The sequence below is a fragment of the Nocardia brasiliensis ATCC 700358 genome (genome assembly GCF_000250675.2).
In the GTDB taxonomy this organism is placed as follows: Bacteria; Actinomycetota; Actinomycetes; order Mycobacteriales; family Mycobacteriaceae; genus Nocardia; species Nocardia brasiliensis_B.
This window is the reverse complement of the sequence record NC_018681.1, coordinates 1,439,716-1,497,029: the sequence shown is the minus strand read 5'-3', so window position 1 is coordinate 1,497,029 and position 57,314 is coordinate 1,439,716. Positions and strand designations below refer to the sequence as shown.

General features: G+C 66.5%; 54 protein-coding genes and 3 rRNA genes (2 of these 57 only partly in view). 17 read left to right on the top strand and 40 right to left on the bottom strand.

The annotated features are described in order from the left end of the window. From O3I_RS06615 to O3I_RS06600, 4 genes are all read left to right on the top strand, one after another. A protein-coding gene (locus O3I_RS06615) for a lipase family protein (protein ID WP_014982122.1) crosses the window boundary here: on the top strand, positions 1–1,316 show its 3' portion. Its footprint begins 67 nt before the window's first position; the window shows 1,316 of its 1,383 coding nt (coding positions 68–1,383); its start codon lies beyond the left edge, outside the window; it ends in the stop codon at positions 1,314–1,316. 146 nt (positions 1,317–1,462) lie between these two features. Continuing rightward, positions 1,463–2,338 (top strand): oxidoreductase, encoded by an 876-nt coding sequence (locus tag O3I_RS06610; RefSeq protein WP_014982121.1) that lies wholly within the window; start codon positions 1,463–1,465, stop codon positions 2,336–2,338. A gap of 88 nt (positions 2,339–2,426) precedes the next feature. Next, a complete protein-coding gene (locus O3I_RS06605; protein WP_041562450.1) occupies positions 2,427–2,876 on the top strand; it encodes a glucitol operon activator in 450 nt (149 codons plus the stop codon). A 182-nt stretch (positions 2,877–3,058) separates the two neighbouring features. Continuing rightward, positions 3,059–3,427, top strand: a complete 369-nt coding sequence (locus O3I_RS06600; protein WP_041563453.1) for a DUF3817 domain-containing protein — start codon at positions 3,059–3,061, stop codon at positions 3,425–3,427. Positions 3,428–3,430: 3 nt separating this feature from the next. On the opposite strand, the gene O3I_RS06595 is transcribed toward O3I_RS06600, so the two are convergent. The 10 genes from O3I_RS06595 to clpS form a co-directional block, all read right to left on the bottom strand. Continuing rightward, positions 3,431–4,039 carry a non-canonical purine NTP pyrophosphatase gene (locus tag O3I_RS06595; RefSeq protein ID WP_014982118.1) on the bottom strand — a complete coding sequence of 203 codons (609 nt, stop codon included), beginning with the start codon at positions 4,037–4,039 and terminating at the stop codon, positions 3,431–3,433. Next, positions 4,039–4,809, bottom strand: coding sequence for a ribonuclease PH (gene rph, locus O3I_RS06590; protein WP_014982117.1), 771 nt, complete (start codon positions 4,807–4,809; stop codon positions 4,039–4,041). Before rph ends, O3I_RS06595 begins: the two co-directional genes overlap by 1 nt. Before the next feature lie 129 nt (positions 4,810–4,938). Continuing rightward, positions 4,939–5,703 (bottom strand): cyclic nucleotide-degrading phosphodiesterase, encoded by a 765-nt coding sequence (locus tag O3I_RS06585; protein ID WP_081593905.1) that lies wholly within the window; start codon positions 5,701–5,703, stop codon positions 4,939–4,941. 69 nt (positions 5,704–5,772) lie between these two features. Then, positions 5,773–6,498 (bottom strand): rhomboid family intramembrane serine protease, encoded by a 726-nt coding sequence (locus O3I_RS06580; RefSeq protein ID WP_014982115.1) that lies wholly within the window; start codon positions 6,496–6,498, stop codon positions 5,773–5,775. Positions 6,499–6,577: 79 nt separating this feature from the next. Continuing rightward, entirely contained in the window at positions 6,578–7,540 is a 963-nt protein-coding gene (locus O3I_RS06575) for a PLP-dependent cysteine synthase family protein (RefSeq protein WP_014982114.1), read from the bottom strand. 8 nt (positions 7,541–7,548) lie between these two features. Next, the gene (locus tag O3I_RS06570) at positions 7,549–7,821 is read right to left on the bottom strand and encodes a MoaD/ThiS family protein (RefSeq protein ID WP_014982113.1); all 273 of its coding nucleotides are present in this window, start codon (positions 7,819–7,821) and stop codon (positions 7,549–7,551) included. A 33-nt stretch (positions 7,822–7,854) separates the two neighbouring features. Next, entirely contained in the window at positions 7,855–8,277 is a 423-nt protein-coding gene (locus O3I_RS06565) for a Mov34/MPN/PAD-1 family protein (RefSeq protein WP_014982112.1), read from the bottom strand. Between the two features lie 128 nt (positions 8,278–8,405). Then, on the bottom strand, positions 8,406–9,473 hold the full coding sequence (locus O3I_RS06560; RefSeq protein WP_014982111.1) for a P1 family peptidase: 1,068 nt from the start codon (positions 9,471–9,473) through the stop codon (positions 8,406–8,408). A 31-nt stretch (positions 9,474–9,504) separates the two neighbouring features. Beyond that, entirely contained in the window at positions 9,505–10,074 is a 570-nt protein-coding gene (locus O3I_RS06555; RefSeq protein WP_014982110.1) for a DUF2017 domain-containing protein, read from the bottom strand. 22 nt (positions 10,075–10,096) lie between these two features. After that, positions 10,097–10,447, bottom strand: a complete 351-nt coding sequence (gene clpS, locus O3I_RS06550) for an ATP-dependent Clp protease adapter ClpS (RefSeq protein WP_014982109.1) — start codon at positions 10,445–10,447, stop codon at positions 10,097–10,099. Positions 10,448–10,541: 94 nt separating this feature from the next. Here clpS and O3I_RS06545 point away from each other — a divergent pair, with 94 nt between their 5' ends. The 4 genes from O3I_RS06545 (at position 10,542) to O3I_RS06530 (ending at position 15,555) form a co-directional block, all read left to right on the top strand. Then, on the top strand, positions 10,542–11,894 hold the full coding sequence (locus O3I_RS06545) for a nicotinate phosphoribosyltransferase (RefSeq protein ID WP_014982108.1): 1,353 nt from the start codon (positions 10,542–10,544) through the stop codon (positions 11,892–11,894). Between the two features lie 123 nt (positions 11,895–12,017). Then, positions 12,018–12,584 carry a pyrazinamidase PncA gene (pncA, locus tag O3I_RS06540; protein WP_041563449.1) on the top strand — a complete coding sequence of 189 codons (567 nt, stop codon included), beginning with the start codon at positions 12,018–12,020 and terminating at the stop codon, positions 12,582–12,584. Between the two features lie 55 nt (positions 12,585–12,639). After that, entirely contained in the window at positions 12,640–14,685 is a 2,046-nt protein-coding gene (locus O3I_RS06535) for an ATP-dependent DNA helicase (RefSeq protein ID WP_014982106.1), read from the top strand. A 174-nt stretch (positions 14,686–14,859) separates the two neighbouring features. After that, entirely contained in the window at positions 14,860–15,555 is a 696-nt protein-coding gene (locus tag O3I_RS06530) for a methyltransferase domain-containing protein (RefSeq protein WP_041562449.1), read from the top strand. Here the strand turns inward: O3I_RS06530 and O3I_RS06525 are convergent, their stop codons facing one another. From O3I_RS06525 to O3I_RS06505, 5 genes are all read right to left on the bottom strand, one after another. Next, a complete protein-coding gene (locus O3I_RS06525) occupies positions 15,556–16,323 on the bottom strand; it encodes an ESX secretion-associated protein EspG (protein WP_041562448.1) in 768 nt (255 codons plus the stop codon). It lies immediately after the preceding gene. After that, positions 16,320–17,669 (bottom strand): hypothetical protein, encoded by a 1,350-nt coding sequence (locus O3I_RS06520; protein ID WP_014982103.1) that lies wholly within the window; start codon positions 17,667–17,669, stop codon positions 16,320–16,322. The genes O3I_RS06525 and O3I_RS06520 overlap by 4 nt, the downstream gene beginning before the upstream one ends. Beyond that, on the bottom strand, positions 17,669–18,070 hold the full coding sequence (locus O3I_RS06515; RefSeq protein WP_014982102.1) for a hypothetical protein: 402 nt from the start codon (positions 18,068–18,070) through the stop codon (positions 17,669–17,671). The genes O3I_RS06520 and O3I_RS06515 overlap by 1 nt, the downstream gene beginning before the upstream one ends. A gap of 84 nt (positions 18,071–18,154) precedes the next feature. Next, positions 18,155–18,721, bottom strand: coding sequence for a DUF3558 domain-containing protein (locus O3I_RS06510; RefSeq protein WP_014982101.1), 567 nt, complete (start codon positions 18,719–18,721; stop codon positions 18,155–18,157). A gap of 224 nt (positions 18,722–18,945) precedes the next feature. After that, positions 18,946–19,341, bottom strand: coding sequence for a RidA family protein (locus tag O3I_RS06505; RefSeq protein WP_014982100.1), 396 nt, complete (start codon positions 19,339–19,341; stop codon positions 18,946–18,948). On the opposite strand from O3I_RS06505, the gene O3I_RS44720 reads away from it, so the two are divergent. Further along, positions 19,334–19,747 carry a hypothetical protein gene (locus O3I_RS44720; RefSeq protein ID WP_141691682.1) on the top strand — a complete coding sequence of 138 codons (414 nt, stop codon included), beginning with the start codon at positions 19,334–19,336 and terminating at the stop codon, positions 19,745–19,747. The two genes, O3I_RS06505 and O3I_RS44720, sit on opposite strands and share 8 nt — an antisense overlap. Positions 19,748–19,828: 81 nt before the next feature. Here O3I_RS44720 and O3I_RS06495 read toward each other — a convergent pair whose 3' ends face one another. The 4 genes from O3I_RS06495 to O3I_RS06480 all read right to left on the bottom strand — a co-directional run bounded on the left by O3I_RS06495 (position 19,829) and on the right by O3I_RS06480 (position 25,272). After that, positions 19,829–20,368, bottom strand: a complete 540-nt coding sequence (locus O3I_RS06495; protein WP_014982098.1) for a DoxX family protein — start codon at positions 20,366–20,368, stop codon at positions 19,829–19,831. 149 nt (positions 20,369–20,517) lie between these two features. Further along, the gene (locus O3I_RS06490) at positions 20,518–21,879 is read right to left on the bottom strand and encodes an NCS2 family permease (RefSeq protein ID WP_014982097.1); all 1,362 of its coding nucleotides are present in this window, start codon (positions 21,877–21,879) and stop codon (positions 20,518–20,520) included. Positions 21,880–22,159: 280 nt separating this feature from the next. After that, positions 22,160–24,748: an alpha-glucan family phosphorylase gene (glgP, locus tag O3I_RS06485; protein WP_014982096.1), complete on the bottom strand. Its 2,589-nt coding sequence runs from the start codon at positions 24,746–24,748 to the stop codon at positions 22,160–22,162. A gap of 80 nt (positions 24,749–24,828) precedes the next feature. Further along, positions 24,829–25,272, bottom strand: a complete 444-nt coding sequence (locus O3I_RS06480) for a VOC family protein (RefSeq protein WP_014982095.1) — start codon at positions 25,270–25,272, stop codon at positions 24,829–24,831. 81 nt (positions 25,273–25,353) lie between these two features. Here O3I_RS06480 and O3I_RS06475 point away from each other — a divergent pair, with 81 nt between their 5' ends. Further along, positions 25,354–25,941 (top strand): TetR/AcrR family transcriptional regulator, encoded by a 588-nt coding sequence (locus O3I_RS06475; protein ID WP_014982094.1) that lies wholly within the window; start codon positions 25,354–25,356, stop codon positions 25,939–25,941. A gap of 274 nt (positions 25,942–26,215) precedes the next feature. Further along, positions 26,216–26,857 carry a LysE family translocator gene (locus O3I_RS06470; RefSeq protein WP_014982093.1) on the top strand — a complete coding sequence of 214 codons (642 nt, stop codon included), beginning with the start codon at positions 26,216–26,218 and terminating at the stop codon, positions 26,855–26,857. Between the two features lie 50 nt (positions 26,858–26,907). Here the strand turns inward: O3I_RS06470 and O3I_RS45370 are convergent, their stop codons facing one another. After that, entirely contained in the window at positions 26,908–27,075 is a 168-nt protein-coding gene (locus tag O3I_RS45370) for a hypothetical protein (protein ID WP_014982092.1), read from the bottom strand. A 284-nt stretch (positions 27,076–27,359) separates the two neighbouring features. On the opposite strand from O3I_RS45370, the gene O3I_RS06465 reads away from it, so the two are divergent. Both O3I_RS06465 and glgB read left to right on the top strand, forming a co-directional pair. Continuing rightward, positions 27,360–29,360, top strand: a complete 2,001-nt coding sequence (locus O3I_RS06465) for an alpha-1,4-glucan--maltose-1-phosphate maltosyltransferase (RefSeq protein ID WP_014982091.1) — start codon at positions 27,360–27,362, stop codon at positions 29,358–29,360. Beyond that, positions 29,360–31,516 carry a 1,4-alpha-glucan branching protein GlgB gene (glgB, locus tag O3I_RS06460; RefSeq protein ID WP_041562447.1) on the top strand — a complete coding sequence of 719 codons (2,157 nt, stop codon included), beginning with the start codon at positions 29,360–29,362 and terminating at the stop codon, positions 31,514–31,516. The genes O3I_RS06465 and glgB overlap by 1 nt, the downstream gene beginning before the upstream one ends. A gap of 70 nt (positions 31,517–31,586) precedes the next feature. Here the strand turns inward: glgB and O3I_RS06455 are convergent, their stop codons facing one another. The 3 genes from O3I_RS06455 to O3I_RS06445 all read right to left on the bottom strand — a co-directional run bounded on the left by O3I_RS06455 (position 31,587) and on the right by O3I_RS06445 (position 34,173). Next, positions 31,587–32,435, bottom strand: a complete 849-nt coding sequence (locus tag O3I_RS06455) for a tetratricopeptide repeat protein (protein ID WP_014982089.1) — start codon at positions 32,433–32,435, stop codon at positions 31,587–31,589. Between the two features lie 61 nt (positions 32,436–32,496). Beyond that, positions 32,497–32,865, bottom strand: coding sequence for a DUF3817 domain-containing protein (locus tag O3I_RS06450; RefSeq protein WP_014982088.1), 369 nt, complete (start codon positions 32,863–32,865; stop codon positions 32,497–32,499). Positions 32,866–32,994: 129 nt separating this feature from the next. Then, positions 32,995–34,173 (bottom strand): acetyl-CoA C-acetyltransferase, encoded by a 1,179-nt coding sequence (locus O3I_RS06445; protein ID WP_014982087.1) that lies wholly within the window; start codon positions 34,171–34,173, stop codon positions 32,995–32,997. Between the two features lie 108 nt (positions 34,174–34,281). Here O3I_RS06445 and mce point away from each other — a divergent pair, with 108 nt between their 5' ends. Together mce and O3I_RS06435 are read left to right on the top strand one after the other, a co-directional pair. Continuing rightward, positions 34,282–34,743, top strand: coding sequence for a methylmalonyl-CoA epimerase (gene mce / locus O3I_RS06440; RefSeq protein WP_041562446.1), 462 nt, complete (start codon positions 34,282–34,284; stop codon positions 34,741–34,743). 86 nt (positions 34,744–34,829) lie between these two features. Further along, entirely contained in the window at positions 34,830–35,831 is a 1,002-nt protein-coding gene (locus O3I_RS06435; protein WP_014982085.1) for a hypothetical protein, read from the top strand. A 111-nt stretch (positions 35,832–35,942) separates the two neighbouring features. Here O3I_RS06435 and O3I_RS06430 read toward each other — a convergent pair whose 3' ends face one another. After that, the gene (locus O3I_RS06430; protein ID WP_014982084.1) at positions 35,943–36,248 is read right to left on the bottom strand and encodes a hypothetical protein; all 306 of its coding nucleotides are present in this window, start codon (positions 36,246–36,248) and stop codon (positions 35,943–35,945) included. Positions 36,249–36,424: 176 nt separating this feature from the next. Here O3I_RS06430 and O3I_RS06425 point away from each other — a divergent pair, with 176 nt between their 5' ends. Together O3I_RS06425 and nucS are read left to right on the top strand one after the other, a co-directional pair. Further along, entirely contained in the window at positions 36,425–37,141 is a 717-nt protein-coding gene (locus tag O3I_RS06425; RefSeq protein WP_014982083.1) for a rhomboid-like protein, read from the top strand. A gap of 68 nt (positions 37,142–37,209) precedes the next feature. Then, the gene (nucS, locus tag O3I_RS06420; protein ID WP_014982082.1) at positions 37,210–37,896 is read left to right on the top strand and encodes an endonuclease NucS; all 687 of its coding nucleotides are present in this window, start codon (positions 37,210–37,212) and stop codon (positions 37,894–37,896) included. A gap of 10 nt (positions 37,897–37,906) precedes the next feature. Here the strand turns inward: nucS and O3I_RS06415 are convergent, their stop codons facing one another. The 16 genes from O3I_RS06415 to O3I_RS06340 form a co-directional block, all read right to left on the bottom strand. After that, complete coding sequence (locus O3I_RS06415) at positions 37,907–38,113, bottom strand: rubredoxin (RefSeq protein ID WP_014982081.1); 207 nt, start codon at positions 38,111–38,113, stop codon at positions 37,907–37,909. After that, a complete protein-coding gene (locus tag O3I_RS06410) occupies positions 38,110–39,195 on the bottom strand; it encodes a fatty acid desaturase (protein WP_014982080.1) in 1,086 nt (361 codons plus the stop codon). The genes O3I_RS06415 and O3I_RS06410 overlap by 4 nt, the downstream gene beginning before the upstream one ends. A 41-nt stretch (positions 39,196–39,236) precedes the next feature. Continuing rightward, complete coding sequence (locus O3I_RS06405; RefSeq protein ID WP_014982079.1) at positions 39,237–40,346, bottom strand: SDR family oxidoreductase; 1,110 nt, start codon at positions 40,344–40,346, stop codon at positions 39,237–39,239. Between the two features lie 7 nt (positions 40,347–40,353). Next, positions 40,354–42,456: an MMPL family transporter gene (locus tag O3I_RS06400; RefSeq protein ID WP_167829106.1), complete on the bottom strand. Its 2,103-nt coding sequence runs from the start codon at positions 42,454–42,456 to the stop codon at positions 40,354–40,356. A gap of 212 nt (positions 42,457–42,668) precedes the next feature. Next, positions 42,669–43,283, bottom strand: a complete 615-nt coding sequence (locus tag O3I_RS06395; RefSeq protein WP_141691681.1) for a hypothetical protein — start codon at positions 43,281–43,283, stop codon at positions 42,669–42,671. A 265-nt stretch (positions 43,284–43,548) separates the two neighbouring features. After that, positions 43,549–43,665, bottom strand: a 5S ribosomal RNA gene (gene rrf / locus O3I_RS06390). A gap of 136 nt (positions 43,666–43,801) precedes the next feature. Continuing rightward, positions 43,802–46,936: ribosomal RNA gene (locus O3I_RS06385) — 23S ribosomal RNA — on the bottom strand. Between the two features lie 318 nt (positions 46,937–47,254). Beyond that, positions 47,255–48,773: ribosomal RNA gene (locus O3I_RS06380) — 16S ribosomal RNA — on the bottom strand. The 16S, 23S and 5S rRNA genes sit together here, the layout of an rRNA operon. Before the next feature lie 481 nt (positions 48,774–49,254). Beyond that, positions 49,255–50,514: a UDP-N-acetylglucosamine 1-carboxyvinyltransferase gene (murA, locus tag O3I_RS06375; protein WP_014982076.1), complete on the bottom strand. Its 1,260-nt coding sequence runs from the start codon at positions 50,512–50,514 to the stop codon at positions 49,255–49,257. Positions 50,515–50,737: 223 nt separating this feature from the next. Continuing rightward, positions 50,738–51,319: a cob(I)yrinic acid a,c-diamide adenosyltransferase gene (locus O3I_RS06370; protein WP_014982075.1), complete on the bottom strand. Its 582-nt coding sequence runs from the start codon at positions 51,317–51,319 to the stop codon at positions 50,738–50,740. A 48-nt stretch (positions 51,320–51,367) separates the two neighbouring features. Continuing rightward, a complete protein-coding gene (locus O3I_RS06365; RefSeq protein WP_014982074.1) occupies positions 51,368–51,784 on the bottom strand; it encodes a DUF2550 domain-containing protein in 417 nt (138 codons plus the stop codon). A 238-nt stretch (positions 51,785–52,022) separates the two neighbouring features. Then, positions 52,023–52,400 (bottom strand): F0F1 ATP synthase subunit epsilon, encoded by a 378-nt coding sequence (locus O3I_RS06360; protein ID WP_014982073.1) that lies wholly within the window; start codon positions 52,398–52,400, stop codon positions 52,023–52,025. A 6-nt stretch (positions 52,401–52,406) separates the two neighbouring features. Then, complete coding sequence (atpD, locus tag O3I_RS06355; protein WP_014982072.1) at positions 52,407–53,855, bottom strand: F0F1 ATP synthase subunit beta; 1,449 nt, start codon at positions 53,853–53,855, stop codon at positions 52,407–52,409. A 98-nt stretch (positions 53,856–53,953) separates the two neighbouring features. Then, positions 53,954–54,925 (bottom strand): F0F1 ATP synthase subunit gamma, encoded by a 972-nt coding sequence (locus O3I_RS06350; RefSeq protein WP_014982071.1) that lies wholly within the window; start codon positions 54,923–54,925, stop codon positions 53,954–53,956. Between the two features lie 69 nt (positions 54,926–54,994). Then, positions 54,995–56,632 (bottom strand): F0F1 ATP synthase subunit alpha, encoded by a 1,638-nt coding sequence (gene atpA, locus O3I_RS06345; RefSeq protein WP_014982070.1) that lies wholly within the window; start codon positions 56,630–56,632, stop codon positions 54,995–54,997. Between the two features lie 84 nt (positions 56,633–56,716). Next, positions 56,717–57,314, bottom strand: the 3' portion of a protein-coding gene (locus O3I_RS06340) for a F0F1 ATP synthase subunit delta (RefSeq protein ID WP_014982069.1). 215 nt of this gene lie beyond the right edge of the window; 598 of the gene's 813 nt are visible here — the last part of the coding sequence; its start codon lies beyond the right edge, outside the window; the stop codon is at positions 56,717–56,719.

Sequence of the window (57,314 nt, the reverse complement as noted above, 5' to 3'; positions counted from 1 at the left end):
CCGCCGAACCGGGCACTCCCCCGGTCGCGCCCGCCCTGCCGTTCCCGATCCCGCCGATGCCGCCCGGTTTCGATCCCGCCTTCTATCGCCCGGCCCCGGACAAGTTCGCCGATCTCGCGCCCGGTCAGCTCATCGCGGCCCGGCAAGTGCACGTGGCGAATCTGTCGCTCATCCCGGTCAACGTGGATGCCTGGCAGCTGTCGTACCGCTCGACCAACACCCGCGGCGAACCCATCGCCGCGGTGGCCACCGTGCTGAAGCCGCGCGGCTACGTGGCCGACCGGCCGCTGTTCTCGTACCAGATCGCGGAGGACTCCACCGGCAACTACTGCATGCCGTCCTACCAGTTGCAGATGGGTTCCATCCCGGCGACGATCACCGGATCGGTGCTGGTCGCCGCCCAGTTCCTGGAGGTGCAGGCGGCCCTGGCACAGGGCTGGGCAGTGGTCGTCCCGGACCACCAGGGGCCAGATTCCGCCTATGCCGCAGGGCCTTTGGCGGGTCGCATCACCCTCGACGGCATCCGCGCGGCGGAGCACTTCGACCCGATGCAGTTGTCCGGCACCGCGACCCGGGTCGGCTTGATGGGCTACTCCGGCGGCGCCATCGCCACCGGTCACGCCGCCGAACTGAAGCAGAGCTACGCACCCGAACTCAACGTCGTCGGCGTGGCCGAGGGCGGCATCCCCGCCGACCTGTCGGCCGCGCTGCAGATGGCCAACGGCAACCTGTCCGCCGGGCTGATCTTCGCCGGCGCGCTCGGCGTCTCCCGCGAATACCCGGAGCTGCGCGATTTCCTGGACGAGAACATGAACGGCCTCGGCAAGCTGATGATGGCGGCCAAGGAACAGCTCTGCGCGAGCTACCAGTCGATCTTCTTCCCGTTCGCGAACAACATCGGCATGCTCGCCAAGAATCCGTTCACCGATCCGAAGGTGACCGCGGTGCTGGACAAGACCAAAATGGGTAAGGCCGTCCCGGACATGCCGATGCTCATGTACCAGGCCAACCCGGACTGGTTGATCCCGGTGGGACCGGTCAACGACCTCGTCGACTACTACGCTCAGGACCCGAATGCGCGCGTCGAATACGTCCGCGACCACTTCAGCGAGCACCTGACGCTCGATCCGATCGCCGCGCCCCGCGCCCTGCTGTGGCTGGCCGACCGGTTCGCGGGCAAGCCGGTGGCGACCGGTGTGCACACCACCGATGTCGGTTCGATGATGCTCGACCAAGCCACCTGGCAGGTGTGGGGCGAGACGGTCGGCACGGTGCTGGCGGCCGCGTTCCAGCAACCGATCGGCAGCGGTCGCTGAACCCCGTTAGCTGCCACTGAAGTGCCTGTTAGCAGGTACTGAACCTGGACCGGAAAGTGACCGGGATCACTTCCTGTCTGAGACACTCGATGTACGATCCGGGCGATTCTCTTCCCTCGGAACTTACTCGAGAGTAAGGTTAGCTCATGGCGTGGAAACCTACTGAAATCCCGGATCAGACCGGGCGCACCTTCGTGATCACCGGGGCGAACGGCGGGTTGGGCGCCGTGACCACCGAAGTCCTCGCGAGCAAAGGCGCGACCGTCGTCATGGCCTGCCGCAACGCGGCCAAGGCCAAGGAGGTCGCCGACGGCATCGCCGGTGACGTGCGCGTCGCCGAACTCGACCTGTCCGACCTGTCCTCGGTGCGCGAGTTCGCCGGCCGGCAGGGCGAGTTCGACGTGCTGATCAACAACGCCGGCCTGATGAACGTCCCGTTCTCGCGCACCAAGGACGGTTTCGAAACCCAGTGGGGTGTCAATCATCTCGGACACTTCGCGCTGACCGGCCTGCTACTGGACCGGATCGGCGACCGGGTGGTCACGCTGGCGAGCATCGCGCACAAGCAGACGCCGAAGCTGTGGGTCGACGACCTCAATTACGAGCACCGTCGCTACCAGCGCAACCTCGCCTACGCGCAGGCCAAGCTGTCGAACCTGATGTTCGCGCGGGAACTGCAACGCCGCCTCGCCGAATCCGGTTCGGGCAAACGCTCCTACGGGGTGCACCCCGGGGTTTCCGCCACCGAACTGTTCGCCAGGACCGAAACGCCGATCGACCGGATCATCAAACCGTTCGTCGCGCTGATCGGCCACCCGCCGAAGAAGGCCGCGCACTCGACGCTGTTCGCCGCCACCATGCCCGACGCCGACCCCGAGGTCTACTGGGGCCCGCGCCGGTTCTTCCAGACCCAGGGCCCGGTGGAATCCTCGCCGTCCACCCGGCTGTCCAAGAACAAGGATCTCTGGCAGCAGCTCTGGACCGAATCCGAGCGACTGACCGGCGTCACCTACAAGTTCTGAGCTCGACCGGCTCGCCCACCGGCCGGTGGGCGAGTCCTGGCCGAACCTGTCCTACGTACCGTGTAGTAGACCGGGTACCGTAGTAGCCGTGTCCGCTTCACCCCGCCGCTCGGCACACAATCGCCCGGCCCTCATCGTGCTGGTGATCGTCGCCGCACTGGGCTGCCTCGCGCTGGCCTGGTGGCAGTGGCAGCGGTTCGAATCGAGCAGCGGCACCGGCCAGAACCTCGGCTACGCGTTGCAGTGGCCGCTGTTCGCGGCGTTCGCGGTGTTCGCCTACTTCCGGTTCGTCCGGTTGGAACAGGAGGCCGAGGAGCACGGCGAGTCCGGCGACGCCCCCGGGGCCACCCCGAAACCCGTTGCGCCGCGCGAGATTCCGGCCGGAATCCTGCCGGAGCGGCCGCAGGCGGTACGCGACGAGGACCCGGTGCTCGCTGAATACAACCGGTACCTGGCCGAATTGCACGCTCGAGACATCGATGATCAGGTCCGCGAGGCGGGCCTGGGCGCCCGCGAAACCGAGAGGAAAGCCGGTTGACCACCAGCGAGAACTTCACCGAGGGCGGTTCGGGCTCGGCTGAGCAGACCCACCTGTCGCAGACGCCGGACAGCGCCGAGGCGAGCGCGAGCGACTCGGCCGCGCATTCGGCCGCAGACCGCACCGCGGCCTCGGCAGACCGCGCGGTCGCCTCGACGACCGACGGCACGCTGGCCACCGCGCTGCGCGGCGGCAAGGCGCCGCAGGAACAAGCCGCCGCGCCCGCCGCCGGCTCGGCGAATACCGAGAAGATCCGGGCCGCGCTGCTGCGCTACCGCACCCTGGCCTGGGTCACCGGCCTCTGGCTGCTGCTGCTCACCGGCGAGATGATCGCCAAGTACGGCTTCGACGTGCACACCCCGAGCTGGATCGCCGTCGTGCACGGCTGGGTGTACTTCGTCTACCTGCTGGTCACCGCCGACCTCGCGGTCAAGGTGCGCTGGCCGGTGCTGCGCACCGTCGGCACGCTGCTCGCCGGCACCATCCCGCTGCTGTCCTTCTTCGTCGAGCACGTCAACGCGAAGAAGGTCAAGCAGGACTTCGGCGTCTGACGCTCAGTCGGCGAGTTCGGTGAGCGCGGGCAGGAGTTGGGTCAGCGCGCGGCCGCGGTGCGAGGCCGCGTCCTTCTGCGCGGGCGTCAACTGCGCCGCGGAAGTGTCGCCACCGTCCGGGAAGAACAGCGGATCGTAGCCGAAACCGCCCTCGCCCAGCGGTTTCCGGCCGACCGTGCCCGGCCATTCGCCGCGGACCACGAGTTCCGCGCCGTCCGGCACGACCAGCGCGCAGGTGGAGACGAACCGGGCGCCGCGGCGCTCGTCCGGCACATCACCGAGCTGTGCCAGCAGCAGCGCGTTGTTGGCCGCGTCGTCGCCGTGCTTACCCGCCCAGCGCGCCGAGAGCACACCGGGCATGCCGTTGAGCGCGTCCACCTCGATCCCGGAATCGTCTGCGACACAAGCCAATCCGGTGGCCGCGGCACCGTCGCGTGCCTTGGCCAGCGCGTTCTCCTCGAACGTCGCGCCGGTCTCGGGCGCCTCGTCGTAGGCGGGGACATCGTCGAGCCCGACGATCTCGATGCCCGCGATCCCCGCCTCGGCGAGGATGCGGCGCAGTTCGTTCAGCTTCTTGGCATTACGGCTTGCGACCAGCACGCGACGCGTCATTACTTCTTCTTCGACTCGGACGGCTCCGGCAGCACGCCGGGGTACGGCAGGGCCAGCGCCTCTTTCTGGATGGCGAACAGTCGCTCGCAACCGGCGAGCGCGGAGTCGAGCAGCTTGTCCAGGGTGGAGCGCGGGAAGGTGGCGCCCTCGCCGGTGCCCTGGATCTCGACCAGGGTGCCGGTGTCGGTGGCGACCACGTTCATGTCGACCTCGGCGCGCGAATCCTCTTCGTAGGGCAGGTCGAGTCGCACCCGGCCGTCCACCACGCCGACGCTCACGGCGGCGATCGCGCAGGAGATCGGCTGCGGGTCGGCCAGACCGCCCGCGGCACCCAGGTAGGTGACCGCGTCGGACAGCGCGACATACGCACCGGTGATCGCGGCGGTCCTGGTGCCGCCGTCGGCCTGGAGCACGTCGCAGTCGATCGCGATGGTGTTCTCCCCGATCGCGGCCAGGTCGATGCAGGCCCGCAGCGAACGACCGACCAACCGGCTGATCTCCTGGGTGCGGCCACCGACGCGGCCCTTCACCGATTCACGGCCGCTGCGGGTGTGCGTCGCGGCGGGCAGCATCGCGTATTCGGCGGTGAGCCAACCGAGTCCGGAGTCGCGCCGCCACGGCGGCACCCCCTCGGTGACGCTGGCCGTGCACATCACCCGCGTCTGCCCGAACTCCACCAGCACCGAGCCCGCCGGATGGGTGGTGAACCCCCGGGTGATCCGTACCTCGCGGAGTTCGTCGTCCGCCCTGCCATCGGCTCGTCTAGACACGCGGACAGCCTAAGGGGTGGGGGGTGGAGCCGGCGGGGTGGGGCTCGGAGGGGGTCGGCAGGAGGCGGAGCCGACGGGGTGGGTGAATACGGGGGTTGGCAGGAGGCGGAGCCGACGGGGTGGGTGAGCTCAGATATCGAAGGTCTCGCCGGGCGCGACCGCGTGCACCGGTCCGGTGAACTGTGCCTTGGCTTCCGCGATCACGTCTTCCCGCGAGGTCCACGGCGGGATGTGGGTGAGCAGCAACTCTTTCACGCCGGCCTCGGCCGCGATCTGGCCGGCCTCGGTGCCCGAAAGATGAATGCCGGGTGGCCGATTCGCGGGATCGTGGGTCCAGGACGCCTCGGCCATCAGGATGTCGGCGCCGCGTGCGAGTTCACGCACCGACTCGCACATCGCGGTGTCGCCGGTGTAGACGAACGTGCGCCCGGCGGCGGTGACGATCCGCAGACCGTAGGACTCCGGCGGATGGAACATCCGGAACGCCGACACCGTGTGCCCCGGCCCGAATTCCACTGTCTCCTCGACGTTCCACGGACGGTGGTCGATCACGTCGGACCAGTCGTCGCATTCGCCGCCGACCTCGGCCGAGGCGTTGCCGATCCGCAACGCGCTGTCCGACGGTCCGCGCACGATGGCGCGGCCGACCGGGGGTGTCGGGTGGTAGCGCCGCCAGACCAGCAGCCCGGGCAGATCCAGGCAGTGGTCGGCATGCAGATGGGTGAGAAAGATGTCGACCTCACCGGGGTCGGCGTAGCGCTGCAACGCGCCGAGCACGCCGGGCCCGAAATCGATCACCACCGGCCGCATATCCGGGCCGGTCAGCAAATACCCCGACGCTGGGGAGTCCGGGCCGGACACACTGCCCGAGCACCCGAGGACGGTTAGGCGCATTCCCCCATGCTGCCACGACGATTCTGCGCTCAAGAAACTATCCCCCACATTTCTCGAAGGGCCGCACGCTCACCGTGGCGACGCAATGATTCCCTGCTGATCCCCGCGACGACTTCGACGTGCATCACCAGAGAGTACCCAGCCGGCGAGCAATCCACCCACCGCCCCGAAAAGATGGCCCTGCCAAGAGATTCCGGGCTGACCGGGCAATACTCCCCACAGCACCGACCCGTAGAGCGCCAGCACCGCCAGCCCGAGCACGATCTGCCCGACGTTGCGGGCGAACCAGCCGCGCGAGATCAGGAATGTCAACCAGCCGAACACCAGCACCGACGCGCCCAGGTGCACGGAGCCGGTCGCGCCGGTCAGCCAGGTGCCGGCGCCGGCCACGACCCAGATGATCGCGGTGGCGGCCAGGCCGCGCCCGATGCCCGCGCACAACGCCAGAAATCCGAGCAGGAGCACCGGCAGGGTGTTGCCGACCAGATGCGGCCAGCCATTGTGCAGCAGCGGCGCGAACACGATCCCCCACAGCCCGTCGGCGTCGCGGGGATGGATTCCGGCATTGTCGAGCTGGTTGTTGTCGAGGGTGTCGACGCCCTCGATGCCGTACAGCAGCGCGACGAATCCGGCGATCAGCACGCCGGCGCGCAACCACAGCTGCCGCAGCACCGCGAAATTGCCGGCTCTGGCAGGCGTGCCCGGAACCCCGGGCGCCGCGGCACCCGGCTTGGCAAGCTGCGCGCGGATCTGCGCTATCCGATCCGGATCGAACGACGAACCGACGCCGGTCATCGGCACCTCCTCGGGACGCGGGCGACGGCCCGCTCCTTCGAGGGTACCGACCGGCGCCGCGCGCTACCGAGGGAGTGGTTCAGGCCCAGAGCTGCCCGTCGAGGCGTTCCTCGGCCTCTTCCAGCGTGCCGTCGTACGCGCCGGTCGACAGGTACTTCCAGCCGCCGTCGGCCACCACGAACGCGATATCGGCGCGGGTGCCCGCCTTCGCCGCCTTCCGGGCGACTCCGAGGGCGGCGTGCAGGATCGCACCGGTCGAGATGCCCGCGAAAATGCCTTCCTCCGAGACCAGTTCGCGGGTGCGTTTCACCGCGTCGAACGGGCCCACCGAGAAGCGGGTGGTCAGCACCGATTCGTCGTACAGCTCCGGGATGAAGCCCTCGTCGATGTTGCGCAGCCCGTAGACCAGCTCGCCGTAGCGCGGCTCGGCGGCGACGATCTCGATGCTCGGCACCTTCTCGCGCAGGAATCGGCCGGTGCCCATGAGCGTGCCCGTGGTGCCGAGGCCCGCGACGAAGTGGGTGATCTCGGGCAGGTCGGCCAGGATCTCCGGGCCGGTGGTCTCGTAGTGCGCCAGCGCGTTGGCCGGGTTGCCGTACTGGTAGAGCATCACCCAGTCGGGGTGCTCGGCCGCGATCTGCTTGGCCCGCGCCACCGCCTGATTCGAGCCGCCGGCGGCCGGCGAGTCGATGATCTGCGCGCCGAACATGGTGAGCAGCTGCCGCCGCTCCACCGAGGTGTTCTCCGGCATCACACAGACCAGCTGATAGCCCTTGAGCTTGGCGGCCATCGCCAGCGAGATGCCGGTATTGCCGCTGGTGGGTTCCAGAATGGTGCAGCCGGGCCGCAACCGTCCGTCCCGTTCGGCCTGCTCGATCATCCGCAGGGCGGGCCGGTCCTTGATGGAACCGGTGGGATTGCGGTCCTCCAGCTTGGCCCAGAGCCGCACGTGATGCTCCCCGTCCCACTGCGGGGACAGCGTGCGCAGCCCGACCAGCGGGGTGTTGCCGAGCGTCGCGATCAGCGATTCGTAGCGCGCCACGGTGTCGGTCAGCCTCCGGCGACGGCGGGCAGGATGGTCACGCTCGCGTCGGCGGGCACCTCGGCCGCGAGGCCGCCCGCGAAACGCACGTCCTCGTCGTCGACGTAGATGTTGACGTAGCGGTTCAGCTTGCCGTCCTTGAGCAGTCGCTCGGCGAGCCCGGGGTGGTTCGCGTCGAGGTCATCGATCAACGCGGACAGGGTCGCGCCCTGCGCCTGCACGCGCTTCTCGCCTCCGGTGAGGCCACGCATGATGGTCGGGATGGACACGGTTACCGGCATGAGAACTCCTCGGTTTCACGAACAGGCATCGGTTCAGACGGATTCGTAGGCGTCGACGACGCGCACCGGTTCCTCGGTGACCTCGCCGTCGACGATGCGGTAGCTGCGCAGCTCGTGCTGTTCCGGATCACGGGTGGAGATCAGCACATAGTGGGCGTAGGGCTCGGACGCGTAGGACACATCGGTGCGGCTCGGGTAGGCCTCGGTGGCGGTGTGCGAGTGGTAGATCACCACCGGCGTCTCGTCGGCGTCGTCCATGGCGCGCCAGACGCGCAACTGCTCGCCGGAATCGAAACGGTAGAAGGTCGGCGAACGCTCCGCGTTGATCATGGCGACGAACCGCTCCGGCCGGTCCGAGCCCTCCGGTCCGGCGATGACGCCGCAGGCCTCGTCCGGGTGGTCGGCGCGCGCGTGCGCCACCATCGCCGCTACGAGGTCGGCCCTGATCACCAGCACGAGTCAAACCTTTCCGCTGTGCCGACCCATCGCAGTCGACAACCAGTCACAATATTCGGCTATTCCCCGCGACCGGTCGGCCGGTCGGGTTCGGCCGCTCGGCGCCGGTGCGCCCGGGGTGTGCGGAATCAGCGCGCGGACGGGAAGAGATCGCGATACGCGGGCACGCCCGCGACCGAGGTCGCGCACAGAATGGCGTCCACGATGGCCCGCTCCACGCAGAGCGCGGCCGCGGTGCCGAGCTGGTCGATGAGCTGCACATCCGGCGGGAACGCGGGCGGCAGCGCGATGCCCTCCGGCGGCACCCAGGTGCCGGTGGCCAGCGCGAAGAGCGTGTCGCCGTCGAACGGCGAGTGCGCGGGCCGGACCGCGCGGGCCAGACCGTCGTGCGCGACCACGGCCAGACGTTTGCAGGCGGTGGGACCCAGGGGTGCGTCGGTGGCCACCACGCCGATGGTCGTGTTGAGCGCCATCCGCTTGCCCGGCAGCGCGTTCGCCCGCGCCACCTCGTCGTCGGTGCCGGGCCGCAGGCCGAAGAACTCCGGGCCGTCGGTGCCCACGCCCCACGGCAGTCCGGTGCGCGGATCGATCACCGAGCCCGCGCAATTGGCGACGACGAGCGCGGACACCGTCGCACCCGCCGCGGCGCCACCGCCGATCACCACGCTCGCGGTGCCGATACCGCCCTTGATCGAACCGGCACGCGCGCCGACGCCCGCGCCCACGGTGCCCCGCTCGAATTCGAGCGCCGCGGCCGCCGCGGCCCGGTAGCCGAAGTCGGCGGTGGGCCGAATGTCCCACGCGCCCACCGGAAGATCGAAGATCACCGCGCCCGGCACGATCGGGACCACCCGGCTCGCGTCGGTCGGATCCATCGGAATGCCCTGGCCCTGCTCCTCCAGCCAGCGCATCACACCGTCGGCGGCGGCGAGCCCGTAGGCGCTGCCGCCGCTGAGCAGGATCGCGTTGGCCTGCCGGACCGTGTTGGACGGATCGAGCAGATCGGTCTCGCGGGTGCCCGGTCCGGCGCCGCGCACATCGACGGCGGCGACCGCGCCGTTCGGCGCGTAGACGACGGTGGTGCCGGTCGCGGCACCCGTGCCGAGGGTGGCGTCCGCGTCGATGACGTGCTGCTGCCCGACGAGCAGACCCGCCACGTCGGTCAGCGAATTCCGTTTGCCGGCTTGCGCATTCATACGTCAGCTCCTGCTCGGGGGTGGGGCGGACTCAGGGCGCGAGCGCCTGCAGCAACGAGTCCTGCATCCAGGTGAGCCAGTGGTAGACGTCCAGGTGCGGTGCGCGCGGATCGTCGGGGCTCAGATGATCGGGGGTGTCCGCGTCGATGCCCAGCACCGTGCCCAGGGCCAGCCGGACATCGGTCAGCGCGGTCAGCCACGCGTCGGCCTGCTCGGGGGTCAGCACGATCTTGCCGCCCGCGCTGGGCAGCGTTTCCAGGATCACCGAACCCGCGGCCAGCTTGGCGTCGATGATCTCTGGCTCGTGCAGGCCCCGCAGCGCGCTGTTCAGGTCGGCGCGATCGGCGTCGGGCGAACCGGGCTCGGGCCGATGGAAATCCGGCAGCAGCCGGCGCAACCGGGGATCCTCCGGTGCAACGGTGTTACCCGTGCGCAGGCCGGTCAACGCGGCGAGGTCGTCCTCCGGCGCGGCATCGGCTCGTTCGGTCAACAATCCGGACACCGCACCGACCAGCGACCGCAGCACGTTGGCCTCGCGTGCGTCCATTTCGGATCGCAGTTTGAGACCGCTCAGCGAGTTCTTCCTGCTCCACTTCCGCACGGCGTCAGGGTAGTCGTCCTGGTCAGTCGTCCCGCTGCATGGTCGCCCAGAGACCGGCGGCGTGCAGCCGTTGGACATCGTGTTCCATCTTGTCCCGGGAACCGGAGGAAACCACCGCTTTGCCCTCGTTGTGCACCAGGAGCATCAGCTCGGTCGCCTTCGCTTTGCTGTAGCCGAAAAGCTTTTGAAAGATGTAGGCGACATAGTGCATGAGGTTGACCGGGTCGTCCCAGACCACAGTGACCCACGGGCGATCTTCCGCCTCCAAGATCTCGGTGTATTCGACCGCCTCCGGGGTCGCCTGTGCCGCCGACAGTGTCGCGTCCACGGCGTCCACCACGACGCCGCCTCGGACTATGTTGCACAAGGCCATAACGTCAAGGGTACGACTCGACTCCGAATGAGCAACACCCCGATCTGCCCGGATTCGCGCATTTTCCAGGTCACCGGGCAAGCACCGACCTATGATGCGCGGCCGCGCTGTCTACAGTGGCTGCGTGGACATCCGCGATGGCGTCACCAGCACCGCCCTGCTGACCGACCAGTACGAACTGACCATGCTCGCGGCCGCGCTGGCCGACGGGTCGGCGCATCGCCGCTGCACCTTCGAGGTGTTCGCGCGCCGGCTCCCGCACGGTCGCCGCTACGGCGTGGTCGCGGGCACCGCACGGGTGCTCGACGCGCTGGCGCACTTCCATTTCGGCGAAGCCGAACTGGCCGTCATCGCGCGCTTCCTGCCCGCCGAAACCGTGGACTGGCTGCGCGCGTACCGCTTCACCGGCGAGATCGACGGTTATGCCGAAGGTGAGCTGTATTTCCCCGGCTCCCCTATCCTTTCGGTGCGCGGCACCTTTGCCGAATGTGTCGTGCTGGAGACGCTGATCCTGTCGATCCTCAACCACGACAGCGCGATCGCGTCCGCGGCCGCGCGGATGGTCAGCGCGTCCGGCGGACGGCGGATGATCGAGATGGGCTCGCGCCGCACACACGAACTCGCCGCCCCGGACAGCTCGCGGGCGGCGTATCTCGCGGGCTTCGACGCCACCTCCAATCTGGAGGCGGTGCGGCGCTACGGCGTGCCCGGCGCGGGCACCAGCGCGCACGCGTTCACCCTGCTGCACACCGGCCTGGCCGGCGGCAGCGGCGAACACGAGGCGGCGGCGTTCCGCAGTCAGGTCGCCGCCCTCGGCATCGGCACGACACTGCTGGTCGACACCTACGACATCACCCGCGGCGTGGCCACCGCCATCGAGGTGGCCGGGCCCGAACTCGGTGGCGTCCGGATCGACTCCGGCGATCTCGGCGTGCTGGCCAGGCAGGTACGCGATCAGCTCGACGGTCTCGGCGCGACCAAGACCCGGATCGTAGTGTCCGGGGATCTGGACGAATACGCGATCGCCGCGCTGCGCGCCGAACCGGTCGACGTCTACGGTGTCGGCACCTCGCTGGTCACCGGATCGGGCGCGCCGACCGCGGGCATGGTCTACAAGCTGGTCGAGGTCGAGGGCGTGCCGGTCGCCAAGCGCAGTAGCCACAAGGAGTCGCGCGGCGGCACCAAGCGGGCGATCCGGCTGTCCCGGCCGACCGGCACGATCGTCGAGGAGATCGTGTATCCAGCCGATGGACCGGTGCCGTCGGCGAACGGCTTCGAGGCCAGGGAGCTGCTCGTCCCGCTGGTGCGCGAGGGCAAGCCGGTGACGGACCTGCCGACCCTCTCGGACAGCCGGGACCAGGTGGCCCGCGGCCTGATCAGCCTGCCGTGGGAGGGGTTGAAGCTTTCCGCGGGCGAGCCCGCGATCCCGACCAGCTTCCCGAGCTGAGCCGGCCACCTCGTTCGATTCGGTGTGCGCGTAGCGCGATTGCGTTGTGCCCGCGTGATCGCGGTGGCGCACCGAGCGGCAGAATGCAGTGCAGGGACACAGTTCACACCGCGGGAGGTCACCGTGACCCGAGCCTTGATCATCGTCGACGTGCAGAACGACTTCTGCGAGGGCGGATCGCTCGCCGTCACCGGCGGGGCGGCGGTCGCGTCCCGGATCAGCGAGCAGCTCGCGTCCGCCGACTACGCCGCCGTCGTCGCCACCCGCGACTTCCACATTGATCCCGGTGACCATTTCTCCGCGCACCCCGACTACGTCGACTCCTGGCCGCCGCACTGCCGCGCGGGCACGCCCGGCGCCGACTTCCATCCGAATCTGGACACGAAGCCGGTCGAGGAAGTCTTCTCCAAAGGCGCGTATTCGGCCGCCTACTCCGGTTTCGAAGGCACGGCCGAAGACGGTACGAGCCTGGCCGACTGGCTGCGCGGGCGCGGCATCGAGGCGGTCGACGTGGTCGGTATCGCCACCGACCACTGCGTGCGCGCGACCGCGCTGGACGCCCGGATCGAGGGCTTCGACACCCGTGTCCTGCTCGATCTGACCGCGGGCGTCGCGCGCGACACGACCGACGCCGCACTGGATCGGATGCGCACGGCGGGCGTCGACCTCGAAGGAAGCGTCTGCGGGTAACGCGATCGGCGTAAGGCCCGCACCCCCTGTCGGTGGCGCGCAGTAGGCTGCTCGCGTGCCCGAACTGCCGCCCGTACCCGACCTTTTGGCCACCGCTGTGCAGGCGCTCGGCGGAAAAGAGCGTGTCGGACAGCTGACCATGGCGACCGCCGTGGACCACGCCATCGACACCAAGGAGCACCTGGCGGTGCAGGCGGGCACGGGCACCGGCAAATCGCTGGCCTATCTGGTGCCGAGCCTGCGTCACGCGGTGCGCACCGGGCGCACGGTGGTGGTGTCGACCGCGACGATCGCGCTGCAGCGCCAGCTCGTCGACCGGGACCTGCCGCGGCTGTCCGAGGCGCTCAGCAAGCCGCTCGGGCGCGCGGCGAAGTTCGCGATCCTCAAGGGCCGCAACAACTATCTGTGCTTGAACAAGATCAACAGCGTGATCCCGGACGAGCCCGCCGAGGCCGAACTGTTCGACGCGTTCGCGATCTCCCGGCTCGGGCGCGAGGTGCAGCGGCTCAACGAGTGGGCCTCCGATACCGAGACCGGCGACCGCGACGAGCTGGTGCCCGGCGTCACCGACCGCGCCTGGCGGCAGGTGAGCGTCTCCTCGCGCGAATGCCTCGGCAAATCGCGCTGCCCGTTCGGGCAGGACTGCTTCGCCGAACGAGCCAGGGCCGAGTCGGCGCAGGCCGATGTGGTGGTGACCAATCACGCCCTGCTCGCCATCGACGCGATCAGCGGCATCCAGGTGCTGCCCGAACACGACGTCGTGGTCATCGACGAGGCGCACGAGCTGGTCGATCGGGTCACCGGCGTGGCCACCGCGGAGCTGGCCTCCACCGCGATCAGCGCGGCCGCGCGCCGCTGCGCCAAGCTCATCGACGAACAAGAGGTCGACCGCCTCGAAGGCGCGGCCGAAGCGTGGCACGAGGTGCTCGAAGAGCTGCCCGCGGCCCGCTGGGAACAGCTGCCCAGCGGCGTCGCCCCGGTGCTCGCGCTCGTCCGCGACGCGGCGTGGAACGCGCGCACCGCCCTCGCGCCGCAGGGCGGCACCACCCAACAGGGCGACCCGGAGTCCGCGGCCGCGCGCACCCAGGCGCTGGCCGCCATCGACGAGGTGCACGACAGTGCCGTGCGCGCGCTCACCGCGTTCGACGAGCCCGACCCGGCGAACCGGCGCGACGTCATCTGGCTGTCCGCCGACGAGATGCGCGGGGTCACCCGGCGCTCGCTGCGGATGGCGCCGCTCTCGGTGGGCGGGCTGTTGCGCAGCAGGCTGTTCGGCACCGCCACCGTCGTGCTGACCTCGGCCACGCTGCAGATCGGCGGCTCGTTCGACGGACTGGCCATCACCTGGGGCCTGCCCGCGCAGACGCCCGGGCGCGCCGATCCCGGCACGGCGAACGGGGCCGTCGCGCCCGCCGACATCGAGCAGGTGCGCTGGAGTTCGCTCGACGTCGGCTCGCCGTTCGATCACGCCAAATCGGGCATTCTGTATGTCGCCAAACATCTTCCGGCGCCGGGTCGCGACGGACTCGCGCCCGCCTACCTGGACGAGATCGAAAAGCTCATCACGGCCGCGGGCGGGCGCACCCTCGGCCTGTTCTCCTCCATGCGCGCGGCCAAGGCGGCCACCGAGACGTTGCGCGAACGGCTGGACACACCGGTCCTGTGCCAAGGCGACGATTCGACCGGCGCGCTGGTGCGCAAGTTCGCCGACGATCCGGAGACCTCCCTGTTCGGCACGCTGTCGCTGTGGCAGGGCGTCGACGTGCCGGGTCCGTCGCTGAGTCTGGTGATCCTGGACCGGATTCCGTTCCCCCGCCCCGACGATCCCCTGCTCACCGCGCGACAGCGGGCGGTGGAATCGCGCGGCGGCAACGGGTTCATGGCGGTCGCGGCCAATCACGCGGCGCTGCTGCTCGCACAGGGCACCGGGCGATTGCTGCGCAGTGTCGACGACCGCGGCGTGGTCGCGATCTTGGACTCGCGACTGGCCACCGCCCGCTACGGCGGCTATCTGCGCGCCTCGCTGCCGCCGTATTGGGAGACCGCCGACCCCGAGGTCGTAGTCAAAGCGTTGAAACGGCTCACCGCGAACGCCGTGTGATACCGCGCACATTCCCGCGCGCGTACTTCCGAACAGAAGTAAATTGGCAGTGGTACTTCGGTGAACCCCAATTCCCACCGAATGTATCGGCGGTCCCCGCGCCAAGCCCTGCACGCGGCGCGGGGACACCACAAATCCCTGTCGTGTCCGGTCGATACATGAGACCGTTTCCAGATGAAGCACCCTTCCGACAGTGATGTCCTCGGCGAATTCTTGGTCAGCGCAAGATCATTGACCGAATATCGGGCGATATTCACCCTCACCGACGCCGATCTGCACGGCCGAATTCTCGATTGCCCCGGCGGCGCAGCGAGTTTCACGGCCGAGGCGAGTGCACTCGGCGCACAGGTCACCGCCGCAGATCCGATATACGCCCGCACACCCGACGCCCTGCGCGCCTTCGCGCTCACCGAAACCGATCGCGGAAGCGATTGGGCTACAGCACATTCCGCAAGATATCGGTGGGACTGGTATGGCAGCCCGGAACGGCATCGAGAGCTACGGCATGCCGCGGCCCGTCGTTTCGGCGCAGACCTGCTCGCCCACCCCGACCGCTATATCGCCACCGAGCTGCCGACCCTCCCGTTCCCCGACCGCAGCTTCGACCTGGTCCTCAGCTCACATCTGCTCTTCACCTATGCCGACCGGCTGGACGCGCATTTCCACCTGACCGCCCTGCTCGAACTGGCCAGGGTGTGCGCGGGCGAGGTCCGGCTGTACCCGCTGGTCGATCACCTCGGCAACCACCAGGACGACCTGCTCGCACAGCTACGAAAAGAACTGGCCGACAAAGGTATCGGCACCGAATTGCGCGCGACCGACTACGAATTCCATCACGGCGCCCGCACCGTGCTGGTATTGCACCCGTAGCTACCCGCTGTGCGCCACCGCGCGATAGGTGGTGTCGAGCAGGGCATGCAGCTGCCGCTGGATCTCCTCCGCCGTGCCCGGGGTGAGGGTGAACTCGTCGTGCCCGTGGTTGTGCAGCAGGTAGCGGCCGTCCGCGGGCAGATAGTCCATCCAGTGGAAGCCGCGGCCGTCCGTGGTCGGCCTGCTGTCGATCGCGCCGCCCGCGAACACCCCTACCTCGCCGAGCCCGGACCGCGGCCGGCGCACGATGCGATTGAGCTGCTCGGTATGCGACAGCCGCGTCGGATGCCGGGCGTATTCGACCCGGTTCAGGTCCGTGCGCCGCCCGCTGATCGGCGGAAACCGGCCCGCCGCACAGTTCGGCAGTTGCGCGGTGATCAACCCGGGCAGCGCCCGCGGCGGACACCGGGTCAACACGATATCGCGGCCGTATTCCTGTGTGGGGCCGGGCATCTGGACCGCGACCGTCGCATCGCGACCGGTCATACCCGCGTGCACGCGCACCACCTGCTTGAAGTCCCGGCCGAAGAAACCGTGCACCTCGACCCGCACCTGCGGTTCCGTCAACACCGTCAACGCGGTGTACAGCTCACGACTTCCGATGCCCGACAGTCGTTCCCGGGCCTGCGCCCGCAACCGGACATAGTCCTCATACGCCTCGACACCCTCGACCGAAAAGCGCAACGGATACGGCAACCGGTCGCGTCCGAGCGCCTCCAGCGCCACCTCGAACATCAAACCGTCCATGCGCCAGCGAGATTCGCTCATCCGCCGATGACTCCACCCGGCGGTAGCGCGGGCGGCTGCGTACCCAGCAACTCCGAACCACGGTCATAGATCAGGTAGTCCGGCGTCTTGTGCTCGTCGTCCTCATCACCCTTACCGCGCGCCCCCGGCGCACCCATGCCACCCATCCCCGACGTGCCCGCCCGACCCGTCGACGCGGCGCGCGTCGCCGCATTCGCCGCCGCCGCCGGCGTCCCGGTATTCGCCTTACCCGGCACACTCTTCCCCGGATCCGGCGTGGCCCGCGGGCTGCCCGGCGAACCCGGGACACCCGACGGCGTACCCGTATGCGTAGACGGGACGTTCGACGTCGGCGACTGCGTCTTCGGCGCGTTCGGATCCGTCGGGGACGTGTTCGCCGGCGTCGTCGACGCCGGAGTCGTACTCGGCTGCTTCGACGTGTCCGGATCGTCGGCCGGGTTCGTGCTCGCCGGCAGCGTCGACTGCGGAGTCGTCGGATCCTGCGTGGACGGCTCCTCCGTAGTCTTCTTCTCCTCCGGCGACCCGTTGTTCGACGGATTAGTACTACCCGGATTGTTCGACGGATTACTGCTCGGACCCCCGGTCCCCGGATCGACCGTCTGATTCTTGTCGATCGTCGTCGTAGGCTCCGGCAGAATCGGCGTGATCCCATCCACCTCGTTCACACCCGGCCGGTAATACTGCGTCATCACGAACCGAGCCTGCTTCTCCGCCTCCTCGGCGCGATAGGTAGGGCCTTTGATGACGTTCTGGCCCGGCAGCATATCGATGAGCCGATCGCCGACGGTGTAGTTGTCCGGTTTGCCGACGGACCCTTTGGCCTGAGCGAGATGCCCCTGCGTCAAGTCCAAACCGTGCCCGACCATTTGGAACGTGGCAGCAAGCTTTGTAAAAGATGTCGAGAACTCACGGGTCGCGTCGATGGCGCCCTTCCCCGACTTACCGTCCCAATGCTCCGTGATGTCCTGGTTTACACCTTTGGAGAACTCGTCAACGGCATTGTTCGCGTCACGGGCCAAGTTCCGCCAGCCATCGGCCGAGCTGTTGATCTGCCCCTCTTGCACATCCTTCAACGCGTCGTAGATCTGCTGGTGCGACATCGTTTCGAACGGGTCCTGCGCCGTGATCGCTCGCGCATCGAATGTGCCACTGCCGTATGTCGACAGCAGGCTCGCCCACTCGTTGTTGACGAAGCTACGGTCCTCATCCCATTTGGCTCGCTCATCCGTGGCCCGCTGCTGATCGTCCGTCTTGTTCTTGTCGGCATCGGCCGACGAATCAGTGACAAGTCCGACGCCCATCGCCAGGGAGTTGATCGCTACCTGAAAATCGTTGTACGACACCATTAGGAATTCCCCAAATCCAGTCCAGCGAGCTTGTCGGCAGCCGACTTGTCAGCCTCGGCCAACTTGCCGCAGGCCAATTTGTAGGTGTCGCGCATGAGGGTGACTACGTCGATGCTCTGCTCGAGCCGCTTAACCGCAGAATCGGCACCGTTGTTAGCTTTGAGCGAAAATTTGTTCTTGAGAGACTCGGCGGATACCAAACTACCGAAGCCCGAAAGATGCTCCAACCGTGCCGCTTCGTTCCGCAAAGAACGTAGTTTGGCCTGCATCTGTTCGGCGCGTTGCGCGAGCTTCGTCCCGACTTCCTCATCCAGACGGAACTCGCCGCCGTCGGCCTGCTTGTACAGCGCCTGCCAACGCGTCATCATGCCTTGCATTTCCGACTGCTCGGTCGCCGTCACCGCGTCCCTCCTTCAATCCGTGACGACCGGTACTTCCAGTACCTGGCCAGTCTCGTTATTCCCGCATACCTCGAAGGGGAGCCCCTACTTCGGCAGGTAGGGCTCCAATTCCTTCGCATGCTGGACCGCGAGATCACAGCGATCACGGGTCACCGGCTCGCCGTACATCCACCCCACGCTGACTTCGAGCATGCCTTGTGCGGCAGGCAAGCTCACATAACAGCTCAGCTGCTTCGTGTCCGACTTATCCTGATAGATCAAGCTGGCTCGCGGGCCGATCTGGACATTACGAAACCCCGTGAGCTTGTCATTCTTCCGAGCGTCATCCAGTGAGTAGATCGTTGAAGAGACCGACACAAAATACGGCCCGTCGACGGCAGTCCACTGGCAAATTCGCGCATCGACCGGACCGGTGGGCGCATCCGTGGTCACGTCCTTCGTCGCCGGATCCATCCGGGCCGCCCGCACAGCTTCGTCCGACAACTGCGTACACGGGTTCCACTCGACCGTCTTCTCCCCGTTGACGGTCTTGGGCCCGGACGTGGTGGGTGTCCCGTCCTTGGTGGACGAACAGCCGGTGACCAGCGCGGTTACCGCTGCGCCGACCAGCATGGTGCGGATGGCGACCCTCGACACACTGGCGGTTCGCATATCTCTCCTGACTACGGCCCCGGACTCCCGACACAGGATAAGACGCATGAGATCTCCCCCTGGTTCCGTTCCAAAATAGATCTATCCAATTGGACCGTTCCACTCAGGATGCAGAATGCCAGGTCGGCGCGCCGAGGACCACCCCCACGACCTGGACGCGCGATCAGGGGGAACTGGTGGCGGGCAACGCGCGAGAGCGCCCCACCACCAGTTCCCCCTCGGCCTCAGCCGCGGACGGCGACGGCGTCGACTTCGAATTGCATGTCGGGCAGGGCGAGGGCGGCGACGCCCGCGAGGGTCTGCACGGGCGGGCGGTCGCCCCAGATCTCGGCGATCTTCTTGCCGAGCACCGCGAGCTTGTCCAGGTTGTGGTCGACGATGAAGGTGCGCAGTTGCGCCACGTCCGCGTAGCCCAAACCGGCTGAGCGCAAAGCGATTCCGAGGTTGGCGAAGGCGTTGTCGACCTGGGCGGCGAAGTCGCCGCTGGTGGTGTGCCCTTGCGCGTCGGAGTCGTACTGTCCCGCGATGAGCACCAGTTCGCCGGTCACCCGCGCCACATGGCTGTAGCCGAAGCCGGTGGGGTCGTGCAGTTCCGCGGGGTTGCTGATCTCGATGGCCATCATCGTCTCCTCGTATCTCGACTCATCAGCAGAACAAGAAGACGACGAAGCACCATCCCCCACTGTGACATGGCAGTCGTCACGACTCAGTTGGCAGACAGCTGCCCGCACACCGCGGGTACCGTCGAGAGTGCGATTCACAGCTTCATCGGGAGGGAAAATGAAGGTGAAATCTGCTGCATCCATCGTCGGGATCACCGCTGCGATCGTCCTCGGTCTCGGTGGCACGGCCCATGCGAATCAACCGCCGAACGTGCTGCACCCAGGCGCCGAGTTCGTGGGTTCGTACCCGACCGAGAAGAAGTGCTGGGCGGCGGCCGCGGATGAGATGGGGCGCGATCCCAGTCGGATCAACTACTCCTGCGCACTGACCCCGCAGGTCAGATGGGATTTGTGGATGTGGTGACAGCGGCGCGGGCCCCTCCTCCGGTTCGGAGGCGAGGCCCGCGTGCTCATCCGGGGCTCGGCCCGAACGGTGATGTTCTTCTTACAGAACCCATTTCAGGATCAGGGTAAGTATCGCCGCGGCGACGGCGAGGACAACTGCGCCTGCTCCCCAGACGAATCCTTGCCGCTGCCACGGACGACCGTGATCCAGCGAGAACTGGCCCGGCCCGGTGAAGGCGATGGCCGCGCCGACCGCGGCGAACAGCAACGGCATCTCGTAGGTGTCCTTACCGAACAGCCCCAAGCTCCACAGCGAGTTGATCGCGTTGATCATCGTGCCCAGGATGATCGCGCCGGCCAGCGGTGTCAGCAGACCGCCGACGAGCATCAGGCCGCCGACGAATTCCGTGAGCCCGGCGAGGGTGCCGAACAGTTTGCCCGGGTTGTAGCCGGAGAGTTCGAAGCCTTCGGCATTGGCACTCCAGCCGGGACCTTTGAACCAGCCGAACAATTTTTGCGCACCGTGTACCGCCATCAGCGCGCCGAACACGACGCGGATGATCAGCAGTCCGATGTCGACGGTGATACCGTCCAGCTGGGGATTGGTAGTGGTGCGTTCCAGTACAGATTTCGTGGTCATGCTGGTCCTCGTCCCTGCAAGTCGATTCCAAACATCTGGTCCATTGGCCTCGGCGATGAAGCGGACTGCGGTCCGATTATCACACGATTCGACCCAACTTCCCAAGACCCGGTCTTATTCCTGTTCTACGTTTTCATCCTGACGTGGGTTCACTCCGCAAGGAAGAAGAAGTAGCCGAGGAACACGACGAGCAAGGCCCACATCGCCGGATGCACGTCCTTGATCCGGCCCTTCGCCACCATCACAATCGGATAAAACAGCATGCCCATGGCCAAGCCGTTCGCGATCGAGTAGGTCAGCGGCATCATCACGATGGTGATGAACGCGGGCACGGAGTATTCGAGACGATTCCAGTCGATCTCGCCGAGGGCACGCGCCATCAGGATGCCGACCACGATGAGCGCGGGCGCGGTGACCTCGCCTGATCCCGCGACGACCGCGAAGATCGGATAACAGAACATGGCGACGAGGAACCAGCCCGCGGTGGTGACGGCGGTCAGCCCGGTGCGTCCGCCGGCGGAGACGCCCGCGGTGGACTCGACGTACGCGGTGGTGGTGGAGGTGCCGATGACGGCGCCCGCCATGGTGCCGACGGAGTCGGCGGCCAGCGCGCTGGCCGCGCGCGGCAGCTTGCCGTCCTTGTCGAGCAGGCCCGCCTGGTTGGCGACGCCGATCAGCGTGCCGGAGGCGTCGAAGAAGTCGACGAACAGCATGGTGAGGATGACGACGGCCATCTGAGCGGTGAAGGCGTCGGGCAGGTTGATGATCGCCTGACCGAAGGTGTGCTCCAAGCCTTTCGGCGCCGCGACCACACCGTCGGGCAGGTCGACGAGCCCGCTGACGATGCCGACCGCCGCGGTGAGCACGATGCCGTAGAGCACCGCGCCGTGCCAGCCGATGACGAGGAACACCACGGTCACGACGAGCCCGAACAGGGCGAGCAGGGTGGTGCCCTTGGTGAAATCGCCGAGGGTGACCAGGGTGGCGTCGCTGTTCACCACGATGCCCGCGTTCTTCAACCCGAGGAACGCCACGAACAACCCGATGCCCGCGCCGACGGCGAGCTTCATCTGCATCGGGATCGCGTTGAGGATGCGCTCGCGCACCTTGGTGATCGCGAGCACGAAGAAGATGACGCCGGACAGGAAGGTGCCCGACAGCGCGACCTCCCACGGAATGCCCATGCCGAGCACCACCGAGTAGGCGAAGAAGGCGTTGAGGCCCATGCCGGGCGCGAGCGCGATCGGGTACTTGGCCCACAGCCCCATGACGAGCGTGCCGAACACCGCGGCGACGGCGGTCGCGGTGAACACGGCCTGCATCGGAATGCCCTTGGCGCCGAGCGCGCCCTCGTCGCCGAGCACCGACGGGTTCACGGCGAGCACATAGGACATGGCCAGGAACGTGACCGTGCCCGCCATCAACTCGCGTTTCATGGTCGAACCGGTCGCGCTGATACCGAAGAACGCGTCGATGCGACCTCGGGGCTCGGTCGGTGCGGCGGTGGCCATGGGCGATCTCCAGTCGGGAAAACGGTACGGGCGTGCCCAGGCACGGTAACCGACCGTTCACTGAATCGGAGAATTCACGCACCGGTCGGGACCGGGCAGTTGTCCCAGCTCACACGCCCTAGGCTCGGTCTCGAAGTCCGGCCGGATGCCTCCGCGGTTCAGCTCGTCGCCTGGTAAGGCGGAGAAGGAGCCGATACCGGGGTTGTCTCGGTGACGACGACAACGCGGCCAGGCGGCGAGCTGGACCGTGGAGGCGCCGGATGGGACTTCGAGACAGAGCCTATGCGTGCGGCGCGGCCACCAAGCCCAGCTCCGCGTCACCGGCGAGCAGGTCGTTGTGCGGCAGCACGCGCACCGTGTATCCGACGGCGCCGGACAGCGGCACGGGCGTGTCGACGACGAAGTGCGCCACCCCGGAGTCCGAACCCTGGTGGGTCATCGGAATGGTCACCACATCGGACAGGTCGTCGGACGGCGACACCCGGCCGAGCACGGCCTGCACCACCACGTCGCCGACCGCGAGACCGCCGAGATCGATGCGCGCGGTCAGCGACAGCCGCGCCCCGATGATCGGCGTATCCGGCAGGCCCGCGCTGTCCACCTGGATCACCTTCACCGACGGCCACGCCGCCTCGACCCGGCGGCGGTAGTCGGCGATGGCGCGGGCGACCGCGAAATCGTCGGCCGTCGCCTGCTGGTAGGCGTTGGCGGCGGGCGCGTAGTACTCGACCGCGTAGTCCCGAACCATCCGGGAGGCCAGCACTTTCGGGCCGAGGGTCTGCAAGGTGTGACGCACCATCTCGACCCAGCGCACCGGCATGCCCGCGGCATCACGGTCGTAGAAGCGGGGCGCGACCGTGCGCTCGAACAGGTCGTAGAGCGCGGCGGCTTCCAGATCGTCGCGGCGGTGCTCGTCGCTGACGCCGTCGGCGGTCGGGATGGCCCAACCGTTTTCGCCGTCGTACATCTCGTCCCACCAGCCGTCCCGGATGGACAGGTTCAGTCCGCCGTTCAGTGCGGACTTCATGCCGGAGGTGCCGCACGCTTCCAGCGGACGCAGCGGATTGTTCAGCCACACATCGCAACCCCAGTACAGGTAGCGGGCCATCGACATGTCGTAGTCGGGCAGGAAGACGATGCGGTGCCGCACCGCGGGGTCGTCGGCGAACCGGACCACCTGCTGGATGAGCGCCTTGCCGCCGTCGTCGGCGGGGTGGCTCTTGCCCGCGACCACCAGCTGCATCGGCCGCTGCGGGTCGAGCAGCTGGGCCCGCAACCGTTCCGGATCGCGCAGCATCAGCGTGAGCCGCTTGTAGGTCGGCACCCGGCGCGCGAAACCGACGGTCAGCACGTCGGGGTCGAAAACGCTGTCCACCCAACCCAATTCGGCTTCGGCCGCGCCGCGGTCCAGCCAGGACGCGCGCACCCGGCGGCGCACCTCGGCAACCAGAATGGCGCGCAACGCGTTTCGGGTCGACCACAGCTCGCCGAGATCGACGTCGCGCAGCCGCTCCCAGCCACGCGCCTCTTCGACGAGTTCGGCACCGATATGCTCGCGCGCCTTGTCGAACCATTCGCGGGCCGCCCAGGTCGGCGCGTGCACGCCGTTGGTCACCGAGCCGATCGGCACCTCGGCGGCGTCGAAACCCGGCCACAGTCCGGCGAACATGGCACGGCTGACCTCGCCGTGCAGTTTCGATACACCGTTGGCGCGCTGGGCAAGTCGCAATCCCATATGCGCCATGTTGAACACGGACGGATCGGCCTCACGCCCGAGCGCGACGATCCGATCGACGGAAAGCCCTGGCAGCATGGCGGATTCGGATTCACCGTGCGCTCCGCCGAAGTAGCGGCGCACCATCGGCATCGGGAACCGGTCGATACCCGCCGGCACCGGCGTGTGCGTGGTGAACACCGTCCCGGCCCGGACCGCGGCCAGCGCCGTATCGTAATCCTTTCCGGCGGCGACGAATTCACGGATGCGCTCGACGCCGAGGAAGCCCGCGTGACCCTCGTTCATGTGGAACACGTCGGGATCGGGCAGACCGTTCGCGGCGGTGTAGGCGCGCACCGCGCGCACGCCGCCGATACCGGCCAGAATCTCCTGCCTGATCCGATGTTCCTGATCGCCACCGTAGAGGCGGTCGGTCACCGCGCGCAGTTCCGGATCGTTCTCGGCGATATCGGAATCCAGCAGCAACAGCGGCACCCGGCCGACCTGCGCGATCCACACCCGGGCCCGCAGCACCCGCTGGTCGGGCATCGCGACGTGGATGAGCACCGGCGCGGTCTCCGAATCCGCCTGCTCGGAGGTCAGCAGCCGCAACGGCAGCCCCTGCGGGTCCAGGTCCGGGTAGTGCTCGGTCTGCCAGCCGTCGGCGGACAGCGTCTGACGGAAATAGCCGGAGCGGTACAGCAATCCGACGCCGATCAGCGGCAGGCCGAGATCCGAGGCCGCCTTCAGGTGATCGCCCGCCAGGATGCCGAGCCCGCCGGAGTAGTTGGGCAGCACCTCGGTGACGCCGAACTCCATGGAGAAGTACGCGATCCCGCGCACGCCCTCCTCCCCCGCCCGGCGCTCGAACCAGCTCGGCGCCGCGAGGTAGTCGCGCAGATCCGCGGCCGCGGCGTCCACCCGGCGCACGTAGTCGGGGTCGGCCGCCAGCTCGTCGACCCGCGCGGCGGGTACCTCGCCGAGCATGCGCACCGGGTCGTGACCCATTTCCAGCCACCGCTGCGGATCCAGCTCGGCGAACAGGTCCTGGGTCGGCGGATGCCACGACCACCGCAGGTTCGTGGCGAGCTCCCCGAGGGCGGCCAGCCGCTCGGGCAGATGGGCACGGACGGTGAAACGACGGAGGGCCTTCACTCCGCGAACCCTACCGAACCGCGGGCCTCGAGTCCGCCCGAGCGGCCCGGCGCACAACTGTGCGCTCAGCTCTGCCGCCGCTACTGCGCACCGAACTTCTCCGCCGCGTACTCCGCGGAGAACTGCGCCACGTAGTCGCCGGCGGGCGGGATCTCCTTGATCACGTCGATCAGCACGCCGCTGGGGTCGGCGATGATGAAGTGGCGCTGACCGAAGTCCTCGGACCGGATCTCCAGTTCCGCTTTGTGGCCACCCTGCACGACGAGGCGCTCCCACTCGGCGTCCACGTCGTCCACCTCGAAGTTCAGCAGCAGACCCTGCACCGGTTTGCGATAGGCCGCGGGCACGGTCGGGTGGGTGTAGTCGAGCAGCGCGAGTTCGTAGGTGCGCTCGCCTTCGCGACGCAAGCTCACATACCAGTCCGCCTCGAAGGTGATCTCGAATCCCAGCCAGGTGGTGTAGAAGTCGCGGGCCGCCGCGATGTCGGTGGTGCCGATGACCGGGTAGAAGCTGCTCAGTTTCATGACTCTCTCACTCTCACATACCGATGGTATGTCAGCTAAGCTAGATCGCATACCATCGGTATGTCAAGAGAGAGGTAGGCGATGCCGAGCACGATCCGCACCCAGCAGCGGGAGGAGACCCGGCGCGCGCTGTTGCATACGAGCCGGCGCCTGTTCGCGGCGAAAGGCTATGGCGCCGTTGGCCTGTCGGAGATCGTCTCGGCGACGGGCGTGACCAAGGGCGCGCTTTATCACCACTTCGACAGCAAGGCCGCGCTGTTCGGCGCGGTGCTGGAACAGGTGCAGCAGGAGGTCGGCGCGCGAGTTTCAGCGGCCGCCGAAACCGTCACCGACCCGTGGGATCAACTGATCGCGGGCTGCGAAGCCTTCCTGACCGCCTGTACCGATCCAGAGATCCAGCGGATCATGCTGATCGACGGACCCGCGGTGCTCGGCTGGAACGAATGGCGCGCGCTGGACGCGGCCGCCTCGGCCCGCCATCTCGAGGAAGCGCTGCAAACGCTGATCGACGCGGGCGTACTCGCCCGGCAGCCCGTCGCGCCGCTCACCCACCTGCTCTCCGGCGCGATGAACGAGGCGGCCCTGTGGTTGGCCACCACCACCGATCTCCGGGCACTCACCGATACGACAGCCGCTCTGCGCCGTCTGCTGGAGGGCTGCCGCGCCTAGCCACGCGCCGCAGCCGTCTCCCCGCAGCTGTCCCACGTGGCCGTCTCCCGCAGCCGTCTCACGTGGCCGTCTCCCGCAGCCGTCCCACGTGGCCGTCTCCCGCAGCCGTCCCACGTGGCCGTCTCCCGCAGCCGTCTCACGTTGCCGTCTCACGTTGCCGTCTCACGCAGCCGTTCTCGCACGCCGGCGCAGGTGCGAGAGGACAGCGCAGGAGCCGGGAGTCGGCCCTGAAAAGCGCTGGCGACGCCGCCGATTCGCATGGCAGCATCGGCAGATGCCGCACTGGGTCGCCGTTCTTCCGCAATTCCTGCTGGCCTGTTTGATCCTGGCCGCGCTCCCCGTGCCCGCAACGGCACTGTTCCTCCAGCGTGCGGTGCGCGACGGACGCAAGGCGGGATTGGCCGCGGTCGCCGGGAACGAGATCGGCGTGTTCGGCTGGAGCCTCGCGGGCGGCGCCGGACTCTCGGTGCTGCTGGTCGCCAACCACTTCATGAACACCGCGCTGCATATCGTCGGCGCGTTGGTGCTGATCTGGCTCGGCATCCAGGCCTGGCGCGGGGCGGGGCGCGACGACGAGTTCGGCGGCGCGATGACCAAGCTGCTGCCGAGCGGGCGCACCCCAGGCTCGGCCTTCCGCGCGTCACTGCTCTCGATCGCCGCCAACCCGAAGGCGGCGGTGTTCGGCCTGACGATCCTGCCGCAGTTCCTGCCGTCCAGCGGTCCGGTGCTGGCCAGCGTGATCGCCCTGGTGCTGATCCAGGTGCTGATCGATACCGCGTGGTGCGTCGGCATCGTGCTCGCCGCCGACCGCGCCGGCACCTGGCTGCGCCGCACCGGCATCCGGCAGCGGGTGGAGCGGGCACTCGGCGCGATCCTGGTCGCGCTCGGACTCGGCCTCGCAGCCGACGCCCGCTGAACCCCGCGCTCACCGACCGCACCAAAAGCGAGCCGACCGTCCGGCGTGCCTTACCAGCGATCGCGCCAACCCCGCCGACCGCGACGGCGAGCCAACCGACCGGCACGCCCGACCAGCAAACGCGCCACCCAGCCGACCGCGACCGCGACGGCGACGGCGACGGCGACGGCGACGGCGACGGCGACGGCGACGGCGACGGCGAGCCAACCGTCCGGCACGCCCGACCAGCAAACGCGCCACCCAGCCGACCGCGACGGCGAGCCAGCCGACCGGCGTGCCCGACCAGCAAACGCACCACCCAGCCGACCGCGACGGCGAGCCAGCCGACCGGCGTGCCCGATCAGCGAACGCGCGCAATCCAGCCGACCGCGCCGACGCAGGCAGAACAGCGGCGTCCCAGCCGACTCCGATGCCGTGACGAAGTCGGCCGAGGCCGGCCACGGCCTTGCCCCATCACCGCGCTGATCCGGTACATCCGGACCGGTGCCGGTAGGTTGGTCCCGTGACCGGCCGCATCGCAATCGATGACACTGCCCCGTCCATCGCAGGCGGTCGACCTGCCAAGGCCGTCGTCGGGGAGGTCTTCCCGGTGCGCACCGTGGTCTGGCGGGAGGGGCACGACGCCGTCGCCGCGACCCTGGCGGTGCGGGCGCCCGGTTCGTCGCGACCGGTCCGGATCCGGATGGCCCCCGACTTCGAGCCCGATGTCTTCAACGCCACCTTCACGCCGAACCTGCCCGGCCTCTGGACCTATCGCATCGAGGGCTGGAGTGATCCGATCGCCACCTGGCGTTCGGCGGTGGAGGCCAAGCTCGCGGTCGGGCAGAGCGCCGCCGACCTGGACAACGATCTCGAGCTCGGCGCCCGGCTGCTGGAGCGCGCCGCGCAGGCCGTGCCGAAGAAGCAGTTCGAGCGATTGCGCGCCGCCGCAGCGGCTTTGCGCAGCGACGAGCAGCTGCCTGCCCGGGTCGCGCCCGCGTTCGCCGAGGAGATCGCCGAGATTCTGCGCGCTACGCCCTTGCGCGACATGGTGACTCGCGGCCCGCAGCACACCGTGCAGGTGGATCGGCAGCGCGCGCTGTTCGGGTCGTGGTACGAGTTCTTCCCCCGCTCCACCGGCGGCCGGGACAGCTCCGGCGCACCGATCCACGGCACCTTCGCCACGGCGGCAAAGGAATTGCCGCGGATCGCCGCGATGGGCTTCGACGTGGTCTATTTGCCGCCGATCCACCCGATCGGTGCGATCAACCGCAAGGGCCGCAACAACACGCTGGTCGCCGAAGCGGGCGATGTCGGTTCGCCGTGGGCGATCGGTTCCGCGGACGGTGGCCACGACGCCGTGCATCCCGCACTCGGCACCGAGGCGGATTTCGCCGAGTTCGTCGACAGCGCAACGCAACTCGGCCTGGAAGTGGCCTTGGATCTGGCCTTGCAGTGCGCGCCCGATCATCCGTGGGTGGCCGCGCATCCGGAGTGGTTCACCACCCTGCCGGACGGCACCATCGCCTTCGCGGAGAATCCGCCGAAGAAGTACCAGGACATCTACCCGGTCAACTTCGACAACGATCCCGACGGCCTGTACGCCGAGGTGCTGCGCGTGGTCCGGCATTGGATCGCGTTGGGCGTGAAGATCTTCCGGGTCGACAACCCGCACACCAAGCCCGCCGACTTCTGGGAGTGGCTGATCGCCACCGTGCGCCGCGACGACCCGGACGTGCTCTTCCTGTCCGAGGCCTTCACCCGACCGGCCCGGCTGTATGGACTGGCGCGACGCGGATTCACCCAGTCCTACACATATTTCACCTGGCGCGTGGCGAAGTGGGAGCTCGCCGACTTCGGCCGAGAACTGGCCGCCAAGGCCGACGAGGCCAGGCCCAATCTGTTCGTCAACACCCCGGACATCCTGCACGAGAGTCTGCAGCACGGCGGGCCGGGCATGTTCGCCGTCCGCGCGGTGCTGGCCGCCACCCTCGCGCCGACCTGGGGCGTGTACTCCGGTTTCGAGCTGTTCGAACACCAGGCGGTGCGACCGGGCAGCGAGGAGTACCTGGATTCGGAGAAGTACGAGTTGCGTCCGCGTCCGTTCGCCGAAGCTCTGGCGCGCGGGGAATCACTGGAGCCGTGGCTCACCCGGCTCAACGAGATCCGCCGGGCCCATCCGGCGCTGCAACAGTTGCGCTGCATCCACTTTCACCACGTGGACAACGACGCGCTGATCGCCTATTCGAAGATCGATCCGAGCAGCGGCGACGCCGTCCTGGTGGTGGTGAACCTGAATCCGTTCGGCGCCGAATGGGGCATGCTCTCACTCGATCTGCCCGCCATCGGCCGGGAATGGCATGACCATCCGGTGGTGCAGGACGAGGTCAGCGGCGAGGAATACCACTGGGCCCAAACGAATTACGTGCGCCTGGACCCGGCGCACGCGGTCGCGCACATCCTCGCGCTGCCCCCGGTCGGCCAGCAGGCACGCACCGAACTGGCCTATCGGAGCACCCTGTGATGCGCCGAAGGGATCTGATGCTGCTCGCCGCGGGCACCCATCCCGATCCGCACACCGTGCTCGGCGCGCACCCCCATCCGGACGGCATGGAGATCAGAGCGCTACGCCCGCACGCGGATTCGGTGGCGGCCAGGGTCGGCGGCGTCGATCATCCGCTGAAGTCGTTGGGGCACGGGGTGTTCGCCGCGGTGGTGCCCTATCCCGAACTCATGGACTACCGCCTGGTGACGACCTATCCCGGCGGCCAGACGGTGCTCGGTGCCGACGGCTACCGATTCCTGCCTACAGTGGGCGAATTGGACCTGCACCTGATCGGCGAGGGCCGCCACGAACGACTCTGGGACGTGCTCGGCGCCCACCCGCGCCGATACACCACCCTCGACGGTGACGTGCACGGCACCTCGTTCGCCGTGTGGGCGCCGAATGCGCGCGGCGTCACCGTGTTCGGCGATTTCGACGGATGGGGCGGGCAGAGCGCGCCGATGCGCGCCCTCGGCACCTCGGGCATCTGGGAGGTGTTCGTGCCGGATGTCGGGCCCGGCACCATGTACAAGTTCCGGGTGCACGGCGCCGACGGCCGCACGATCGACCACGCCGACCCGATGGCATTCGCCACCGAGGTGCCGCCCGCCACGGCCTCGGTGGTGACCGAGAGCCACCACGTCTGGAGCGACCGGCAGTGGCTCGACACCCGCGCGCGGACCGATCCGACCCAGGCGCCGATGAGCGTCTACGAGGTGCACCTCGGTTCCTGGCGGCCCGGCCTCGGCTACCGCGAATTGGCCGACCAGCTGGCCGATTACGTGCAGGCGGCCGGATTCACGCACATCGAACTGCTGCCCATCGCCGAGCACCCGTTCGGCGGGTCCTGGGGGTATCAGGTCACCTCGTACTACGCCCCGACCGCGCGCTTCGGCAGCCCCGACGACTTCCGCGCCTTCGTCGACCGGCTGCACCGGGCAGGCATCGGCGTGCTGCTCGACTGGGTGCCCGCGCATTTCCCACGCGACGAATGGGCACTGGCCCGCTTCGACGGCACCCCGCTCTACGAACACGCCGATCCGCGGCGCGGTGAGCAACTCGACTGGGGCACCTACGTTTTCGACTTCGGGCGGCACGAGGTGCGCAACTTCCTGGTGGCCAACGCGCGCTTCTGGATCGAGGAGTTCCACATCGACGGCCTGCGCGTCGACGCCGTCGCCTCCATGCTGTACCTGGATTACTCACGCCCGGAAGGCGGTTGGGAGCCGAACGTGCACGGCGGCCGGGAAAACCTGGAGGCGGTGGACTTTCTGCAGGACCTCAACAACACCGTGCACCGCCACCACCCCGGCGTGGTCACCATCGCCGAGGAGTCCACCAGCTGGCCGGGCGTCACCCGCGGCACCGACGTCGGCGGCCTCGGCTTCACCATGAAGTGGAACATGGGCTGGATGCACGACACCCTCGACTTCCTGGGCCGCGACCCGATCCACCGGTCCTGGCACCACAACGAGATCACCTTCTCGCTGATGTACGCGTGGAGCGAGAACTTCGTGCTGCCGATCAGCCACGACGAGGTCGTGCACGGCAAAGGCACGCTGTGGACCCGGATGCCCGGCGACGATTTCGCCAAAGCCAGTGGGGTGCGCGCGCTGCTGGCCTACATGTGGGGACATCCCGGCAAGCAACTGTTGTTCATGGGCCAGGATTTCGGCCAGTTCCGCGAGTGGTCCCACGATCGCGGACTGGACTGGCAGGAACTGGACAACCCGCTGCACCTCGGCATCACCGCGACGGTGCGCGCGCTCAACACGGTGTACCGCGAACGTCCCGCGCTGTGGAGCCAGGACACCACACCGGGCGGCTACTCCTGGATCGAGGCGAACGATCAGGCCAACAACGTGCTGTCGTTCCTGCGCTACGGATCGGACGGTTCGGTGGTGGCCTGCGTCTACAACTTCTCCGGCTCGGTGCACGGCGAGTACCGTGTCGGGCTGCCCGGCGCGGGGCGGTGGACGGAGATCCTGAACACCGACGCCGCCGAATACGGCGGCTCCGGCATCGGCAACATGGGCGCGGTCGAGGCGATGGACGAACCGTGGCACGGCCGTCCGGCCTCGGCCACCCTCGCACTCGCCCCCAACAGCGCGGTCTGGCTGGCCCCGGAAAGCTGATCGCCCACCGGGGCACCGAGCCCGCCGGTCAGTACCGCGGCACCGCCGTCAGCACCGCGGCCAGCGCGGGTCAGTACAGCGCGGCGGCGAGCTTGCGCCGGGCGGCCACCACGAACGGCTCGGCCTGGTCGAACAATTCGAAGAGTTCGAGCAGCCGGGTGCGCGCCTTGGTCCGGTCGTCGCCCGCGGTCCGCTTGACCACCGCGATGAGCCGCTCGAACGCGGCCTCCGGCAGCTGGCTCAGCAGCTCGAGGTCGGCGGCATCCAGGGCGGCGTCCACGTTCGCGGGGTCGGCGTCGGCGGTGGCGATCGCGGTCTCCGGGATCTCCTGCGCGCGAGCGAGGAAACGCAGCTGCCGCAGTGCGCCCTTGGCCTCCTCGTTGCCCGGCTCCGCGGCGATGATCGCCTCGTAGGCGGCCTCGGCACCGGCCATGTCGCCCTGTTCCAGCGCCGTTTCCGCCGCGACGAAGCGCGGATCCTCCGGCGCTTCCTCGGGCGTCTCGCCGCCGGGCAGTTTGCCCGCCACCGCGTCGACGACCGCACTCAGCCACTGCCGGACCTGCGGCTCAGGCTGGGCGCCCTGGAAATCGGCCAGCGGCTGACCACCCGCGACCGCGATGACGGTCGGAATGCCCTGCACGCCGAACGCCTGCGCGATCCGCATGTTCGACTCGGCTTCGACGGTGGCCAGGTCCCAGGCCCCGCCGCTCTCACCGACCAGTCGTTCCAGCGTCCGGACCAGCTCGACGCTGCCCGGGCTGCGCTGCGAGTACAGCGCGACGACCACGGGCACCTGCACCGAGCGGCGCAGCACCTTCGTTTCGAAGTTCGCCTCGGTGACCGCGTAGTCGCCGCCGGCCGCGCCGGATGCTCCGGCGGGCGGCTGCTTCAGGCTGGACAGGTCCACGGCCCCGGACATGGCGGCGGCAACGGCGGGCGAAGTACGGCGTGCAGCAGGTCGAGTCACGGTTTCCAGTTTGTCACGAGGTGGCCGAGGCCGGGGCTCCGGACTCGGCAGAAACCGGGTTGCTCAGCTCACCCAGCTTGCCGGAGCGCACGGCCCAGATCTCGAACACCACGGTGAAGAACGGCGGGATGCTCGACAGCAGCGCGAGCAGCGTGGTCTTGCCGGTCCACCCCAGTTCGCGCGAGGCCACGATGACCGAGAGCACGAACAGCACGAAGACGATGCCGTGCGTCATGCCGAAGACCTTCACCGGCCACAGGATCGGTTCCGGCAGCCGCTTGAGCACCATGCCGATGATCAGGAAAAACCACGAGATCGCCTCCAGCACCGCGATGAAACGAAGCCGCTTCGCGGCAGTGCTCAGGTCGAAGACATTGCCCATAGGCCTTATTGTGCCGCATGCACTACGCCGTGTCGTAGTGCGACGGATCACAATGTCAAGTCCGATTCGCGAAAATCGCCCTTCACGAAGGATTTTCGTGAAGGGCGATCGAAAAGAGTGGCGCAGACCTCAGACTCGGACAATCAGGGCATCGCCCTGACCGCCGCCACCGCACAGCCCGGCCGCGCCCACGCCGCCGCCGCGGCGCTTCAGTTCCAGCACCAGGTGCAGCAGGATGCGCGCGCCGGACATGCCGAGCGGGTGACCGATCGCGATGGCGCCACCGTTGACGTTCACCTTCGCCGGATCGATGCCCAGTTTGCGGGTCGAGGCGACGCCGACCGCGGCGAATGCCTCGTTGATCTCCACCAGGTCCAGGTCGGCGGGCGAAATGCCCTCGCGCGCACAGGCCTTCGCGATGGCGTTGGCCGGCTGGTCCTGCAGGGTCGAATCCGGGCCCGCGACCACGCCGGCGGCGCCGATCTCGGCGAGCCAGGTCAGGCCGAGTTCCTCGGCCTTGGCCTTGCTCATCACCACGACCGCGGCCGCGCCGTCGGAGATCTGCGAGGCGCTGCCCGCGGTGACCGTGCCGTCCTTGCGGAACGCCGGGCGCAGCTTGGCCAGCGACTCGGCGGTGGTGTCGGCGCGGATGCCCTCGTCGGCGGCGACCAGCACCGGATCGCCCTTGCGCTGCGGCACCGCGACCGGAACCACCTCGTCGTCGAACAGGCCGTTCTTCCACGCCTCGGCGGCGCGCTGATGCGAGGCCGCCGCGAACGCGTCCTGCTCCTCGCGGCTGACCGGCTCGGTGTCGTTGCGCTGTTCGGTCAGCGCGCCCATCGGCTGATCGGTGAAGATGTCGTAGAGCCCGTCGTAGGCCATGTGGTCGCGCAGCGTGACATCGCCGTACTTGAAGCCCTCGCGGCTCTTCTCCAGCAGATGCGGCGCCTGGCTCATCGATTCCTGACCGCCCGCGACCACGATCTCGTACTCACCGGCCCGAATCAGCTGGTCGGCCAACGCGATTGCGTTGATACCGGACAAACACACCTTGTTGAGGGTCAGCGCGGGGACATCCATCGGGATGCCGGCCGCCACCGCCGCCTGCCGAGCCGGGATCTGACCCGCGCCCGCGGTGAGCACCTGGCCCATGATCACGTAATCGACCTGCTCGGGCGCCACGCCACCCTTCTCCAGCGCCGCCTTGATGGCGAAGCCGCCGAGATCGGAACCGCTGAAGTCCTTCAGCCCACCGAGCAGCCGACCGACCGGGGTGCGCGCACCGGAGACGATTACTGATGTGGTCACGACGAGCCTCGCTTCGCTTGTTCCGCAGAATTCCGTACTCAACGGTAACTCCTGTGCCCCGGTTGCCGGTACGCAGGTACGAGCTACCTTCGAGTAGTGAGCAACGATATGGATTCGTCCGATTTCATCCCCGCGGACTACGTCGTCGCCGTCGACCACGTCGGTGTCGCCGTGCCCGATCTGGATGTCGCGGTTGCCTGGTATGCGGAGAATCTCGGCATGGTCGAGACCCATCGCGAGGTCAACGAAAGCCAGGGCGTGCACGAGGCGATGCTGTCGCTGCCCGGCGCGCCCGATCGCGGGACTGCCCTGCAGTTGCTGGCTCCGCTGAACGCCGAGTCGACCATCGCGAAGTTCATCGACCGTAACGGACCGGGCCTGCAGCAACTGGCCTATCGCGTCACCGACATCGATGCGGTCTGCGCGCACCTGCACAACCGCGGTCTGCGTTTGCTGTACGAGGCGCCGAGGTCTGGAACAGCGGATTCGCGCATCAATTTCATCCATCCGAAGGATGCTGGCGGTGTGCTGATCGAGTTGGTCGAGCCGAACGCGAATGTTACGCACTAGTATCAAGATCGGGCGCGGAAAACTCGTCGGAATCACATTCGCGGTCGAGTCACCATCGGGACTCGGTAGGCTGTAGTTTGTGTGCCATGTCGTCACCTGAGTCCGATCGCAATCGCTTCGTTGCACTGCCCTTCACCGTTGTGCGCAAGGGTTATGCGCAAGACGAGGTACGCAACTACTTCGACCGCTTCGACGCCGAACTAAGGGTCACCGCTACCGACCGGGATGCTGCTGCGGCACAAGCCCGTAACCTCGCGAGCCAGCTCGAGGATGCGCGTGACGAGATCGACGAACTCCGCAAGGAGGTCGACCGTCTCTCGGTGCCACCCACCACCGCGGAAGGCATGTCCGACCGCATCTCCCGCATGCTGCGGCTGGCCTCCGACGAGGCCTCCGAGGTTCGTGCCCTGGCGCAGGCCGAAGCCGCGGAGATGGTGTCGATCGCGGAGCAGCAGGCCACCGAAATGCGTGGCAAGTACGAGTCGTTGCTGGCCGAAACCAAGGAAAAGCGCGAGGCGCTCGAGATCGAGTTCGAGCAGACCCTCGCCAACGCGCGCACCGAGTCCGCCAAGATCATCGAGGCCGCCCAGGCCGAGGCCGACCGTCTCGGCAAGGAAGCCGACGCCAAGCGCAAGGCGAACCAGCAGGACTTCGAAGTCACCATGGCCGAGCGGCGCACCAAGCTCACCCGTGCCATGGAAGAGCTGGAGGCCACCAGCCGCGCCGAGGCCGCACAGCGGATCAAGGACGCGACCGACGAGGCCAACCGCCTCATCACCTCCGCGACCCAGACCTCCGAGCGCAAGATCGCGCACGCGAAGGAACTGGCCGAGGAGATGCGCGTGCTGCGCGGCCGCGTGCTCGCCCAGCTGCTCGGTATCCGCGGCCAGCTCGACTCGGTGCCCGCGATGCTCGCCGCCGTCAACCGCGAAAGCGAACTGCTGGACGGCGTCCCGGACAACCGCAAGTCCATCGGCGGCAACACCAAGCAGGTCGCCGGCTCCAACCGCAAGGCGATCCCCGAGGTCGCGGCCGAAGACGACGAGATCGTCGACGAGGAGCGCGAGAACGCCGACATCAGCAACTGAACGGCGGGCTCGCGGCGACTAACGCAGTACCCCAACCGAATTCATCCGAAGGCCGTCCCTCCCGGGGCGGCCTTCCTAATGCGCGGGCGAAAACGAGTGCGCGACAGCGGACTACGACCAGCGGCGGGTGATGGTGCGGGTGCGGCGGCCGTTCCAGCAGCCGCTGTGCCAGTGGCGGCGGTCGTCCTCGCCGCCGTCGGCCGCCCAGGCGACGATATGGGCGACGCCGATCGCGATCTCGTGGTCACAGCCGGGGCAGCGGTAGGGCTTCGTCGCGCGGGTGCCGGGGATGGTGCGCACCACATAGGTTTCGTCCCCCGGGCCCGTCTCGGTGCGACCGAAGACATCACCGAGCGGCGCGCCGCCCGTACGCGAGCGGCCCGCTCCACCGTCTGGGCGCGGTTTCCGGCGAGGCATGCCTCCACCCTATTACCCGCGCGGAGCGGCCTCTGAACGGCCGGTTCACCGCTTGCCATGCCGTCCTCAGGTTCGTGTGGCACAGTGGGGCACCGCCCGCGCTACGCACGCCGGCGCGCAGTTTCACCGCACTCGCACCGGGAATACCCTGATCGGGCCGGACAACGGAGGTAGGCATGGCCGTCGCGACGACCGCGGACGACCGGGCGACGGTCGTCGGTTCTCGTTGGTGGCGACCGCGTGTGCCCGCGACAGTCGGCTACCTGGCCGCGCTGGTCCTCGTCACCTCGATCTTCTCCGTGCTCAGCGATTCGGCCCAGTCCAACGTGGTGCTGCACGCCAGTACCAACCTGCACAATCTGCTGCAGGGCCGCATCGTCACCCTGCTGTCGAGCGCGCTCGTGATCGGTGACGTCGGCGTCGCCTGGCTGATCATGCCGATGCTGGCCTGTCTGCTCGCGCTGGCGGAACTGCGCTTCGGTGCGCTGCACATGGTGCGGGTGTTCCTCGCCGGGCATATCGGCGCGACCCTGCTCGTCGCCGCCGGACTGTGGGTGGCGATCGAATTCGACTGGGTGCCCGCGAGTGTGCGGTGGAGCGAGGACGTCGGCATCAGCTACGGCGCGATGGCATTGATCGGCGCGCTTGTCTTCGTGGTCCCGCGCCGGTCCCGCATCCCTTGGGCCACAGGGTGGTTCGCGGCCGCGGTAGGCGGCGTCCTGCTCGGCCAGACCTTCACCAACGTCGGTCACCTGCTGGCCTTCTGCATCGGCTCCGCCGTCGGCTACGGCATGATCCGCACCAAAGACCCGGTCACCCGCCCCTTCACCAAGGTGGAATTGGCGCTGCTGGCCACCAGCGCGGTGCTCGCGGGCGCCGTGCTCTTCGGCTGAACCGGACACGACCGCACTCCCGGCGGGCTGACGACAACGGCCGGCGGCCGTTCACCTACAGTGCTTGGGTGCGCCTAGTGATTGCTCGCTGTCAGGTCGACTACGTGGGGCGACTCACCGCCCATCTGGCCATGGCCCGCCGCCTGCTGCTGATGAAAGCGGACGGCTCGGTCCTCGTGCACTCCGACGGCGGTTCCTACAAACCGCTGAACTGGATGAGCCCACCGTGCTGGCTGGAGGAGCGCGGCGCCGCGGACGTACCCGACGGGGCCAAGGCGCTCTGGGTCGTCACCAACAAGGCCGGCGAGGAACTCCGCATCACCATCGAGGACATCGAGCACGACTCCTCGCACGAGCTCGGCGTCGACCCCGGTCTGGTGAAAGACGGTGTGGAAGCCCACCTTCAAGAACTGCTCGCCGAACACGTGCACACGCTCGGCACCGGTTACACCCTGATCCGCCGCGAGTACATGACCGCGATCGGCCCCGTCGACCTGCTGTGCCGGGACGCGGCAGGTGCCACCGTCGCCGTCGAGATCAAGCGCCGCGGCGAGATCGACGGCGTCGAACAGCTCACCCGTTACCTCGAACTGCTCAACCGCGACCCCCTACTGGCCCCCGTCGCAGGCGTTTTCGCCGCCCAGCAGATCAAACCGCAAGCCCGCACCCTCGCCGAAGACCGCGGCATCCGCTGCCTCGTCCTCGACTACGACACCCTCCGCGGCACCGAAAGCACCGAATTCCGCCTGTTCTGAACGAGAAGTCTCAGTCCGTGTACGGGATGAAGTCCGATTTTCGGGCACCGCAGGTCGGGCACACCCACCCGTCGGGTATGTCCGCGAACGCGGTGCCCGGGGGGATACCTCCGTCCGGATCGCCCTCGGCCGGATCGTAGATCATCCCGCAGGTCACGCAGATCCACAGCTCAGCGACCACGACGGATTTCCGCTGCGCCGCAACACCATCGGTCATGGCCGCACCGCCCCGGGCGGCACCGCGAGTCCGAACCTATTTGCGCGGCGAAACGTCCCGAAATCGTTGAACCGGACGCCGTGTTCGCGCAAGATCGTCTGGCACTCGGCTCTTATCGCCTCTCGGATATAGAACGGGTCGCGCACCACGAAGTGGTGGATCGCGTGTGTCCCACCGAAGTTGAAGCACAACGCGTGGACCGGCCACAGCCATCTCGCCGTCCAGACCTGGGTCTGCTGCAATACGTTGTGCGGCTCGACATCGCCGTAGTAGTGCAGGTTCGAGCTGACGAAATACAGGCAGAAGGTGCGAATCGCGTTGGGCGCCAACAAGGTCACCGCAAGGATGTCCAAAGCCCGGTACGCGCCCGGGTAGCCGACGGTGCCGCCGAGCAATTCGTAGACGTGTGCCGAGACGGTCAGGTACCAGAGACCGTAATGCATTGCGCTGAGCGGGAAGTAGGCGAGCGGCGTCGTGATGGCGAGGCGCCGGGCCTCCGCCGGATCGCGCGCCACCCGCGCCACGTACGCCGCCACGAGCCCGCGCATCCGGAATGGCCGTGTGGCATATCCGAGCACGCTGTCCAGCAGACCGAGCAGCCGATGACCACCCCACCGTTCACCATTGCTGATCGCACGTTCCTCCAGGTCCGATTCGGTACCCGAGACGGCGTGATGATGCAGATGCAGCCGTCGGCGCACCCACGGATTGATGGTGCTGGGCCGGAGCAACCAGACACCCGCCAACATCGCGTTGTGCACCCACTTGTTGGTGCGGAAGTACATCGCGTGAATCAGGTCGTGCTCGATCTCGTGCAGCAACGACAGCCAGAATGCGGACGCCAATACAGTTGCCCACCAAGGCAATAGCCCGCAGGCATAGAGCGCGGCGTCGCCCAGCACACCGAGCACCGCACCCAGGAAGATCACCGCCCCGATCGTGTTCTGATGCCCGGCGATCCACGGGTGCTCGACCCGCCAGCGGTCCCCGACCCGGGCGATCTCCCCGCGGATCGCGGCGATCCGATCCGCATCCTGCGGCGCGAGCGTGCGCTCACCCGGCAGTCGGGTCGCGAGGCGCATGGTGTCTCCTGTTCGATGGTCGGTGCGAGTGAGCTACCGAGTCAAGCCACACCGACCTCGCGGGTCAGACCCGTATGGTCGAGATACCAGGCGATCATCGAATGCAGATGATCCGGGCTCATCGGGAAGTCGATCGCAGCGCCGTACCGTTGCGCGACATCCTGGGCGAAGGCCTTGGTGCCGACCACGTGCGGTGCGTAGAACTGCATCGTCCGATGGAATCGCTGTTCGATCGGCGTGAATCCGGTGGTGCTGCCGACGTATTCGGGTTCGGGAATGCCTGTCATCGCTGACATGATCGACATGAGGTCCCGCATGACCGGCGCGGACCCATTCGTGAGATGGACGATGCGTGCATCGAACGTCGGGTGCAGTGACAACGAGACAGCTTGCCGGGCCAGCAAATCGACCGGGACGAGGTTGATCTGCGCAGCCGGGTCGGCCATCATCCGGCGCTGTCGCATGACGAATTTCGGGCCGAAGATCGCGCCCACCCGCCGCCGGAACCGGCACGCGTCCTGGATCAGGCCGTAGAGACCGGCCGCGCTCACGGCCGCGAAGGTCGTGCTGTGCCCGACCACTATGCTGGGTCGCCAGATTCGAGCGTGCATCGAGTCACGCTGCAAGACATGGCTTTCAGCGATTCGCTTGCTCAGTTCGTACTGATTGTTCGGTGTCGTGTCCGTCGGCGCCGGCGACTCGCTGATCCGCCCCATCATCGACCCGGCCACGTAGGCGGTACTGATGTAGTTGAATCGCTCGATCCCGAGTTGCTCGGCCAGATCGAGCAATCTCGTCGTGCCGTCCACATTCACCGCGAAGATCTCGAGCCGGCTGCGGTCCTCGAACTTCAGCGAGGCCGCGCAGTGCCACACGTCGGTGATTTCGTGCGCCGCGAGTTGCCCGGCCACCACGTCGCACGCCAGGTCACCGGCGTGCACGTGCAGCCTGCCCCGGTGCAGATCGATGAAGTCCGCGCCACGTCCGTAGAGTTCGGCCGCGACGCGCAGGACCGACAGGCACCGATCGGTCGCCTCGGCCGCGCTGCCTCGGACCAGTAGATGGATCGGCGCGCGCGTCTGCTCCAGCAGCTCGAGGGTCAGTGCGCCGCCGACAAATCCCGTAGCGCCGGTTACCAGGTATGCACTCATCGGATCCTCACTGTGCGGCGGATACTGCTTCGGGCCGGTGAAGGTGCTTGCCGGAATACGCAATAGCGGGCAGCCACCAGTTCCAACGGCCCATGATCTGCATCAATGCGGGCACCAGCACCAAGCGGATGACGGTCGCATCGATGATGAGCGCCGCGGCGATGGCGAACCCGAACGCTCGCAGGCCGTTGATGTCGGATACCAGCAGGCTGCCGAAGGCGACGGCGAGAATCGCGGCGGCCAGCGAGATCGGCCGCGCCGTACGCTGCAGACCGGTCGCCACTGCGACCCGATTGTCGCCGGTCGCCGAGTACTCCTCCTGAATTCGACGCACCAGGAACAGCTCGTAGTCGGTGGACAAACCGAACAGCAGCACGAACACAACCAGCGGCACCTGGGGCCAGAGCAAACCGGGGTCGGCCGGATCGACGACGTCGTCACCGGTATACCCTTGGAACAGCAACACGGTCAGCCCGAACGACGCGCCGGTTGCCAGCAGGCTCATCAGAATCGCCTTGAGCGGCAACAGAACACTGCGCAGCACGGCAACCAGGACGACGAACATCATCGTGAGCACGCAGCCCACCACCCACCACAGCTTCCGCGACGTCTCGGTGAGCAGATCGGCCACCAGCGCGCTCGAACCACCGACCAGCACCGGCAACCCCGGCGGGGCGGCGGCGGGCACGATCTGGGTACGAATTCGCTCTACCAGCCGGACCACGGCTGGCGAATCGGGTAAATGTCTCGGCACGACGATCACGGCCTGCACCGCGACACCGTCATCGATCACGCTCGCCCCGGCCACTTCCGCATCGGCGCGCAGCGCATCCACCAGCGGGCCGGTATCCGGCGCCGCGGTATCAGCGGGCCGTTGCACCACCACGAGCAGTGTGCTCGTCAGACCGGGCGAGTCACGGTCGACGATCTCCTGACCGATCCGGTCCGGAGTACCGGCCAAGGCTCGCCGTTCCAGATTGATGCCGAGTTGCATATCGGCCATCGGTACCGCGGCCAGCAGCAGTCCCGCGGTGACCGCGATCGCGTAGCGCCACGGCCGCCGCATCAGATGTGCGGCCCAGCGGGCGAGCCGATCTCGACCTTCGACCTTCGCTTTCCTGCCCGGAACCTGTTCGGGCATCCATCGTGGCCGCCACTCCAACCACCGGGTCAGTGGGATCAGCGCCGCGGGCAGCAGCGAGACCGAGGCCGCCAGGGCCGCCGCGGTGACCACCATGACGCCGACCGCGGCCTGGGCGAACACCGGCCACCGCACGAGAAACAGGCTTGTGCACGCCAAGGCCAGGATGAGGCCGGAATACACCACCGTCCGTCCCGTGGTGGCGGCTGCAGTAGCCACAGCTCGCTCCGGTGGGGCCCCGCCGGACAATTCCTCTCGATATCGGTTCATCACGAACAGCGCATAGTCGATCCCGACCCCCAGCCCCACCGCATTGGTACCGACGAGCAACATACCGTCCACCCGGAGCACGTCATCGAGCAGCGCGAACACGCCCAAGGCGGTCAGCACTGCCGCTCCGGCCATGCCTGCGGGCACCAGCGCGGCAACGGGCGCGCGCAATCCGATCAGCAGCACCAGTATCGCGACCGGTACCGCGACCAATTCGATGCGCAGGAGATCCGCTATCTCGGCCTGCTGTACTGCCTGGCCGAAGGCCGAGATGCCGACCAGATACGCACGCACAGTCCCACCGGATGCCGCCTGCACCGCGTCGTCGATCACGCGCTGCTGCGCGGGCACCCGATCCTGCCGTTCCTGGTCGTTGCCCGACAAGCCAACCAGCAGGTAGGCAGTGTGCTCGTCACGGAACAGTGGGCGCAGCGGTTCGAAAGTGTCAGCCAGCACGGGCGCCGGCCGAGGATCACCGATCAACGGCAACGAGACCACTCCGGAGACGCCGTTCTCTTCCCCCAGCGCCGCCATGCCGGCGCCGAGCGCGGCCCGGAACTCGGTGTCCACCGCACGTCGGGTCTCCGAATTCAGCACCGCGATCATTGCGTCGTTGCCGAGCGATGGCAACGCGGCACCGAGCACTTCGGTCGCGCGCTGCGACTCAGAGCCCTCGACCTCGATCGATGGCGAGACCACTGAACCCAATAACCGTGGTAATCCGCAGAGTCCGATGACTATCGCGATCAGCCAGCAGGCGAAGACACGACGTCGATATCGAACCATCACCGAGGCCAGCCGCGCCAACGGATCGACCCGCAGGTCGAGCATCTCCCGCCCTTCCACTCAGCGCACGCGCGGGCACTGCGCCCCGAACCGACAGTCATCGATGCGGGGCCGGCAGAGTCCCGCTATTTCTCGATGGAGGCGTTTACCTTCGTGGCCGTGAACGTGCCGGTCGGGATCGTGGTGCAGTCCGTCATCTGCAGACCGTTGATGACCGCCGTCGCCGTCACCTGCTCGCCGTTGTCGTTCTTGCCCGATGCTTTCGCCTTCGCTGGACCGCCGTCCAGCGGGACGGTCACCTCGATGTCCCCCGCCTCCGTGGTCTCCGCCCCGTCTGGTGCTTGACCATTGGCCTTGTCGACCTTCGCGGTCAGCACGCAGGACTTACCGTCGGCGCTTTCGGTCGACTTGATCGGGCCGGATGTCCCGTTGGCGCCGGTATCCACGCAATCTTCGTTGTCGTCGAAGTTGGTGAAGCGATCGGTCAGTTCGGCGGTGCCGATGAAGCTGTCGCCCTTCGCCTTGATGGTGACTTTGCCCGTACCGTCTTTGCACTCGGAGGTCGCCGCCGCCGTGGAGCTGGGCGCCTCCACCATGTGGTAGCCGACCGCCGAGAGGGCGAGCACACCGGCCGCCAGACACGCCAACTGCCGAGCCCGCCCGCGTCGCGGACGAACTGACCGGGAATCTTCCGTTGCCTCGATTGCCATCGCAAACCTTCCCATCGACTGTGCGGTCATTCGGCAACTCCGTCCCCGAAGCTCAGCCGGGTCGAAGTTATGAATATCTGACATAACACCTGGTGGAGAAGTTGACTGCGCAGAACCTACCATCCGGAACGGACTTTCAGCGTGCGCCACGAGGGTTCGCCCGCAGCGACGAGCGTGGGAAACGCTCGCGCACAGCCTGGTTCGGATAGCGTCGCCAGACCAATCGGAATGATCAGAGACGGTGTATGAACGCAAGAAGACCCCCGACGAATGTCGGGGGTCTTCTGCAATGATGTTCCGGCGGTGTCCTACTCTCCCACACCCTGTCGAGTGCAGTACCATCGGCGCTGGCAGGCTTAGCTTCCGGGTTCGGAATGGGACCGGGCGTTTCCCTGCCGCTATGGCCGCCGTAACTCTATGAAACTATCCACACAGCAGCGCTGACAACCACCCCCGCCAACCCTCCGAAAAGGGACTGACAGACTGGGTATCTGCTGCAGTGTCTGTGTGTTGTTTCAGATACTGCACAGTGGACGCGTAGCTTCTTTGTTGGTAAGTCCTCGGCCGATTAGTACCAGTCACCTACACCCGTTACCGAGCTTCCAGTTCTGGCCTATCAACCCCATGGTCTGTGGGGGGCCTTAACCCTTCAAGAGGGTGAGAAACCTCATCTTGGAACAGGCTTCCCGCTTAGATGCTTTCAGCGGTTATCCCTTCCGAACGTAGCTAACCAGCGGTGCTCCTGGCGGAACAACTGGCACACCAGAGGTTCGTCCGTCCCGGTCCTCTCGTACTAGGGACAGCCTTCCTCAAGTTTCTGACGCGCGCGGCGGATAGAGACCGAACTGTCTCACGACGTTCTAAACCCAGCTCGCGTGCCGCTTTAATGGGCGAACAGCCCAACCCTTGGGACCTACTCCAGCCCCAGGATGCGACGAGCCGACATCGAGGTGCCAAACCATCCCGTCGATATGGACTCTTGGGGAAGATCAGCCTGTTATCCCCGGGGTACCTTTTATCCGTTGAGCGACACCGCTTCCACTTGCCGGTGCCGGATCACTAGTCCCGACTTTCGTCCCTGCTCGAGCTGTCGCTCTCACAGTCAAGCTCCCTTGTGCACTTGCACTCGACACCTGATTGCCAACCAGGCTGAGGGAACCTTTGGGCGCCTCCGTTACATTTTAGGAGGCAACCGCCCCAGTTAAACTACCCACCAGGCACTGTCCCTGAACCAGATCATGGTCCGAGGTTAGAAGTCCAATACGATCAGAGTGGTATTTCAACGATGACTCCCTCGACACTGGCGTGCCGATTTCACAGTCTCCCACCTATCCTACACAAACCGTACCGAACACCAATACCAAGCTATAGTGAAGGTCCCGGGGTCTTTTCGTCCTGCCGCGCGTAACGAGCATCTTTACTCGTAATGCAATTTCGCCGAGTCTGTGGTTGAGACAGCAGAGAAGTCGTTACGCCATTCGTGCAGGTCGGAACTTACCCGACAAGGAATTTCGCTACCTTAGGATGGTTATAGTTACCACCGCCGTTTACCGGGGCTTAAATTCTCAGCTTCGCAACCCGAAGATCGCTAACCGGTCCTCTTAACCTTCCGGCACCGGGCAGGCGTCAGTCCGTATACATCGTCTTACGACTTCGCACGGACCTGTGTTTTTAGTAAACAGTCGCTTCTCTCTGGTCTCTGCGACCCAACCCAGCTCAGGCAGCACGTGCCATCACCAGACCGGGTCCCCCTTCTCCCGAAGTTACGGGGGCATTTTGCCGAGTTCCTTAACCACAGTTCTCTCGATCGCCTTAGTATTCTCTACCTGACCACCTGTGTCGGTTTGGGGTACGGGCCGTGTACCAACTCACTAGAGGCTTTTCTCGGCAGCATAGGATCACTGAATTCGCCTCAATCGGCTACGCATCACCTCTCAGGCGCATGAGACGCGGATTTGCCTACGTCTCGCCCTACAGGCTTACACCAGTACAACCACTGACTGGCCCAGCTACCTTCCTGCGTCACCCCATCGCTTGACTACTACAGCCAGGGTCCCATGCAGCCCCCTCCAGCTTCCCGAAGGAAGTCTTTTGGGTTTTGGATGGTTAGCACAACTGATTCGCCATTGGGCGCGGATACACGGGTACGGGAATATCAACCCGTTGTCCATCGACTACGCCTGTCGGCCTCGCCTTAGGTCCCGACTCACCCTGGGCGGATTAACCTGGCCCAGGAACCCTTGGTCATTCGGCGGACGAGTTTCTCACTCGTCTTTCGCTACTCATGCCTGCATTCTCACTCGCACAGCCTCCACAACTGGATCACTCCGCTGCTTCCATGGCTGCACGACGCTCCCCTACCCATCCACACCACTGCACCACCCTCCGTAGAAGATGGCGGATGTATTGTGTGAATGCCGCGGCTTCGGCGGTGTACTTGAGCCCCGCTACATTGTCGGCGCAGGATCACTTGACCAGTGAGCTATTACGCACTCTTTCAAGGGTGGCTGCTTCTAAGCCAACCTCCTGGTTGTCTTCGCGACCCCACATCCTTTTCCACTTAGTACACGCTTAGGGGCCTTAGCCGGCGATCTGGGCTGTTTCCCTCTCGACTACGAAGCTTATCCCCCGCAGTCTCACTGCCACGCTCTCACACACCGGCATTCGGAGTTTGGCTGATTTCGGTAAGCTTGTAGGCCCCCTAGACCATCCAGTAGCTCTACCTCCGGCGTGAAACACGTGACGCTGCACCTAAATGCATTTCGGGGAGAACCAGCTATCACGGAGTTTGATTGGCCTTTCACCCCTACCCACAGCTCATCCCCTCAGTTTTCAACCTAAGTGGGTTCGGGCCTCCACGACGTCTTACCGTCGCTTCACCCTGGCCATGGGTAGATCACTCCGCTTCGGGTCTAGAACATGCGACTCAAAACGCCCTATTCGGACTCGCTTTCGCTACGGCTACCCCACACGGGTTAACCTCGCCACATGCCACTAACTCGCAGGCTCATTCTTCAAAAGGCACGCCATCACCCACAGTGACAAGTCACTCGCAGGCCCTGACGGATTGTAAGCGCACGGTTTCAGGTACTATTTCACTCCCCTCCCGGGGTACTTTTCACCTTTCCCTCACGGTACTAGTCCGCTATCGGTCACCAGGGAGTATTCAGGCTTACCGGGTGGTCCCGGCAGATTCACAGCAGATTTCACGGGCCCGCTGCTACTCGGGTATCTTCCACGCAAGCCGTTGAGTTTTCGTCTACGGGACTCTCACCCTCTACGACAGGCCGTTCCAGACCACTTCGACTAACCCAACGGTTTCTGACTCACGCCCAATCCGGCAGAATTGAGAAGAAAGACCCCACAACACCGTCCAGACAACCCCTGCCGGGTATCACATCTGAACGGTTTAGCCTCTTCCGCTTTCGCTCGCCACTACTCACGGAATCACTATTGTTTTCTCTTCCTGTGGGTACTGAGATGTTTCACTTCCCCACGTTCCCTCCACACACCCTATATATTCAGATGCGGGTAACACGACATCACTCGTGCTGGGTTTCCCCATTCGGAAATCCTCGGATCTCAGCTCGGTTGACAGCTCCCCGAGGCTTATCGCAGCCTCCTACGTCCTTCATCGGCTCCTGGTGCCAAGGCATCCACCGTACGCTCTTAAACACTTACTAACAAAGATGCTCGCGTCCACTGTGCAGTTCTCAAACAACACACAAAACTCAGCCCACCTGCAGCACCAGCCGAGGAACCCTCGCGGTATGACTGCGGACCAAGTCCTGTCGTTATCTTGCCTGGAAAGAACGTCTGTTCTTTCAGGACCCAATAGTGTGTCGGTATATCACCGCGGACCGAAGACATGGCTCCGATCACGATGCGATGAGCTTGTCAGCGTTCCACCCATGAGCTCCGCCGGACCACATATGAGTCCGAAACGGCTCTGCCAGAAGCAATCTCGACTCTTCGAGACACTCACTGGAGATGCTCCTTAGAAAGGAGGTGATCCAGCCGCACCTTCCGGTACGGCTACCTTGTTACGACTTCGTCCCAATCGCCAATCCCACCTTCGACGGCTCCCTCCCACAAGGGGTTAGGCCACCGGCTTCGGGTGTTACCGACTTTCATGACGTGACGGGCGGTGTGTACAAGGCCCGGGAACGTATTCACCGCAGCGTTGCTGATCTGCGATTACTAGCGACTCCAACTTCACGGGGTCGAGTTGCAGACCCCGATCCGAACTGAGACCGGCTTTAAGGGATTCGCTCCACCTCACGGTATCGCAGCCCTCTGTACCGGCCATTGTAGCATGTGTGAAGCCCTGGACATAAGGGGCATGATGACTTGACGTCGTCCCCACCTTCCTCCGAGTTGACCCCGGCAGTCTCCTGCGAGTCCCCGGCATAATCCGCTGGCAACACAGGACAAGGGTTGCGCTCGTTGCGGGACTTAACCCAACATCTCACGACACGAGCTGACGACAGCCATGCACCACCTGTACACCGACCACAAGGGGGCCTACATCTCTGCAGGTTTCCGGTGTATGTCAAACCCAGGTAAGGTTCTTCGCGTTGCATCGAATTAATCCACATGCTCCGCCGCTTGTGCGGGCCCCCGTCAATTCCTTTGAGTTTTAGCCTTGCGGCCGTACTCCCCAGGCGGGGTACTTAATGCGTTAGCTACGGCACGGATCCCGTGGAAGGAAACCCACACCTAGTACCCACCGTTTACGGCGTGGACTACCAGGGTATCTAATCCTGTTCGCTACCCACGCTTTCGCTTCTCAGCGTCAGTTACTTCCCAGAGACCCGCCTTCGCCACCGGTGTTCCTCCTGATATCTGCGCATTTCACCGCTACACCAGGAATTCCAGTCTCCCCTGAAGTACTCAAGTCTGCCCGTATCGCCCGCAAGCTTGGGGTTGAGCCCCAAGTTTTCACGGACGACGCGACAAACCGCCTACAAGCTCTTTACGCCCAGTAATTCCGGACAACGCTCGCACCCTACGTATTACCGCGGCTGCTGGCACGTAGTTGGCCGGTGCTTCTTCTACAGGTACCGTCACTTGCGCTTCGTCCCTGTCGAAAGAGGTTTACAACCCGAAGGCCGTCATCCCTCACGCGGCGTCGCTGCATCAGGCTTCCGCCCATTGTGCAATATTCCCCACTGCTGCCTCCCGTAGGAGTCTGGGCCGTGTCTCAGTCCCAGTGTGGCCGGTCACCCTCTCAGGTCGGCTACCCGTCGTCGCCTTGGTGGGCCGTTACCCCGCCAACAAGCTGATAGGCCGCGGGCCCATCTCGCACCGATAAATCTTTCCACCCAACAGCATGCACTGAAAGGTCATATCCGGTATTAGACCCAGTTTCCCAGGCTTATCCCGAAGTGCGAGGCAGATCACCCACGTGTTACTCACCCGTTCGCCGCTCGTGTACCCCGAAGGGCCTTACCGCTCGACTTGCATGTGTTAAGCACGCCGCCAGCGTTCGTCCTGAGCCAGGATCAAACTCTCCGTTGAAGACTCTCAACCAACCCCCAAAAGGGGTCAATCAGAAGTATCGAAACTAGAGTCCGAAAACCCAGCAAAACAAAACGCCAGCAAAAAGATTTGCTGACTAAATGTCCAACCTCACCCAGACGGGGGTCCAGAGAGGCCGGAACCAATAAATAATTGGCACTGACATTCATCGACACACTATTGAGTTCTCAAAGAACACACGCACACACCATCGCCCGGGCTTCAACCCGCTTGATCAGTGAGGCAACTTATCCAGCTTAGCTCAGCCGCTCCCCCGAATCCAAATCAGGGTCTCGATCAAGCTAGTGTGAGCGTCAGGCGCTCCTCGTACTACCTCGTTTCCCTGGCCTCTCGCTCAGCCTTTCGGCTCAGCTCCTCGGCCCCGGGTCGGTGTCCGTGTCGCTCTGACTTGAATAAAGTTACGTGTCTGCGTGCATCATGTCAAATCGCCTGGTCAAGAAGCGTTTTCGAGGTTAACGCTTCATTCCGCGGCGCCGACCCGGGTCACTTCCCCACCCAGAGCCTGTAGCTGCTCAACGAATTTGGGGTAGCCACGGTCGATGTGGAAGACGTCGTGCACCTCGGTGGTGCCCTCGGCAACCAGGCCGGCGAGTACCAATCCGGCGCCGGCCCGAATATCGGAGGACCACACCGGCGCGCTCGACAGGCGCGGAATACCGCGCACCACAGCGTGATGCCCGTCGGTGCGCGCGTCGGCACCCAACCGGATCATCTCCTCCACGAAACGGAAACGCGCTTCGAAGACGTTCTCGGTGATCATCGACGTGCCATCGGCGATGGCGGCCAGGCCGATCGCCATCGGCTGCAGGTCGGTGGGGAAGCCGGGGAACGGCAGCGTCGAGAAGTTGACCGCGCGCGGCCGCTCGGCCTGCACGACGCGGAAACCGTCCTGCTCGAACGAGATCCGCGCGCCCGCGGAACGCAGCTTGTCCAGCACCAGGGACAGGTGCTTGGGGTTCACGCCCGTCACCCGGACGTCGCCCATGGTCATGGCGGCGGCGATACCCCAGGTGGCGGCGACGATCCGGTCACCGATCACCCGGTGCGTGGTCGGCGAGAGCCGCTTGACCCCCTGCACGGTGAGCACCGAGGTACCTGCGCCGGTGATCCGGGCGCCCATCTGCACCAGCATGTTGCAGAGGTCGACGATGTCGGGTTCGCGGGCGGCGTTGTCGATGACGGTCTCGCCCTCGGCGAGCACCGCGGCCATCAGGATGTTCTCGGTGGCGCCCACCGACGGGAAGTCGAGCCGGATCTTGGCACCCTGCAGCTCGTCGGCGCGCGCCACGACGCAGCCGTGCTCGATCTCGCTGGTCGCGCCGAGCAGCCGCAAGCCGGCCTGGTGCATGTCGAGCGGACGCGAACCGATCGCGTCCCCACCCGGCAGCGCGACCACCGCTCGCTTGCAGCGCGCCATCAGCGGGCCGAGCACACACACCGACGCGCGGAACTGCGTCACCGCGGGGAAGTCCGCGTGATACTTCGGCTCCGCCGGGGTGTCGATGGTGACCGTTCCCGCATCGATCGCGACGTCGCAGCCGAGGCCGCGCAGCACGTCGCCCATCAGCGGCACGTCGAGAATGTCCGGGCAGTTCGTGATCGTGGTGGTGCCCTCGGCCAGCAGGGCAGCGGCCATCAGCTTGAGGACGCTGTTCTTGGCGCCTCCCACCGCGACTTCACCGACGAGTCGATTCCCGCCGGTAACCAAAAACCGTTCCATGCCGCCTCTCCGCGTATTCGGCGCACTGTTGGGTGCAAGGATAGTTGCGGCACTGGCCCGCCACTCCAGGTATCCAGCTCCGCCACTCCGGGTATTCAGCGCACTGGTGGGTGCCACGGTAGTTCGGTTGCGGGCCGGCGGTCCGACGCCGGGCTGAGTTCTGGGTATACCCGGGGTGTTTACCCATGTATCCGAGACAAGTGTCCTCGTGTCTCGAGCATTATCAGGTGCTCGACCTGGTTCCGCCGGGCTTCCACAGGATATCGCCGCCGGGATTCGCCACGCGGCTCAGGATGAACAGCAGGTCCGAGAGGCGATTCAGATATTTGGCCGGAAGCACATTCGTGTCCTCCGGGTGTGTCTCGATGGCGGCCCAGGCCGCGCGTTCGGCGCGTCGCGCCACCGTGCGCGCCGTGTGCAGCAGCGCCGCCAGCGGCGTGCCGCTCGGCAGGATGAACGAATTCAGTGCGGGCAGTTCAGCATTGAACTCGTCGCACCAGCCTTCCAGCCGGTCGATGTAGAGCTGGGTGATGCGCAGCGGCGGGTACTTCGGCGCCGCGACCACCGGGGTGGACAGGTCGGCGCCCGCGTCGAACAGATCGTTCTGTATCTGCAGGAGTACCGCGCGCAACTCGTCGGCGGGCTGTCCGAGCGCGATCGCCACCCCGATGGCGGCGTTCGTCTCGTCGCAGTCGGCGTAGGCGACCAGGCGCGGGTCGGTCTTCGCGACCCGCGAGAAATCGCTGAGACCCGTGGTCCCATCGTCGCCGGTTCGCGTGTAGATCCGCGTCAGGTGCACACTCACGAGCCTCAGCCTATCCGTTGTCGCGCCATATCCGAGCGGCTGCGCCTGCTAGCGCATCCGGCGGGTGCGGTCGGAGGGGCGCGACTCCACCCAGGACAGAAATGCGGTGCGCGAGGCGCGATCCAGGGCCAGCTCGTAACTGCCGTCGCGATCGGTCACCGCGATCACCGCGATGTCGTCGGTCATGATGTCGTATTCGTCGCCGACCGGAGCGCGGCGATCGCCGATCTCGATGCCCTGGCGGTGAATCGTGCAGTCGGGTCCGAGTTTCAGACTCGTCAGCTTGAAAAAGACCAATCGGTCCTCGTCGTAGCGGATCAGTCCGTGCCGCCAGCCCTGACCACCGCGCGCGGGCAAAACCCGCAGGATCGCGGCGGTTCCGCCGCGCCGCAACATGATCAGGCGATAGGTCGAGGCCAGGGCGAGGAACACGAGCGTGAGCACCAGAATGATCAGGAGAACCATCCCGGTCTGCAATGCAGTTCGTCCCTTCGCTCTGTCGCCGTGTCGTCGACACCCTATTCAATTGGCGGTGCTCGCAAGCCCTCCGAGGATCCGGCTTCGGGCCCATCGCGATCACCGCCGTGCGGTCATTCAACCATGACCTCGAGTTTACAAACGGGCCACCCGTGTATTGAAACGACTGTCGGCGGCGAAGAAGCCTTCGCCGCCGACAGTCTGCTACTCGATTTTCGGTTGTCGCCTAGGCGTTCGCGGTCTGCTCCACCGCGCGCACCTGGGCCTGCGCCGCCAACTGGTCCTCTTCGCTGGCCGCCGAGTCGGCCAGCACGCGACGTGCCGCCTCGACATCGACCTCGTCCGCGAACTCCGCGGACTCGGCCAGGACCCGGACCGTGGTAGCGGTCACCGAGAAGAAGCCGCCGTGCACCGCCGCGACGATCCGCTGACCGTCGGTGTCGACGATGGACACGATGCCACCCTCGACCAGCTGGCCGAGCAACGGCTCGTGGCCCGGCATGATGCCGATCTGGCCCTCGGTCGTCTGCGCGCTGACGAACGTCGCCTGGCCGGACCAGAGCAGTCGTTCGACCGCGACGAGATCAACTGACATTTCCGACATCGGGGACTACTTTCCGGCGATCTTCTTCGCGGCCGCCTCGACGTCGTCGAGGCCACCGCAGGAGTTGAACGCCTGCTCCGGGAAGTGGTCGAACTCGCCCTTGCAGACCCGGTCGAAGTCGTCGATGGTCTGCTCCAGCGGAACCACCGAACCGACCTGGCCGGTGAACTTCTCGGCCACGATGAAGTTCTGGCCGAGGAACTTCTCCAGGCGACGGGCGCGGCCGACGAGGACCTTGTCCTCTTCGGAGAGTTCGTCCATGCCGAGGATGGCGATGATGTCCTGCAGTTCCTTGTACTTCTGCAGGATCCGCTTCACCTCGTTGGCCACGGCGAAGTGCCGCTCGCCGACGATCGAGGCCTCCAGGATGCGGGAGGTCGAGGTCAGCGGGTCGACGGCCGGGTAGATGCCCTTCTGCGAGATCGGGCGGGAGAGCTCGGTCGTCGCGTCGAGGTGGGCGAAGGTGGTCGCCGGGGCCGGGTCGGTGTAGTCGTCGGCGGGCACGTAGATGGCCTGCAGCGAGGTGATCGACCGACCACGGGTCGAGGTGATGCGCTCCTGCAGCTCACCCATCTCGTCGGCCAGCGTGGGCTGGTAACCGACGGCCGAGGGCATACGACCGAGCAGGGTCGAGACCTCGGAACCGGCCTGGGTGAACCGGAAGATGTTGTCGATGAACAGCAGCACGTCCTGGTGCTGCACGTCGCGGAAGTACTCGGCCATGGTGAGGGCCGAGAGGGCGACGCGCATACGGGTGCCCGGCGGCTCGTCCATCTGGCCGAAGACGAGGGCGGTGTCCGGGAGGACGCCCATCTCTTCCATCTCCAGGCGCAGGTCGGTGCCCTCACGGGTGCGCTCGCCGACGCCGGCGAACACGGAGGTACCGGAGAACTCCCGCGCGATACGGGTGATCATCTCCTGGATGAGCACGGTCTTGCCGACGCCGGCGCCACCGAACAGGCCGATCTTGCCACCCTTCACGTACGGGGTGAGCAGGTCGATGACCTTGATGCCCGTTTCCAGGATCTCGGTCTTACCCTCGAGCTGATCGAATGACGGGGGCTTGCGGTGGATGCCCCACTGCTCGCCGTCCCGGCCGAGGCCGGGGGTGTCGAGGCAGTCGCCGAGCGCGTTGAAGACGTGGCCCTTGACGACGTCGCCGACCGGCACCGAGATCGGCTTGCCGGTGTCGGTGACCGGCGCGCTACGGACCAGGCCGTCGGTCGGCTGCATCGAGATGCAGCGGACGATGCCGTCGCCGAGGTGCTGGGCGACCTCGAGGGTCAGGGTCTTGGCCACCGAGGTCAGCGTGATCTCGGCGTGCAAGGCGTTGAACAGGTCGGGGATCGAGCCACGCGGGAACTCGACGTCCACGACGGGGCCGATGACTCGGACGACGCGACCTGTGTTTGCGCCGGTCCGACTCGTGTTGTCTTGGGTGACAGCTGCGGTCATTTGGTTTGGATTCTCTCTGTGTCAGATTGCGGCCTTCGGGGCCCCTGCGTGGTCACGCTCCGCTACCTCCTCCGGGGCCCGTCCCTCAGGCCGCGGCGCTAGTCGCGGTCCGAGCTCGCAGCCAGCGCGTTCACGCCGCCCACGATTTCACTGATTTCCTGGGTGATCTGGGCCTGCCGCACCGAGTTCGCCTGCCGGGAAAGATCAGTGGCCAGTTCGTTGGCGTTGTCGGTGGCTGCCTTCATTGCGGTGCGCCGAGCCGCGGACTCGGATGCCGCTGCCTCGAGCAACGATGAGTAGATACGCGTGTTGATGTACTTCGGCAGCAGGGCCGCCAGCAGCACACTCGCATCGGGCTCGAATTCGTACTGCGCGTGCACGTCCGCCGTCGGCGAATCGGACACGAAATCCTCACCCATGTCGAAGTTCTCATCGACGTAGCTCACCTGGATCGGCGCCAGGCGGCGCACCTCCGGGGTCTGCGTCAGCATCGACACGAACCGCGTGTACACGATGTGGAGCTCATCGACGCCCGCGATATCGCCGGTCCCGTTCGGCGCGGGAACCGTGCCGTCGGAGCCGGCCATGAAGGCCTCGACCAGGTGGTTGCAGGCGGCCGAAGCATCGGTGTACTTCGGCTGCTGCGAGAACCCGGTCCACGACGCGACCGGCGTGCGGTTGCGGAAGGTGTAGTACGTGAGGCCCTTGTTGCCCATCACGTAGATCACCGGTTCCTTGCCCTCGCCCCGCAGCGTGTGCATCAACTCCTCGGCGCGCTTGAGCACGTTGGAGTTGTAGCCACCGGCCATGCCGCTGTCACTGGTGATCACCAGCACGGCGGCCCGGCGCGGGTCGGCCCGCTCGGTCAGCAGCGGGTGGGTCAGGTTCTGCGACGCGCTCGCCAGCTCGCCGAGGACCTTGGTGATCTCCTCGGCATAGGGCTTCGCGGCCGCGACCCTGGCCTGCGCCTTGGAGATTCGCGAGGTCGCGATCAGCTCCTGGGCCTTGGTGATCTTCTTGATCGAATTCACACCACGAATGCGGGAGCGCAATTCACGCAAGCTTGCCATCAGCGGTTCACACTCCCTTCATTCGCTTGCATTGGGTAACCCATGGCTCGCATCAGTCTCGAACCTGGGTCACTTCTCGACGTGCTTGCGAGTGACCGAGAGGGTCTCGACCTCTTCGTGCTCGAGGTCGCCCGCCTCGGCCTCGTTCACGACGCGGCTGCCGTCGGAGGCGAGGAAGCCCTGCTTGAACTTGTCGGTCTCGGCCTTGATCTGGTCGGCGGCCTCGTCCGCGAGCACCTTGCCGCCTTCGATGGTCTTGAAGGCATCGGCCGCGGCCCGGTGCAGGTGCTCGAGCACCTCACGGTTGAAGCGACGGATGTCGGCGACCGGAACCGAGTCGTAGTAGCCCGCGTCGACCAGGTAGATCGAGACGATCTGGTCCTCGACCGCGACCGGCGAGTACTGGTCCTGCTTGAGCAGCTCGACCCAGCGGGCGCCACGCTCGAGCTGAGCGAGCGAGGCGGCATCGAGGTCGGAGGCGAAGGCGGAGAATGCCTCCAGCTCACGGAACTGGGCCATTTCCAGACGCAGCGAACCGGCGACCTTCTTCATGCCCTTGGTCTGCGCGGCGCCACCGACACGGGAGACCGAGGTACCGACGTTGATCGCCGGGCGGACACCCTTGTTGAACAGGTCGGACTCGAGGAAGACCTGGCCGTCGGTGATGGAGATGACGTTGGTCGGGATGAACGCCGAGATGTCGTTGGCCTTGGTCTCGATGATCGGCAGACCGGTCATCGAGCCGGCGCCCATCTCGTCGGACAGCTTGGCGCAACGCTCCAGCAGGCGCGAGTGCAGGTAGAAGACGTCACCCGGGTACGCCTCGCGGCCCGGCGGGCGACGCAGCAGCAGCGAGATGGCGCGGTAGGCCTCGGCCTGCTTGGTCAGGTCGTCGAACACGATGAGAACGTGCTTGCCCTGGTACATCCAGTGCTGGCCGATGGCCGAACCGGTGTACGGCGCAAGCCATTTGAAGCCGGCGGAGTCCGAAGCGGGGGCCGCGACGATGGTGGTGTACTCCAGCGCACCGTGCTCTTCCAGCGCGGTCTTGACGCCCGCGATGGTGGAACCCTTCTGACCGATGGCGACGTAGATGCAGCGCACCTGCTTGGCCGGGTCACCGGAATCCCAGTTGGCCTTCTGCGCCAGGATGGCGTCGATGCAGACCGCGGTCTTGCCGGTCTTGCGGTCACCGATGACCAGCTGACGCTGGCCGCGGCCGATCGCGGTGAGGGCGTCGATGGCGGTGATACCGGTCGCCAGCGGCTCCTCGACGGGCTGGCGCTCCAGCACGGTCGCGGCCTGCAGCTCGAGCACGCGCTGCTCTTCGGCCTCGATCTCGCCGAGACCGTCGATCGGCTGACCCAGCGGGTCGACCACGCGGCCGAGGAACTTGTCACCGACGGGCACCGAGAGCACGTCGCCGGTGCGGCGGACCTGCTGGCCCTCTTCGAGGTCGGCGTACTCGCCGAGGATGACCGCACCGATCTCGCGGTCCTCGAGGTTCAGCGCCACGCCCAGCACTCCGCCCGGGAACTCGAGCAGCTCGTTGGCCATCGCCGAGGGCAGACCGCTCACGTGCGCGATGCCGTCGGCGGTGTCGGTGACAACACCGACTTCCTCGATGGAGGTTTCCGGGGTGTAGCTCTGGGTGTAGCTCTCGATCGCGCTACGGATCTCGTCGGAGGAGATCGTCAGCTCCGCCATGTTCTTCCTGCTCTCGCTGTGTCGAATGTCGGGAGGGGGTCGGCAGCCGGCGAAGCCGGCGGGGTGGGTGAACCCGGGCGTGCGTCAGGCCAGGGACCGACGCAGCCGTTCCAGTCGGCCGATGGCGCTGCCGTCGATCACGTCGTCGCCGACGTGTACGACCAGCCCGCTCAGCAGACTCGGGTCGACCTGCACGTGCACCTGAATCGGCTTGCCGTAGATACGGTGCAACGATGCGGCGAGCCGCTCCCGCTGCTGTGCCGACAGTGCGATGGCCGCGCGGACATGCGCGACGATCTGGTCACGACGAGCCGCTGCCAGGTCGGAGAGCTCGTCGAAAGCCGAGGCGCCGACCGAGCCCTTCTGCCTGGCCACCACCTGTTCTGCCAGGGTGAGGGTGATGGTTTCGGTCTTGCCGTTGAGCAGCCGCTCGATCAGTGCCCGCTTGGCCTCGGCCGGCTTCGTCCGATCGGAAAGGGCCTGCTCCAGCTCGGGGTTGTCGCTGACGATCCGGCCGAGCCGGAACAGTTCGTCCTCGACCGCGTCGAGCCGGCCGGTGTCCGCGGCCGACTCGAGCAATGCCTCCTGCCCGAGCAACACCAGGGTGTCGACCAGGTCGGTGGTCCGGGACCAGTCCTGGGCCACGGCGGTGGTCAGCACCGCCTGCGTGGCCGGGCTGACC

Bases quoted from the DNA above. Each gene is read 5' to 3' on its own strand.
- O3I_RS06435 (WP_014982085.1), top strand. From the start codon at position 34,830: ATGTCGTCACCTGAGTCCGATCGCAATCGCTTCGTTGCACTGCCCTTC.
- O3I_RS06415 (WP_014982081.1), bottom strand. From the start codon at position 38,113: ATGACCGATGGTGTTGCGGCGCAGCGGAAATCCGTCGTGGTCGCTGAG.
- O3I_RS06545 (WP_014982108.1), top strand. From the start codon at position 10,542: ATGCGCGGCCGCGCTGTCTACAGTGGCTGCGTGGACATCCGCGATGGC.
- O3I_RS06450 (WP_014982088.1), bottom strand. From the start codon at position 32,865: ATGGGCAATGTCTTCGACCTGAGCACTGCCGCGAAGCGGCTTCGTTTC.
- O3I_RS06455 (WP_014982089.1), bottom strand. From the start codon at position 32,435: ATGTCCGGGGCCGTGGACCTGTCCAGCCTGAAGCAGCCGCCCGCCGGA.
- O3I_RS06525 (WP_041562448.1), bottom strand. From the start codon at position 16,323: ATGAGCGAATCTCGCTGGCGCATGGACGGTTTGATGTTCGAGGTGGCG.
- O3I_RS06360 (WP_014982073.1), bottom strand. From the start codon at position 52,400: ATGTCGGAAATGTCAGTTGATCTCGTCGCGGTCGAACGACTGCTCTGG.
- O3I_RS06350 (WP_014982071.1), bottom strand. From the start codon at position 54,925: ATGGCAAGCTTGCGTGAATTGCGCTCCCGCATTCGTGGTGTGAATTCG.
- O3I_RS06530 (WP_041562449.1), top strand. From the start codon at position 14,860: ATGAAGCACCCTTCCGACAGTGATGTCCTCGGCGAATTCTTGGTCAGC.
- O3I_RS06520 (WP_014982103.1), bottom strand. From the start codon at position 17,669: ATGGTGTCGTACAACGATTTTCAGGTAGCGATCAACTCCCTGGCGATG.
- mce (WP_041562446.1), top strand. From the start codon at position 34,282: ATGGATTCGTCCGATTTCATCCCCGCGGACTACGTCGTCGCCGTCGAC.
- clpS (WP_014982109.1), bottom strand. From the start codon at position 10,447: ATGGCCTTGTGCAACATAGTCCGAGGCGGCGTCGTGGTGGACGCCGTG.
- O3I_RS06610 (WP_014982121.1), top strand. From the start codon at position 1,463: ATGGCGTGGAAACCTACTGAAATCCCGGATCAGACCGGGCGCACCTTC.
- O3I_RS06585 (WP_081593905.1), bottom strand. From the start codon at position 5,703: ATGCGCCTAACCGTCCTCGGGTGCTCGGGCAGTGTGTCCGGCCCGGAC.
- O3I_RS06425 (WP_014982083.1), top strand. From the start codon at position 36,425: ATGGCCGTCGCGACGACCGCGGACGACCGGGCGACGGTCGTCGGTTCT.
- atpA (WP_014982070.1), bottom strand. From the start codon at position 56,632: ATGGCGGAGCTGACGATCTCCTCCGACGAGATCCGTAGCGCGATCGAG.
- O3I_RS06365 (WP_014982074.1), bottom strand. From the start codon at position 51,784: ATGGTTCTCCTGATCATTCTGGTGCTCACGCTCGTGTTCCTCGCCCTG.
- O3I_RS06430 (WP_014982084.1), bottom strand. From the start codon at position 36,248: ATGCCTCGCCGGAAACCGCGCCCAGACGGTGGAGCGGGCCGCTCGCGT.
- O3I_RS44720 (WP_141691682.1), top strand. From the start codon at position 19,334: ATGGCCATCATCGTCTCCTCGTATCTCGACTCATCAGCAGAACAAGAA.
- O3I_RS06395 (WP_141691681.1), bottom strand. From the start codon at position 43,283: ATGACCGCACAGTCGATGGGAAGGTTTGCGATGGCAATCGAGGCAACG.
- O3I_RS06505 (WP_014982100.1), bottom strand. From the start codon at position 19,341: ATGGCCATCGAGATCAGCAACCCCGCGGAACTGCACGACCCCACCGGC.
- O3I_RS06560 (WP_014982111.1), bottom strand. From the start codon at position 9,473: ATGAATGCGCAAGCCGGCAAACGGAATTCGCTGACCGACGTGGCGGGT.
- O3I_RS06470 (WP_014982093.1), top strand. From the start codon at position 26,216: ATGCCGCACTGGGTCGCCGTTCTTCCGCAATTCCTGCTGGCCTGTTTG.
- O3I_RS06580 (WP_014982115.1), bottom strand. From the start codon at position 6,498: ATGACCGGCGTCGGTTCGTCGTTCGATCCGGATCGGATAGCGCAGATC.
- O3I_RS06570 (WP_014982113.1), bottom strand. From the start codon at position 7,821: ATGCCGGTAACCGTGTCCATCCCGACCATCATGCGTGGCCTCACCGGA.
- atpD (WP_014982072.1), bottom strand. From the start codon at position 53,855: ATGACCGCAGCTGTCACCCAAGACAACACGAGTCGGACCGGCGCAAAC.
- O3I_RS06595 (WP_014982118.1), bottom strand. From the start codon at position 4,039: ATGACGCGTCGCGTGCTGGTCGCAAGCCGTAATGCCAAGAAGCTGAAC.
- O3I_RS06410 (WP_014982080.1), bottom strand. From the start codon at position 39,195: ATGCGCCTCGCGACCCGACTGCCGGGTGAGCGCACGCTCGCGCCGCAG.
- O3I_RS06490 (WP_014982097.1), bottom strand. From the start codon at position 21,879: ATGGCCACCGCCGCACCGACCGAGCCCCGAGGTCGCATCGACGCGTTC.
- O3I_RS06405 (WP_014982079.1), bottom strand. From the start codon at position 40,346: ATGAGTGCATACCTGGTAACCGGCGCTACGGGATTTGTCGGCGGCGCA.
- O3I_RS06510 (WP_014982101.1), bottom strand. From the start codon at position 18,721: ATGCGAACCGCCAGTGTGTCGAGGGTCGCCATCCGCACCATGCTGGTC.
- murA (WP_014982076.1), bottom strand. From the start codon at position 50,514: ATGGAACGGTTTTTGGTTACCGGCGGGAATCGACTCGTCGGTGAAGTC.
- glgB (WP_041562447.1), top strand. From the start codon at position 29,360: ATGCGCCGAAGGGATCTGATGCTGCTCGCCGCGGGCACCCATCCCGAT.
- O3I_RS06495 (WP_014982098.1), bottom strand. From the start codon at position 20,368: ATGACCACGAAATCTGTACTGGAACGCACCACTACCAATCCCCAGCTG.
- O3I_RS06480 (WP_014982095.1), bottom strand. From the start codon at position 25,272: ATGAAACTGAGCAGCTTCTACCCGGTCATCGGCACCACCGACATCGCG.
- O3I_RS06475 (WP_014982094.1), top strand. From the start codon at position 25,354: ATGCCGAGCACGATCCGCACCCAGCAGCGGGAGGAGACCCGGCGCGCG.